This is a genomic window from Allobosea sp. CRIB-10 (assembly GCF_900112185.1).
In the GTDB taxonomy this organism is placed as follows: domain Bacteria; phylum Pseudomonadota; class Alphaproteobacteria; order Rhizobiales; family Beijerinckiaceae; genus Allobosea.
In genome coordinates, this window is the sequence record NZ_FOKP01000025.1 from 54986 (window position 1) to 99320 (window position 44335).

Annotated in this window: 47 protein-coding genes and 1 pseudogene (1 of these 48 only partly in view); 21 read left to right on the forward strand and 27 right to left on the reverse strand. The window is 66.6% G+C overall.

Annotated elements, in window-relative coordinates:
• On the forward strand, window positions 1-917 hold the 3' portion of the coding sequence (locus BMZ69_RS24765; protein ID WP_092161977.1) for a VOC family protein. The gene continues 61 nt to the left of window position 1, outside the view; 917 of the gene's 978 nt are visible here — the last part of the coding sequence; the start codon falls outside the window, past its left edge; its stop codon occupies window positions 915-917.
• 124 nt (window positions 918-1041) lie between these two features.
• On the opposite strand, the gene BMZ69_RS24770 is transcribed toward BMZ69_RS24765, so the two are convergent.
• The 3 genes from BMZ69_RS24770 to gnd form a co-directional block, all read right to left on the reverse strand.
• Window positions 1042-2571, reverse strand: coding sequence for a UxaA family hydrolase (locus BMZ69_RS24770; protein ID WP_092161883.1), 1530 nt, complete (start codon window positions 2569-2571; stop codon window positions 1042-1044).
• A gap of 251 nt (window positions 2572-2822) precedes the next feature.
• Window positions 2823-3350, reverse strand: a complete 528-nt coding sequence (locus BMZ69_RS24775; RefSeq protein WP_244543526.1) for a gluconokinase — start codon at window positions 3348-3350, stop codon at window positions 2823-2825.
• A gap of 6 nt (window positions 3351-3356) precedes the next feature.
• Window positions 3357-4343: a phosphogluconate dehydrogenase (NAD(+)-dependent, decarboxylating) gene (gnd, locus tag BMZ69_RS24780; protein ID WP_092161885.1), complete on the reverse strand. Its 987-nt coding sequence runs from the start codon at window positions 4341-4343 to the stop codon at window positions 3357-3359.
• Window positions 4344-4555: 212 nt separating this feature from the next.
• Between gnd and BMZ69_RS24785 the strand changes: the two genes are divergently transcribed.
• Window positions 4556-6370: a monovalent cation:proton antiporter-2 (CPA2) family protein gene (locus BMZ69_RS24785; protein ID WP_092161887.1), complete on the forward strand. Its 1815-nt coding sequence runs from the start codon at window positions 4556-4558 to the stop codon at window positions 6368-6370.
• A gap of 18 nt (window positions 6371-6388) precedes the next feature.
• Here BMZ69_RS24785 and BMZ69_RS24790 read toward each other — a convergent pair whose 3' ends face one another.
• Both BMZ69_RS24790 and BMZ69_RS24795 read right to left on the reverse strand, forming a co-directional pair.
• Window positions 6389-6679, reverse strand: coding sequence for a hypothetical protein (locus BMZ69_RS24790; protein WP_092161889.1), 291 nt, complete (start codon window positions 6677-6679; stop codon window positions 6389-6391).
• Between the two features lie 5 nt (window positions 6680-6684).
• A complete protein-coding gene (locus BMZ69_RS24795; RefSeq protein ID WP_092161892.1) occupies window positions 6685-7695 on the reverse strand; it encodes a 1-aminocyclopropane-1-carboxylate deaminase in 1011 nt (336 codons plus the stop codon).
• Window positions 7696-7851: 156 nt separating this feature from the next.
• Here BMZ69_RS24795 and BMZ69_RS24800 point away from each other — a divergent pair, with 156 nt between their 5' ends.
• Complete coding sequence (locus tag BMZ69_RS24800; protein ID WP_092161895.1) at window positions 7852-8316, forward strand: Lrp/AsnC family transcriptional regulator; 465 nt, start codon at window positions 7852-7854, stop codon at window positions 8314-8316.
• Window positions 8317-8476: 160 nt separating this feature from the next.
• Here BMZ69_RS24800 and urtE read toward each other — a convergent pair whose 3' ends face one another.
• The 5 genes from urtE to urtA form a co-directional block, all read right to left on the reverse strand.
• Entirely contained in the window at window positions 8477-9172 is a 696-nt protein-coding gene (gene urtE, locus BMZ69_RS24805; protein WP_092161900.1) for an urea ABC transporter ATP-binding subunit UrtE, read from the reverse strand.
• 4 nt (window positions 9173-9176) lie between these two features.
• A complete protein-coding gene (gene urtD, locus BMZ69_RS24810) occupies window positions 9177-9941 on the reverse strand; it encodes an urea ABC transporter ATP-binding protein UrtD (protein WP_092161902.1) in 765 nt (254 codons plus the stop codon).
• Window positions 9942-9946: 5 nt separating this feature from the next.
• Complete coding sequence (urtC, locus tag BMZ69_RS24815) at window positions 9947-11086, reverse strand: urea ABC transporter permease subunit UrtC (protein WP_092161903.1); 1140 nt, start codon at window positions 11084-11086, stop codon at window positions 9947-9949.
• Complete coding sequence (gene urtB, locus BMZ69_RS24820; protein WP_175506962.1) at window positions 11083-12684, reverse strand: urea ABC transporter permease subunit UrtB; 1602 nt, start codon at window positions 12682-12684, stop codon at window positions 11083-11085. Before urtB ends, urtC begins: the two co-directional genes overlap by 4 nt.
• Before the next feature lie 217 nt (window positions 12685-12901).
• Complete coding sequence (urtA, locus tag BMZ69_RS24825) at window positions 12902-14164, reverse strand: urea ABC transporter substrate-binding protein (protein ID WP_244543532.1); 1263 nt, start codon at window positions 14162-14164, stop codon at window positions 12902-12904.
• 673 nt (window positions 14165-14837) lie between these two features.
• Here urtA and rnr point away from each other — a divergent pair.
• The 4 genes from rnr to rpmG all read left to right on the forward strand — a co-directional run bounded on the left by rnr (window position 14838) and on the right by rpmG (window position 18654).
• Entirely contained in the window at window positions 14838-17132 is a 2295-nt protein-coding gene (rnr, locus tag BMZ69_RS24830) for a ribonuclease R (protein WP_348272493.1), read from the forward strand.
• 23 nt (window positions 17133-17155) lie between these two features.
• Window positions 17156-17599, forward strand: coding sequence for a DUF983 domain-containing protein (locus tag BMZ69_RS24835; RefSeq protein ID WP_092161909.1), 444 nt, complete (start codon window positions 17156-17158; stop codon window positions 17597-17599).
• A complete protein-coding gene (locus BMZ69_RS24840) occupies window positions 17596-18330 on the forward strand; it encodes an NUDIX hydrolase (RefSeq protein WP_092161910.1) in 735 nt (244 codons plus the stop codon). The genes BMZ69_RS24835 and BMZ69_RS24840 overlap by 4 nt, the downstream gene beginning before the upstream one ends.
• Before the next feature lie 156 nt (window positions 18331-18486).
• A complete protein-coding gene (gene rpmG / locus BMZ69_RS24845) occupies window positions 18487-18654 on the forward strand; it encodes a 50S ribosomal protein L33 (RefSeq protein WP_091828458.1) in 168 nt (55 codons plus the stop codon).
• 128 nt (window positions 18655-18782) lie between these two features.
• On the opposite strand, the gene BMZ69_RS24850 is transcribed toward rpmG, so the two are convergent.
• The 3 genes from BMZ69_RS24850 to BMZ69_RS24860 form a co-directional block, all read right to left on the reverse strand.
• The gene (locus BMZ69_RS24850; protein WP_139219188.1) at window positions 18783-19055 is read right to left on the reverse strand and encodes a hypothetical protein; all 273 of its coding nucleotides are present in this window, start codon (window positions 19053-19055) and stop codon (window positions 18783-18785) included.
• Between the two features lie 193 nt (window positions 19056-19248).
• Window positions 19249-19440 (reverse strand): hypothetical protein, encoded by a 192-nt coding sequence (locus tag BMZ69_RS24855; RefSeq protein ID WP_092161915.1) that lies wholly within the window; start codon window positions 19438-19440, stop codon window positions 19249-19251.
• A 187-nt stretch (window positions 19441-19627) separates the two neighbouring features.
• Complete coding sequence (locus tag BMZ69_RS24860) at window positions 19628-19954, reverse strand: hypothetical protein (protein ID WP_244543527.1); 327 nt, start codon at window positions 19952-19954, stop codon at window positions 19628-19630.
• A gap of 279 nt (window positions 19955-20233) precedes the next feature.
• On the opposite strand from BMZ69_RS24860, the gene BMZ69_RS24865 reads away from it, so the two are divergent.
• Complete coding sequence (locus BMZ69_RS24865) at window positions 20234-20434, forward strand: hypothetical protein (RefSeq protein ID WP_092161918.1); 201 nt, start codon at window positions 20234-20236, stop codon at window positions 20432-20434.
• 283 nt (window positions 20435-20717) lie between these two features.
• Here BMZ69_RS24865 and BMZ69_RS24870 read toward each other — a convergent pair whose 3' ends face one another.
• Window positions 20718-22094 (reverse strand): PleD family two-component system response regulator, encoded by a 1377-nt coding sequence (locus BMZ69_RS24870; protein ID WP_092161920.1) that lies wholly within the window; start codon window positions 22092-22094, stop codon window positions 20718-20720.
• A 16-nt stretch (window positions 22095-22110) separates the two neighbouring features.
• A complete protein-coding gene (locus BMZ69_RS24875; RefSeq protein ID WP_091842024.1) occupies window positions 22111-22482 on the reverse strand; it encodes a response regulator in 372 nt (123 codons plus the stop codon).
• Window positions 22483-22603: 121 nt separating this feature from the next.
• On the opposite strand from BMZ69_RS24875, the gene BMZ69_RS24880 reads away from it, so the two are divergent.
• Both BMZ69_RS24880 and BMZ69_RS24885 read left to right on the forward strand, forming a co-directional pair.
• Complete coding sequence (locus BMZ69_RS24880; RefSeq protein WP_092161922.1) at window positions 22604-22900, forward strand: DUF3572 domain-containing protein; 297 nt, start codon at window positions 22604-22606, stop codon at window positions 22898-22900.
• Entirely contained in the window at window positions 22897-24246 is a 1350-nt protein-coding gene (locus BMZ69_RS24885) for a DNA polymerase IV (protein ID WP_092161924.1), read from the forward strand. The genes BMZ69_RS24880 and BMZ69_RS24885 overlap by 4 nt, the downstream gene beginning before the upstream one ends.
• On the opposite strand, the gene BMZ69_RS24890 is transcribed toward BMZ69_RS24885, so the two are convergent.
• Both BMZ69_RS24890 and BMZ69_RS24895 read right to left on the reverse strand, forming a co-directional pair.
• Window positions 24203-25030 carry a cell envelope integrity EipB family protein gene (locus BMZ69_RS24890; protein ID WP_092161927.1) on the reverse strand — a complete coding sequence of 276 codons (828 nt, stop codon included), beginning with the start codon at window positions 25028-25030 and terminating at the stop codon, window positions 24203-24205. The genes BMZ69_RS24885 and BMZ69_RS24890 overlap by 44 nt on opposite strands.
• Window positions 25031-25136: 106 nt before the next feature.
• On the reverse strand, window positions 25137-25712 hold the full coding sequence (locus BMZ69_RS24895; RefSeq protein WP_092161929.1) for a TetR/AcrR family transcriptional regulator: 576 nt from the start codon (window positions 25710-25712) through the stop codon (window positions 25137-25139).
• Between the two features lie 124 nt (window positions 25713-25836).
• On the opposite strand from BMZ69_RS24895, the gene BMZ69_RS24900 reads away from it, so the two are divergent.
• The 9 genes from BMZ69_RS24900 to BMZ69_RS24940 all read left to right on the forward strand — a co-directional run bounded on the left by BMZ69_RS24900 (window position 25837) and on the right by BMZ69_RS24940 (window position 32929).
• Window positions 25837-26649 (forward strand): SDR family NAD(P)-dependent oxidoreductase, encoded by an 813-nt coding sequence (locus BMZ69_RS24900; protein WP_092161931.1) that lies wholly within the window; start codon window positions 25837-25839, stop codon window positions 26647-26649.
• A 107-nt stretch (window positions 26650-26756) separates the two neighbouring features.
• Window positions 26757-27230 (forward strand): RidA family protein, encoded by a 474-nt coding sequence (locus tag BMZ69_RS24905; protein ID WP_092161933.1) that lies wholly within the window; start codon window positions 26757-26759, stop codon window positions 27228-27230.
• The gene (locus tag BMZ69_RS24910; RefSeq protein ID WP_092161936.1) at window positions 27230-27979 is read left to right on the forward strand and encodes a glycerophosphodiester phosphodiesterase family protein; all 750 of its coding nucleotides are present in this window, start codon (window positions 27230-27232) and stop codon (window positions 27977-27979) included. The genes BMZ69_RS24905 and BMZ69_RS24910 overlap by 1 nt, the downstream gene beginning before the upstream one ends.
• A 257-nt stretch (window positions 27980-28236) precedes the next feature.
• Entirely contained in the window at window positions 28237-29364 is a 1128-nt protein-coding gene (locus BMZ69_RS24915; protein WP_244543528.1) for a GNAT family N-acetyltransferase, read from the forward strand.
• Between the two features lie 29 nt (window positions 29365-29393).
• Window positions 29394-29822 carry an HIT family protein gene (locus BMZ69_RS24920; RefSeq protein WP_092161940.1) on the forward strand — a complete coding sequence of 143 codons (429 nt, stop codon included), beginning with the start codon at window positions 29394-29396 and terminating at the stop codon, window positions 29820-29822.
• 63 nt (window positions 29823-29885) lie between these two features.
• The gene (locus BMZ69_RS24925) at window positions 29886-30353 is read left to right on the forward strand and encodes a carboxymuconolactone decarboxylase family protein (RefSeq protein WP_091842041.1); all 468 of its coding nucleotides are present in this window, start codon (window positions 29886-29888) and stop codon (window positions 30351-30353) included.
• A 69-nt stretch (window positions 30354-30422) separates the two neighbouring features.
• Window positions 30423-30896, forward strand: a complete 474-nt coding sequence (locus BMZ69_RS24930; RefSeq protein WP_092161980.1) for a carboxymuconolactone decarboxylase family protein — start codon at window positions 30423-30425, stop codon at window positions 30894-30896.
• A 10-nt stretch (window positions 30897-30906) separates the two neighbouring features.
• On the forward strand, window positions 30907-31794 hold the full coding sequence (locus BMZ69_RS24935) for a sigma-70 family RNA polymerase sigma factor (protein ID WP_092161942.1): 888 nt from the start codon (window positions 30907-30909) through the stop codon (window positions 31792-31794).
• 292 nt (window positions 31795-32086) lie between these two features.
• The gene (locus BMZ69_RS24940) at window positions 32087-32929 is read left to right on the forward strand and encodes a M48 family metallopeptidase (protein ID WP_092161943.1); all 843 of its coding nucleotides are present in this window, start codon (window positions 32087-32089) and stop codon (window positions 32927-32929) included.
• Between the two features lie 94 nt (window positions 32930-33023).
• Here BMZ69_RS24940 and BMZ69_RS24945 read toward each other — a convergent pair whose 3' ends face one another.
• The 7 genes from BMZ69_RS24945 to BMZ69_RS24975 all read right to left on the reverse strand — a co-directional run bounded on the left by BMZ69_RS24945 (window position 33024) and on the right by BMZ69_RS24975 (window position 39663).
• Window positions 33024-33380 carry an AzlD domain-containing protein gene (locus BMZ69_RS24945; RefSeq protein WP_092161944.1) on the reverse strand — a complete coding sequence of 119 codons (357 nt, stop codon included), beginning with the start codon at window positions 33378-33380 and terminating at the stop codon, window positions 33024-33026.
• On the reverse strand, window positions 33377-34111 hold the full coding sequence (locus BMZ69_RS24950) for an AzlC family ABC transporter permease (protein WP_092161946.1): 735 nt from the start codon (window positions 34109-34111) through the stop codon (window positions 33377-33379). The genes BMZ69_RS24945 and BMZ69_RS24950 overlap by 4 nt, the downstream gene beginning before the upstream one ends.
• A gap of 469 nt (window positions 34112-34580) precedes the next feature.
• Window positions 34581-34856: a hypothetical protein gene (locus BMZ69_RS24955; RefSeq protein ID WP_092161947.1), complete on the reverse strand. Its 276-nt coding sequence runs from the start codon at window positions 34854-34856 to the stop codon at window positions 34581-34583.
• Window positions 34857-34860: 4 nt separating this feature from the next.
• Window positions 34861-37383 (reverse strand): ATP-dependent Clp protease ATP-binding subunit ClpA, encoded by a 2523-nt coding sequence (clpA, locus tag BMZ69_RS24960; RefSeq protein WP_092161982.1) that lies wholly within the window; start codon window positions 37381-37383, stop codon window positions 34861-34863.
• 43 nt (window positions 37384-37426) lie between these two features.
• On the reverse strand, window positions 37427-37786 hold the full coding sequence (clpS, locus tag BMZ69_RS24965; protein WP_244543533.1) for an ATP-dependent Clp protease adapter ClpS: 360 nt from the start codon (window positions 37784-37786) through the stop codon (window positions 37427-37429).
• 249 nt (window positions 37787-38035) lie between these two features.
• Window positions 38036-39121, reverse strand: a complete 1086-nt coding sequence (locus BMZ69_RS24970; protein WP_092161948.1) for an aromatic ring-hydroxylating oxygenase subunit alpha — start codon at window positions 39119-39121, stop codon at window positions 38036-38038.
• A 197-nt stretch (window positions 39122-39318) separates the two neighbouring features.
• Window positions 39319-39663 (reverse strand): phasin family protein, encoded by a 345-nt coding sequence (locus tag BMZ69_RS24975; RefSeq protein ID WP_092161949.1) that lies wholly within the window; start codon window positions 39661-39663, stop codon window positions 39319-39321.
• 325 nt (window positions 39664-39988) lie between these two features.
• Here BMZ69_RS24975 and BMZ69_RS24980 point away from each other — a divergent pair, with 325 nt between their 5' ends.
• Window positions 39989-41677: a serine hydrolase gene (locus BMZ69_RS24980; RefSeq protein ID WP_092161950.1), complete on the forward strand. Its 1689-nt coding sequence runs from the start codon at window positions 39989-39991 to the stop codon at window positions 41675-41677.
• Window positions 41678-41694: 17 nt separating this feature from the next.
• On the opposite strand, the gene BMZ69_RS24985 is transcribed toward BMZ69_RS24980, so the two are convergent.
• The gene (locus BMZ69_RS24985) at window positions 41695-42423 is read right to left on the reverse strand and encodes a DnaJ domain-containing protein (RefSeq protein ID WP_348272495.1); all 729 of its coding nucleotides are present in this window, start codon (window positions 42421-42423) and stop codon (window positions 41695-41697) included.
• The gene (locus BMZ69_RS24990; protein ID WP_244543529.1) at window positions 42420-43169 is read right to left on the reverse strand and encodes a VWA domain-containing protein; all 750 of its coding nucleotides are present in this window, start codon (window positions 43167-43169) and stop codon (window positions 42420-42422) included. Before BMZ69_RS24990 ends, BMZ69_RS24985 begins: the two co-directional genes overlap by 4 nt.
• Window positions 43170-43256: 87 nt before the next feature.
• Between BMZ69_RS24990 and panC the strand changes: the two genes are divergently transcribed.
• Window positions 43257-44105 (forward strand): pantoate--beta-alanine ligase, encoded by an 849-nt coding sequence (gene panC, locus BMZ69_RS24995; RefSeq protein WP_092161951.1) that lies wholly within the window; start codon window positions 43257-43259, stop codon window positions 44103-44105.
• Window positions 44106-44253: 148 nt separating this feature from the next.
• On the opposite strand, the pseudogene BMZ69_RS31315 reads toward panC, so the two are convergent.
• Window positions 44254-44335, reverse strand: a pseudogene (locus tag BMZ69_RS31315) (IS5/IS1182 family transposase); the annotation flags it as partial.

A 44335-nucleotide genomic window follows, 5' to 3' on the forward strand; every position in this document is an offset into this window, starting at 1 on the left:
TGGCGGCGGCTGCAGCCGCGCAGGCGGAGGGACCGGCGCCGGCCGGCACAGGCTCGGAACCGGGCCTTGCCGGCAGCGCGCCGATCCGCTGCGGCGCGATCGGCCTGCGCGTGCGCGATCTCGACCGGATGAGCCGCTACTACCAGTCGGTGCTTGGGCTTAGCGTCATCTCGGCCAGCGCCGATGGCGTCATCCTCGGTGCCGGCGGCGTGCCGCTGGTCTGGCTGGAACCGCGGCCGCAGGCTGCTTTCGAACCGCGCAATGCCGCCGGCCTGTTTCACACCGCTTTCCTGATGCCGTCGCGGCACGATCTCGCCCGCTGGCTCGTCCATGTCGCGCGCAACCAGACGCCGCTCACCGGCTTTGCCGATCACAGCGTCAGCGAAGCGGTCTATCTCGACGATCCGGAGGGCAACGGCATCGAGGTCTATGCCGATCGCGATCCACGACTCTGGCGCTGGGAGGGCGAGCGCGTCGTCATGGGCACGCACCGGCTCGACGTCGACGGGATTCTGAGCCTCACCGACACCAGCCGCAGCGATTATCGCGAGGCGCCGGCCGGACTGCGCATCGGTCATATGCATCTGCGCGTCGGTGACATCGCGCAGTCGGAGAGCTTCTACCGCGACGCGATCGGCCTCGATTCGACCTCGCGGCGCGACACGGCGAGCTTCCTCTCATCCGGCCGCTATCATCACCATGTCGCGCTCAACACCTGGAACAGCGCCGGCGCCGGGCCGCGCGACCAGGCCCAGACCGGCCTCGACTGGTTCTCGCTGGAGGTCGCCGATCCCGCTCTGCTTGCCGCGCAGCGCGAGCGCATGGCGAGAGCCGGCTATACGCCGACGACGGTGGCCCGCGGCTTCGAGAGCACCGATCCGTGGGGTACGCGGCTCAGGTTGGTGGGCGCAGTCTGAGGCGTCATGCTCGCCCTTGTGGCGAGCATCCACGTCTTGAACACCCGCTCGACCAGCAAAGACATGGATGGTCGGGACAAGCCCGACCATGACGAGGAAGGTGTCCGTTGCGCCCGAAGGCTCCTCACATCGTCGCGCCGATCTGCCAGGGCACGAACTCGGCGTCGCCATAGCCGAGCTGCTCGGACTTCGAGCGCTCGCCCGAGGCGATCTTGAGCAGCGTCTCGAAGATCTCGCGGCCCTTCTCCTCCAGGCTCACGCCGTCGAGCACGTCGCCGCAATTGATGTCCATGTCGTCGATCATCTTCTCGTAGATCGGCGTGTTGGTGGCGAGCTTGACCGAGGGCGTCGGCTTGCAGCCATAGGCCGAGCCGCGGCCGGTCGTGAAGGCGAGGATGTTGGCGCCGCCAGCGACCTGGCCGGTCGCAGCGACCGGGTCGTAGCCGGGCGTGTCCATGTAGACGAAGCCCTTGTCGCGCACCGGCTCGGCATAGTGGTAGACGGCCGAGAGCGTCTTTGTGCCGCCCTTGGCGGCCGCGCCGAGCGACTTTTCCAGGATGGTGGTGAGCCCGCCCGCCTTGTTACCCGGCGACGGGTTGTTGTTCATGCTCATCCGGGCGCGCTCGGTATAGTCCTCCCACCACTTGATGATGCCGACGAGCTTCTCGCCGACCTCGCGGGTGGCGGCGCGGCGGGTGAGCAGGTGCTCGGCGCCGTAAATCTCCGGCGTCTCGGAGAGGATCGCGGTGCCGCCATGCTCAACAAGGATGTCGACGGCGGCGCCCAGCGCCGGATTGGCGGTGATGCCGGAATAGCCGTCCGAGCCGCCGCATTGCAGCGCCAGCATCAATTCGGAGGCCGGCACCGTCTCGCGCGACACCCGGTTGGCGATCGGCAGCATTGTCTTCAGCGCCTCGACGCCGGCCGCGACGCTCTTCTTGGTGCCGCCGGTCTCCTGGATCGTCATGGTGCGGAAGATGTCGCTCTCCTCGACGCCATAGGCTTCCTTCATCCGCTTGATCTGGAAGCCCTCGCAGCCGAGGCCGACGACCAGCACCGCCGCCATGTTCGGATTGCAGGCATAGCCCCAGGTCGTGCGCTTCAAGACCTCGAAGCTCTCGCCATTGTAATCGATGCCGCAACCGGTGCCGTGGGTCAGCGCGATCACCCCGTCGACATTGGGATAATCGGCGAGGATGCCGGAGCGCTTGACCTCCTCGGCCATGAAGCGCGCGGCCGAGGCCGAACAGTTCACCGAGGTGAGGATGCCGACATAATTGCGCGTGCCGGCCCGGCCGTCCTTGCGGCGGAAGCCCTGGAAGGTCGCCTGCTGCTCGACCGGCAGGATCAGCTCCTGCTTGGCCTCGGCGGCATAGGCATAGTCGCGCTCGAAGGCGTGGAAGCCGGTATTGTGCTCGTGCACCCATTCGCCCGGCGGGATGTCGTCCGTGGCGAAGCCGATGATCTGGCCGAACTTGCGGATCGGCTCGTCCTTGGCGATCCGGGTCAGCGCGATCTTGTGACCGCGCGGGATGCGCTTCAGCGCGGTGACCCCGGCAGCACTGACACCGACATCGATCGGATCGACGGCGACCGCAACATTGTCGGCGGCGTTGAGCTTGAGCGTGCGCGGCGGAACGACTTTGTCGAGCATGATGATACCTTGGGATCGGCGGCTCCCCCGCCTCCTCCAAGCAATGCGCTGATTGCGGCCTTTTTTCAATCGGTTGAAACTAGGAGCTGCGTTGCGGCCCGCGCCGGGCGGAATTCTGCTGGGTGGGCAAAGGCACCGGCTTTCGTCATGGTCGGGCTTGTCCCGACCATCCACGCCTTCGCTTCAGCAATCGCGTGCGGTGTTCAAGACGTGGATGCTCGCCACAAGGGCGAGCATGACGGGTTGCTCCCTCAGCTCAGCCGAAGCTCGCGCACGACCTGCTCGACGATCGCCTCCTTGCTCGCCTCGACCTGGACGACGAGCGGGTTCTCGTCGGCGCCCGGCTCCTGCAACGTGGCGAACTGGCTGTCGAGCAGCGCGGGCGGCATGAAATGGTGCTGGCGCGCCGCCATGCGCTGGCCGATCAGCTCGCGCGAGCCCTTGAGATAGACCAGCGCGACGTCCGGGCGATCGCCGACGATCACCTCGCGATACGCCTTTTTCAGCGCCGAGCAGGTGACGATACCGTTCTTGCCTGTCGCGCGCAGGTCATCGATCCAGGCCGCGATCGCCGCGAGCCAGGGCCTGCGGTCCTCATCGGTCAGCGGAGTGCCTGAAGACATCTTCGCGACGTTCGCGGGTGGATGGAACGAATCCGCATCGCGGAAAGGCCAGCCGAGACGCTCGGCCAGCCGCTCACCGAGCGAGGTCTTGCCCGAGCTCGCCACACCCATCACGACGATCACCGCCGGTTTCCCGGCGCCATTGGCAAAGGTCATGCTCGCTCAGCCTTGCTTCTTCGGCTCGACATGGCCGCCGAAGCCGGCGCGCATGGCGGAGAGGATCTTCTCGGCGAAGGTGTGGTCCTTGCGCGAGCGGAAGCGGGTGTAGAGCGAGGAGGTCAGCACCTCGGCCGGCGTCGCGGTCTCGATCGCCGCCTGCACCGTCCAGCGCCCCTCGCCCGAATCCGAGACATGGCCGGAATAGGCGCCGAGTTCCTCATCGGCCGCCAGCGCCTCGGCGGTGAGGTCGAGCAGCCAAGAGGTCACGACCGAGCCGCGCCGCCAGACCTCGGCGATCTCGGCGACGTCGAAATCGAAGCCGTACTCCTCCGGCAGGCCCTCCTTGGCCGAGGCGTTGCGCAGGAGGTCGAAGCCCTCGGCGAAGGCCTGCATCATCCCGTATTCGATGCCGTTATGGATCATCTTGACGAAATGGCCGGCGCCGGCCGGGCCGCAATGCAGATAGCCCTGCTCGGCCGTCGGGTTGCGCCCCTCGCGATGCTTGGTCGGCTCGATCCCGCCCTTGCCCGGCGCCAGCGCCTGGAAGATCGGCTCCAGCCGGTCGAAGGTCGCCTTGTCGCCGCCGATCATCAGGCAATAGCCGCGCTCCAGCCCGTGCACGCCGCCGGAGGTGCCGATGTCCAGATAATGCAGGCCCTTGGCCTCGAGCTCGCGCCCGCGCCGGACATCGTCCTTCCAGAAGGCGTTGCCGCCATCGATCAACGTGTCGCCCGGCGCCATCATCGCCGCAAGATCGGCGAGCGTTGTCTCGGTGATCTCGCCCGCCGGCAGCATGATCCAGATCGCGCGCGGCGCCTGGAGCTTTTCGACCATCTCCTTGAGGTCGCCGACATTGACGGCGCCGTCCTTGGCCAGCGCCTCGCCCGGCTTCGGGTCGCGGTCATAGACCACGCAATTGTGCCCGGCGCGGAGCAGCCGCCGGACGATATTGGCTCCCATGCGGCCGAGGCCGACCACTCCAAGCTGCATCGCGAACGCTCCTGCTGCCGGCAGAGAGCCGGCTTTGGCGATGCTAAATGCCCCGATGAAAGCCGGCCGGCAAGCGTTGGCCGGCCGGCACGCTGGCTGCATCCTGTTGTCCGGACGCTCTGGCGGCCGGGCGAAAGCTTGCTTAAACGCGGCTGACGCTTCTTTTTCATGAGTGGCGAATATCCACAGCGAAGGCAGGCAAAGGGAGCGTCATGGCGGCTGAAGGCTTCTCTCAGGATCTGGTTCAGGCCGTCGGGCTTCTGGGAGCGGGCGTCATCGCGGTGCCGATCTTCCGCAAGCTGAAGCTCGGCTCGGTGCTCGGCTATTTCGCCGGAGGCCTCGTCATCGGCCCCTCCGGCATCGGCCTGTTTTCCAACCCTGAGAGCGTGCTCCATGTCGCCGAGTTCGGCGTCGTCATGTTCCTGTTCATCATCGGGCTGGAGATGCAGCCGTCGCGGCTCTGGAACCTGCGTCGCGAAATCTTCGGCCTCGGCGTCGCCCAGGTCGGGCTGTGCGGCGCGCTGCTGACCGGCGTCGGCATCCTCGCCGGCCTGCCTCCGGCCGCCGCCTTCATCGCCGGCATGGGCTTCGTGCTCTCGTCTACCGCGGTCGTGATGCAGATGCTGAACGAGCGCGGCGAAGCCTCGACACCGCAGGGCCAGCAGGCGGTCTCGATCCTGCTGCTCGAAGATCTCGCCATCGTGCCGCTGCTCGCCGTCGTCGCCGTGCTTGCGCCCGCGAAAGCGGCCGAAAGCAGCGGGATCATGCCGCTCCTGATCGGCGCCGGCTCGCTCGTCGGCCTCGTCATCGCCGGCAAATACCTGCTCAACCCGATGTTCCGGCTGCTCGCCAACGCCCAGGCCCGCGAGGTCATGACCGGCGCGGCGCTGCTCGTCGTGCTCGGCTCGGCGCTGGCGATGCAGCTCGGCGGCCTGTCGATGGCGATGGGCGCCTTCCTCGCCGGCGTGCTTCTGTCGGAATCGACCTTCCGCCACCAGCTCGAGGCCGATATCGAGCCGTTCCGCGGCCTCCTGCTCGGCATGTTCTTCCTGGCGGTCGGCATGTCGCTCGATCTCAAGCTGATCGCCCGGGAATGGCAGGTCGTGGCGCTGGGCGTCGCCGCCTTCATGCTGGTCAAGGCGGCCGGCATCTTCATCGTCGCCAAACTGTTCCGCACCCGCACGCGCAATGCGATCACCCGCGTCGCCCTGTTCTCACAGGGCGGCGAATTCGCCTTCGTGCTCTACAGCGCCGCCGCGGCAGCCGGCATCTTCGATGCGCGCATCAACGCCATCGCCAGCGCGATCGTGATCCTGTCGATGGCGCTGACGCCGCTGGTCGTGCTCGCCATCGACCGCTTCATGCCGCCCGAGCAGGAATCGCTCGATGGCGTCGAACATGCCGAGGGGCTGAAGGGCCGCATCCTCGTCGTCGGCTTCGGACGTTTCGGCCAGGTCGCGAGCCAGACCCTGCTCGCCCGCGGCTGCAGCATCTCGCTGATCGAGACCGACGTCGAGATGATCCAGGCCGCCGCGACCTTCGGCTTCAAGGTCTACTATGGCGACGGCACCCGCGCCGACATCCTCCACGCCTCGGGCGCCCATCAGGCCGAGGCGATCCTGGTCTGCGTCGAGAAGCGCGAGACGGCCAATGCGATCGTACGGGTGGCGCAGGCCGAGTTCCCGCATGCGAAGCTGTTCGTGCGCGCCTTCGACCGCGGCCATGCGATGGACCTGATCCGCGCCGGCGTAGACTACCAGATCCGCGAGACCTTCGAATCCGCAATGGTCTTCGGCGGCGAGGTCCTGCGGGCACTCGGCGTGCCGGAGGAGAAAGCCGCGGAGATCGTCGAGGATGTCCGCCGCCGCGACGCCGAACGCCTCGACCTCCAGGTCGCCAGCGACATCCATGCCGGACAGGATCTGATCCATTACGGCAATCAGCCGACGCCTGCCCCGCTCACCAAGCCGAAGACAGCAGGCACGGTCATCGGCGCTCTGCCGGATGCGGCCGGCGCCAGACCATAAGGCCAGCGCCGAGCTCTGTCAGGGAAACATCAGCGGCAGCGGCTCGGCCTGCCAGGTGGGCTCGATCGCGAGCAGCCTCACCTCGGTCGGAGCCAGCCCGTCGCCAACGGCCTCGGCAGCGAAGCGTTCGGCGCTGGCCGCGTCTGGGAAGCCGATTGCCACCAGCGTGTTGCCGGGCGCGTTCCGGTCGCGGGCGACGAAGCTCAGCTTAGCCCGCCCGTTGAGGCCGAGCCGGCCGATCCGCGCGAGCAGGGCCTCACGCAGATCCTCGCGCCCCGCCGCGACCTCACAGAGGACGAGTGCCTCCATGGCGCTCAACCGTTGCGGAAGGTGTAGCTGTAGCCGTTGATCGCCGGCACGCCGCCGAGATGGGCGTAGAGCACTTTCGATCCCGCCGGGAAGAAGCCCTTTTTCACCAGGTCGATCATGCCCTGCATCGATTTCCCCTCATAGACGGGGTCGGTCATCATGCCTTCGAGCCGGGCCGACAGGCGGATCGCCTCGACCGTCTCCTTCGAGGGCACGCCATAGACCGGATAGGCGTAGTCCTCGTTCAGCACGATGTCGTCGGCAGTGATCTGCTTGCCGCCGACGAGTTCGGAGGTCTTCTGCGCGATGTCGAGCACCTGCGCCCTGGTCTGCGCCGGCGTAAACGAGGCGTCGATGCCGATGACGTTGCGCTGGCGCCCGTCCTTGGCGAAGCCGACGACCATGCCGGCATGGGTCGAGCCGGTGACCGTGCAGACGACGATATAATCGAACTTGAAGCCGAGCTCTTCCTCCTGGGCCCTCACCTCCTCGGCGAAGCCGACATAGCCGAGCCCGCCGAACTTGTGCACGGAGGCGCCGGCCGGGATCGCATAGGGCTTGCCGCCCTTGGCCTTCACATCCTCCAGCGCCTTTTCCCAGCTCGCGCGGATGCCGATGTCGAAGCCCTCGTCGACCAGCTCGACATGGGCGCCCATCACCCGCGATAGCAGGATATTGCCGACCCGATCATAGACCGCATCCTCATGCGGCACCCAGCTCTCCTGCACGAGGCGGCACTTCATGCCGATCTTGGCGGCGGTCGCGGCGACCATGCGGGTATGGTTCGACTGCACGCCGCCGATCGAGACCAGCGTGTCGGCGCCGGACGCGATCGCATCCGGGACGATGTATTCGAGCTTGCGCAGCTTGTTGCCGCCGAAGGCAAGGCCGGAATTGCAGTCCTCGCGCTTGGCATAGAGCGCGACGCCGCCGCCGAGATGGGCGGACAGGCGCGAGAGCTTCTCGATCGGCGACGGTCCGAAGGTCAGCGGATAGCGTTCGAACTTGGCGAGCATGGCGGGTTTCCCTCGTGGAATGACCCGCAAACGCTAGCAAAAAGCCTTTGAAAGGTGCTCTCGAATTTAGCCAGTGATTTTTTCATCGCTTTCGCAATAAGTGAAGTCTGATAGCTTTTAGCAACATCATTGGCAGCCAAAACGGAAGAATCATTCATGGAGGCAGAACTCGACCGGACCGACCTCAGAATCCTGCGTTTGCTGCAGGCGGACGGGCGCATGGGCAATGCCGAGATCGCCAAGCGGGTGAACACCAGCGCGGCCACCTGCCATCGCCGCATTCAGCGCCTGTTCGCCGAGGGTTACGTCACCGGCGTGCGCGCGCAGATCGATCCGCATAAGGTCGAGAAGGGCACGCTCGCCATCGTCGGCGTGGTGCTCGACCGCTCGACGCCGGAGAGCTTCGGCCTGTTCGAGGAGGCGGTGAAGCAGCTCCCGGTCGTGCTCGACTGCCACATCGTCGCCGGTGATTTCGACTATTTCCTCAAGATCCGGGTGCGCGACCTCGCCGATTTCAACAAGCTTCACGCGAAGACGCTGCTGGCGCTGCCGGGCGTGCGCCAGACCCGCACCTTCTTCGTGATGAAGGAGGTCATCGACAATGCGCCGCTGGAGTTTTGACGGGCGCCACCGAGTAGCTGACTCTTAATCAGCGGGTCGAGCGCCGTCATTCTCGGGCGAAGCGAAGCGCAGACCCGAGAATCTCTTGACGAGAAAGGCGCCAGCCGGAGCCTCTTCCGGCCTGAGATGCTCGGGTCAAGCCCGAGCATGACGAGCAACGCTACACCTGAATCAACCGCTGAACCTGCGCCCCGTCGAGCTCCGCCATCGGCCCGGCCAGCACGACCTCGCCGCGGTCCATCACGAACATCGTGTCGGCGAGGTCGCGGGCGAAGTCGAAATACTGCTCGACCAGCACGATCGCCATGCCGCCCTTCTGGCGGAGGTAGTCGATGGCGCGGCCGATATCCTTGATGATCGAGGGCTGGATGCCCTCGGTCGGCTCGTCCAGCACCAGCAGCCTGGGTCGGGTGACCAGCGCCCGCGCAATCGCGAGCTGCTGCTGCTGGCCACCCGAGAGGTCTCCGCCGCGCCGGCCCAGCATGGACTTCAGCACGGGGAATAGGTCGAACAGTTCGTTCGGGATGAAGCGCTCCTTGCGGGGCAAGGGCGCAAAACCGGTCTCGAGGTTTTCCTTCACCGTCAGCAGCGGGAAGACCTCGCGGCCCTGCGGCACATAGGCGATGCCGGCACGGGCGCGGTCCTCGCTGCGCAGCGCCGAGATGTCCTCGCCATCGAGGCGGATATGCCCGCCCGAGATCGGCTGATGGCCGACGATGGCGCGCATCAGCGAGGTCTTGCCGACGCCGTTGCGGCCCATCACGCAGGTGACCTTGCCGATCTCGGCGCTGACCGAGACGCGGCGGAGCGCCTGGGCGGCGCCGTAATGGAGATCGATGGCTTCGACATTCAACATCGGCTCACCGCCCCAGATAGACTTCGACCACGCGCTCATTGGCGCTGACCTGATCGAGGGGGCCTTCGGCCAGCACCGAGCCCTCGTGCAGCACCGTCACCTTCACGCCGAGCTCGCGGATGAAGCCCATGTCGTGCTCGACCACGATGACCGAGTGATCCCGCGCGATCTCCTTGAGCAGCACCGCGGTCTGCGCCGTCTCGCCATCGGTCATGCCGGCGGCCGGCTCGTCGACGAGCAGGAGCTTGGGATCCTGTGCCAGCAGCATGCCGATCTCGAGCCACTGCTTCTGGCCGTGCGAGAGCGAGCCGGCGAGCTTCTCGCGCTTGTCGGCCAGCTTGATGATGGCGAGAATCTCGTCGATCCGCTTCTGCTGCGGCCCTTCAGTCTGCCAGAACAGCGTCTTCAGCACGGTGCGCTTCGATTTCAGCGCGAGGAGGATGTTGTCCTCGATCGTGTGGAAGTCGAACACGGTCGGCTTCTGGAACTTGCGGCCGATGCCGAGATTGGCGATCGCCGCCTCGTCGAGCCGGGTCAGGTCGACCGAGCCGCCGAACATCACCGTACCTTCGTCGGGCCGGGTCTTGCCGGTGATGATGTCCATCATCGTCGTCTTGCCGGCGCCGTTCGGGCCGATGATGGCGCGCATCTCGCCGGGTTCGATCGTCAGCGACAGGCCGCGGATCGCCTTGAAGCCGTCGAAGGAGACGCTGACACCGTCGAGATAGAGCAGCGAGGACGTCAGGGCGCCGGGGGTGGGAGCGTTCATATCGGTTACTCCGCCGGAGCCGGTTCGGCCGCCGGCACGGGCGCGGGCCGCTTGCGGCCCTCCCACCAGCCCTGCGCGGTGCCCAGAATGCCCTTCGGCATGAACAGCGTGACGAAGACGAAGAGCGCGCCGAGCGCGAACAGCCAGTACGGTGCCATGAAGCCCGAGGTGAACATCGTCTTGGCCCAGTTGACCACGACGGCCCCGAGCGCCGCGCCGACCAGCGAGCCGCGCCCGCCGACCGCGACCCAGATCACGGTCTCGATCGAATTGGCCGGGGCGAATTCGCTGGGGTTGATGATGCCGACCTGCGGCACATAGAGTGCCCCGGCGACGCCAGCCATGCAGGCCGATACGGTGAAGACGAAGAGCTTGAAGCGGTCGACCCGGTAGCCGAGGAAGCGCGTGCGCGATTCAGCATCCCGGATCGCGATCACCACCTTGCCGAGCTTCGAGGTGACGATGCCTCGCGCGATCAGGAAGCTGGCGATCAGCATCGTGCAGGTCATCGCGAACAGCGCCGCGCGCGTGCCCTGCGCCTGCACGTTGAAGCCGAGGATGTCCTTGAAGTCGGTCAGGCCGTTATTGCCGCCGAAGCCCATGTCGTTGCGGAAGAAGGCGAGCAGCAGCGCATAGGTCAGCGCCTGGGTGATGATCGAGAGATAGACGCCGGTGACGCGGCTGCGGAAAGCGAACCAGCCGAAGACGAAGGCGAGCAGGCCCGGCACCAGCAGCACCATCAGCATGGCGAACGGAAAGGACGAGAAGCCCCACCAGTACCAGGGCAATTCCCCCCAGTTCAGGAAGACCATGAAGTCGGGCAGCACCGGATTGCCGTAGACGCCGCGCGAGCCGATCTGGCGCATCAGGTACATGCCCATCGCGTAGCCGCCGAGCGCGAAGAAGGCGCCGTGGCCGAGCGAGAGGATGCCGCAATAGCCCCAGACCAGGTCGAGCGAGATCGCGAGCAGCGCGTAACAGAGGTATTTGCCCCAGAGCGACATGGTCGCGGTCGAGACATGGAAGGGCGAGCCGGCCGGGATCAGCAGGTTCGCCAGAGGCACCAGGAGGCCGATCGCCGCGACGATGGCGAGGAAGGCGTAGCCCCGCTTGTCCATGTTCGAGAGGAGGAAGCGGGTGATCATGCTTCCACCGCCCTGCCCTTCAGCGCGAACAGGCCGCGCGGGCGCTTCTGGATGAACAGGATGATGAAGACGAGCAGCGCGATCTTGCCGAGCACGGCGCCGGCATAGGGCTCCAGCAGCTTGTTGGCGACGCCGAGGCTCATCGCGCTGATCAGCGTGCCCCAGAGATTGCCGACGCCGCCGAAGACCACGACCATGAAGCTGTCGATGATGTAGCTCTGGCCGAGATTGGGGCTGACATTGTCGATCTGCGAGAGCGCGACACCGGCCAATCCCGCGACGCCCGAGCCAAGTCCAAAGGTCAGCGCGTCGATCCGGCCGGTGCGGATGCCCATCGCCGAGGCCATGCGCCGGTTCTGGGTGACGGCACGCATCTGCAGGCCCATCGGCGTCAGCTTGAGGATCGCCAGCAGGGCGGCGAAGACCAGCCCGGCGAAGACGATGATCCAGAGCCGGTTCCAGGTGATGGCGAGGCCCCCGAGCTCGAAGGCACCGGACATGAAGGCGGGCGCGCCGACCTCGCGATTGGTCGGCCCGAAGGCGGTGCGCACCGCCTGCTGCAGGATCAGGCTGATGCCCCAGGTCGCCAGCAGCGTCTCCAGCGGCCGCCCGTAGAGGAAGCGGATGACGCCGCGCTCGATCGCGATGCCGACGGCGCCGGCGACGATGAAGGCGGCCGGCAGCGCGATCGCCAGTGACCAGTCGAACAGGTAAGGCGCGTGCGACCGGATCAGCTCCTGCACCACGAAGGTGGTGTAGGCGCCGAGCATGACCATCTCGCCATGGGCCATGTTGATCACGCCCATCACGCCGAAGGTGATGGCGAGGCCGATCGCGGCGAGCAGCAGCACCGAGCCGAGCGAGAGCCCATACCAGAGGTTCTGGCCGGCCCGCCACAGAGCGAGCTTGCCCTCGATCTCGGAAATGGCGCGCGCCTGCGCCTCTTTCAGGCCCGGCGAGGCATCCCCCGGCAGCGCCCGCAGCGTCGCGAGCGCATCCTGGTCGCCGCGCTCGCGCAACACGTCGACAGCGGCGATCCGGTCGAAGGGCGGCGCATCGGTCTTGACGATCAGGATCGCGGCCTGCGCCTCGCGCAGGGCCCGGCGCGCCCGGTCGTTGCTTTCCTTGGCGATGGCGGCTTCGAGGACCGGCAGCACCGAGACGTCGCGCGCCCGGAACACAGCCTCGGCGGCCGCGACGCGTTTGGCCGGATCGGGGTTGATCAGTCCGAGCCCGCCGAGCGCGCCCTGGATCACCCGGCGGACATTGTTGTTGAGCCTGACCGGGTTGAGCCCAGCCGGCGGGGCGGCGAGCGCCTGCCCGGTCCTGGCGTCGAAAAAGCCACCTTCCTTGGTCTTCACCGCGACCGTCCCGCCGCCGGCGAGCAGGCGCCCATCGGCCAGTGCCTCGATGATGACTGCCGCGTTCGGATGGGCGCTCTGGACGAGCATCTCAATCGCGCGCGCCGTGTCCGAGAAGCTGTCGGCGTTGAGGCGGGCGAAGGCTTCGTCTGCGCTCTGCGCGAATGCAGTGGTAGGCGCGGCAAAGAGAGCCGCGACGACGGCCAGCAAGCGCAGGAGGCTAGGGAGAGAAGGCATTATGCCGATGATCTCAGTTCGGGTCGTCCCGGGCGACCGGAGGGAGACCCGGGACCCATGCCTGAACCTCCGTCGGAAAGGATCAGGCATGGGTCCCGGCTCTGCGCTTCGCTCCGGCCGGGACGACCGAGATGGTTGAATTCCGGACGCGACGGATGGGATGGAATTCGAAGGGCGGCCGGGCTTTCCGACCGTGCCGCCCTTCCCCCTCTTCAGCTCAGGTGCCGCTGCCGGCGCACTTGCCGGTCTTGACGTTGAAGTTGCCGCACTTCTTCTCGACCCAGTCGCCGATCAGGTCCTTGGAGCCGTCGAGCTCCTTCGACCAGGCGTCGCCGGCGACGAGGCCGGTCTTCGAGACCACGTCGAACTGGCCGTCGGCCTTGATCTCGCCGATCAGCACCGGCTTGGTGATGTGGTGGTTCGGCAGCATCTTCGAGACGCCGCCGGTCAGGTTCGGGGCCTCGATGCCGGGCAGCGCGTCGATGACCTTGTCCGGATCGGTCGACTTGGCCTTCTCGACCGCCTTGACCCACATGGCGAAGCCGATGACATGGGCCTCCATCGGATCGTTGGTCACGGCCTTGTCGTTCTTCTTGAAGGCCTTCCACTGCTTGATGAAGGCCTCGTTCTCCGGCGTCTTGACCGACTGGAAGTAGTTCCAGGCGGCGAGATGGCCGACCAGCGGCTTGGTGTCGATGCCGGCAAGCTCTTCCTCGCCGACCGAGAAGGCGACGACCGGGATGTCGGTCGCCTTGATGCCCTGGTTGCCGAGCTCCTTGTAGAAGGGAACGTTGGCGTCGCCATTGATGGTCGAGACCACCGCGGTCTTCTTGCCGGCGGTGCCGAACTTCTTGATGTCGGAGACGATGGTCTGCCAGTCGGAATGGCCGAACGGCGTGTAGTTGATCAGGATGTCCTCGGACTTCACGCCCTTGGACTTCAGGTACGCCTCGAGGATCTTGTTGGTCGTGCGCGGATAGACATAGTCGGTGCCGGCCAGCACCCAGCGCTCGACCTTCTCCTCCTTGGCGAGATAGTCGACGGCGGGGATCGCCTGCTGGTTCGGCGCGGCGCCGGTATAGAAGACGTTGCGCTCGCTCTCCTCGCCCTCGTACTGGACGGGATAGAACAGGATCGAGTTCAGCTCCTTGAACACCGGGAGCACCGACTTGCGCGAGACCGAGGTCCAGCAGCCGAACACGGCCGCGACCTTGTCCTTGACGATCAGCTCGCGCGCCTTCTCGGCGAAGAGCGGCCAGTTCGAGGCCGGGTCGACCACCACCGCCTCCAGCTTCTTGCCGAGCACGCCGCCCTTCTTGTTCTGCTCGTCGATGAGCATGAGCATGACGTCCTTCAGCGTCGTCTCCGAGATCGCCATGGTGCCGGAGAGCGAGTGCAGGATGCCGACCTTGATGGTCTCTTGCGCCTGCGCCGGTAGCAGCGAGGAGAGAACCGTGGCGCCCGCGAAGGCGGCGCCGATGACCGTGCGACGAGTGAGTTTCACTGCAATGTCCCCTGAGGTCCCTGTTGACCACGCCCTTGCCGGGCGCCAGCTGCCGTTCCGGCTGGCGGGAGAGGTTCGCAAAGCACGTGCCAACCCGGTGCGCGGCGACAACGGCACTGCAACAAGGCGTATTCAGGGCGGCATCTGGAGCGATTTCCTGCGGACAGGCCGCAATTCGACGCAAGGAAGATGCAGCGAGGCTGCGGATGGCCACGCATTAGGCAAATGGCGAGCTCAGAAAATAGGCAAAGCCGAGCCTGCCTGACGCCGTGCCCGATTTTATTGCAGATTCGCGCCCTGCGAACCGCCGAATCTTTACCGTTTACGAGGTGCCGGGAATCACCCTAGCCTCTCCTTGTCGGTAACAACTGAAAGGAGGTGATCCAGTGTCTCATTGTCATCAACCGCTGTCGCGGGGGACGCATGGCCTGGACTCGTCCCATGAGGGGTTCGGTTGCGCGTGAGTTTCCGTGACGCTTAGCCCTGTTACCGGGGCTGCGGTTCGGCAATGGAAGGGCTGCCCGCAAGGGCAGCCCTTCTCCGTTTCGGGCAGCAGTTCTGCACAGGGCGTTCTGGCGCCGCTCGCCGCGCCATGGCAGAACCGTTCCATGTCCTTCGCGCCCAGCCGCCGCTGACGAGGCCCGAGCCTTTGTCCCGCCCCGATTCCGACCTCTCCCGCGACGCCATCCTCGCCTTCATCGAGGAGGAGCGCGCCGCCGGCCGCGAACCCGGTCGGCGCGACATCGCTAAGGCCTTCCAGCTCGATGCCGGCGGCAAGATCTGGCTGAAGCGCCTGCTGCGCGAGCTCGAGCTTGAAGAGAATGGCGGCACAGGCCCGGTCAAGCCACACGCCGCCCTGCCCGCCGTCCTGCTCTGCGAGATCAAGACGCGCGACCGCGAGGGCGATCTCGTCGCCGCCCCGCTCGAATGGAACGAGGATGACCAGGGCGAGGCGCCAAAAATCCTGATCGAGCGCCAGCGCGAGTTCCGCCGCAAACCCAGGACGCCGACCGCCGCTGCCCCGGGTATCGGCGATCACGTCCTGCTCAAGCTGACGCGGCTGCGCGGCGTCGACGGCTATCAATGGTCGGGCCGCACCCTGAAGGTGATGGGCAAGGCCAAGGCGCAGGTGCTCGGCATCTTCCGCGCCTTGCCCGACGGCTCCGGCCGGCTTGTTCCGGTCGACAAGAAGGCGCAAGGCCGCGAGGCGCTGATTCCGAAGGGGCAGACCGGCAACGCCGAGGATGGCGATCTCGTCTCGGTCTCCCTTGCTCGCGAAAGCCGCTTCGGCCCGCCGCAGGCCAGGGTGCGCGAGCGCCTGGGCTCGCTGAAATCCGAGCGCGCGGTCTCGCTGATCGCGATCCACGCCCATGGCATCCCCAACGAATTCCAGCCGGCGACGATCGCCGAGGCGGAAGCCGCAAAGCCCGCCACGCTCGCCGGCCGCGAGGATTGGCGCACCCTACCGCTGATCACCATCGATCCGGCCGACGCCAAGGATCATGACGACGCCGTCCATGCCGCGCCCGATGATGATCCGGACAACCCCGGCGGCCATGTCGTCACCGTCGCTATCGCCGACGTCGCGTCTTATGTCCGCCCCGGCTCGGCGCTCGATCGCGAGGCGCTGGAGCGCGGCAACTCGGTCTACTTCCCCGACCGTGTCGTACCGATGCTGCCCGAGCGGATCTCGAACGATCTCTGCTCGCTGCGCGGCGGCGAGGACCGGCCGGCGCTGGCCGTCCGCCTGATCCTCAAGGCCGACGGAGCCAAGAAGAGCCACAGCTTCCATCGCATCATGATGCGCTCGGCGGCCAAGCTCTCATATCAACAAGCCCAGGCCGCGATCGACGGCAAGACGGATGATCTCACCGGCCCGATACGCGACAGCATCCTGATGCCGCTATGGGCCGCTTATGGTTCTGCGGCGCGTGCCCGTGACGCCCGCCAGCCGCTCGATCTCGATCTGCCCGAGCGCAAGCTCGTCCTCGACGCCGACGGCAAGGTCATGCGCGTGATCGTGCCGGAGCGGCTCGCCGCGCATCGGCTGATCGAGGAGTTCATGATCCTCGCCAACGTCGCCGCCGCCGAGACGCTGGAGAAGGCGAAGAGCCCGCTGATCTATCGCTGCCATGACGAGCCGTCGCTCGAGAAGATGCGGGCGCTCGGCGAGGTGCTGGCCTCGATCGGCATCAAGCTGCCGAAGGACGCAGCGCTGCGGCCGGTGCTGTTCAACCGCATCCTCGCCATGATCAAGGGCTCGGAGAACGAGCTCCTGATGAACGAGGTCGTGCTGCGAACCCAGGCGCAAGCCGAATACGTCGCCGAGAATTACGGGCATTTCGGCCTGAACCTGCGCCGCTACGCCCATTTCACCTCGCCGATCCGGCGCTATGCCGACCTGATCGTGCACCGCGCTTTGATCTCGGCGCTGAAGCTCGGCGATGACGGCCTGCCGAAATCGGTGACGCTCGCCGAACTGCGCGAGGTCGCGACCCGCATCTCGGCTGCCGAGCGGCGCGCCATGGCGGCCGAGCGCGAGACCACCGACCGGCTGATCGCGCATTTCCTCGCCGACCAGATCGGTTCGAGCTTCGACGGCCGCATCGCCGGGCTCAACCGCGCCGGCCTGTTCGTCAAGCTCGACGATACCGGCGCCGACGGCTTCATCCCGGCCTCGACCCTGGGCGCCGACTACTACCGCCATGACGAGCGCGCCCATGCGCTGGTCGGCGATCGCACCGGCGAGAGCTGGCGTCTCGGCGACCGCGTTCACGTCAAACTGGTCGAGGCGGCGCCGGTCGCCGGCGCCCTCCGATTCGAGTTGCTCACCGAGGGAAGACCCGCGACATCCGACCGCTCTGGCAAAAGGTCACGCCCTGCTCTACCTATGGGGCGAAAGAAGGGCCGGCCCCCGCCTACACGATCAGGCCGCAAGCGCTGATGCCCTGAACCACGAAGAACTCCATGTCCATACATTGTCACCATCCCAAGCCAGTCCAGGCTCGCGACTGGCGTCAGGCTATGCGTCGCGGTCTCTTCGGCCGCTGCCCGCATTGCGGCGAAGGCCGGCTCTTCCGCGCCTTCCTGAAGCCGGTCGATTCCTGTGAAGCCTGCGGTGAGACCCTGCACCACCAGCGTGCCGACGACCTGCCGCCCTATATCGTCATCACCATCGTCGGCCATGTTGTCGTCGGCGGCATCCTGCTTGCCGAGAAATACGCCGACTGGTCGATCGCGCTGCATCTTTGGGTCTGGCTGCCGCTGACCGTCTTCCTCAGCCTGGCGCTGATGCAGCCGGCCAAGGGCGCGGTCATCGGATTGCAATGGGCCCTGCGCATGCACGGCTTCGGCGGAGCCATGCCCAAACCCGAGCGCCAGCCCGCCATGAAGGCCTTAGGGGGCAGATGAGCGACCACACCATCACCCTGACCCAGGCCGAACGGGCGCGCACCAACGTCAACCTGCGCCCGCGCGATGCCGCGACCATGCTGATTCTCGATCATTCCGGGAAGAAGCCCAGGGTGCTGATGGGCAAGCGCCATGCCGGCCACAAGTTCATGCCGGGCAAATACGTCTTCCCGGGCGGACGCATCGAGGCGGGCGACCGCCGCATGGCCGCGACCGGCGCCCTCGCCGGCCCGTGCGAGCAGCGCCTGCTCGCACGCTGCGTGCGCCCGAGCGTCCAGCGCGGCCGGGCCCTGGCGCTCGCCGCGATCCGTGAGACCTTCGAGGAGACCGGCCTGCTCTTCGGCACCGCCGAGTACGGCGCCCCCGAGAGCCCGCCCGAGGGCGTCTGGGCCGAGTTCGCCGCCAAGGGCATCTTCCCCGACCTCGGCGCCGTCACCTTCGTCGCCCGCGCCATCACGCCGCCGCGCCGGCCCAAGCGCTTCGACACCCGCTTCTTCGCCGTCGATGCCCGTGCCGTCGCCGGCAAGGTCGAGGGCGTGATCGGCCCCGATTCGGAGCTCACCGACCTCGTCTCCGTCACTTTCGACGAGGCGCGCGAACTCGACCTGCCGACCATCACCAAGGTGATCATCGCCGAGGTCGAGGAGCGCCTGAAGGCCGGATTCGCCCCGTATCTGCCGGTTCCGTTCTACTGGGAGAAGCGCGGCAGCTTCGTGCGCGAGCTGCTCTGACGCGTCGGGCAGCGGAAAATCCGTGCACCCGCCCGATATTCCTTGACTTGGCCGTCCCGATACGGCATTCCGGCGCCCATCGGATTGCCGGGCTCGCCCGGCCGTTTTGTTTTTTGCGCGGGCCGACGGCGGCCCCATCTGTTCGAGGGCTCCGCCATGGCCAAGGCCGTGACCATCAAGATCAAGCTCATCTCGACCGCGGACACCGGGTACTTCTACGTGACGAAGAAGAACTCGCGCACCATGACCGAGAAGATGTCGAAGAAGAAGTACGACCCGGTCGCGCGCAAGCACGTCGAGTTCAAGGAAACCAAGATCAAGTAAGGCACTGCGCCTGCGAATTTGATTGTCTGGTTACGAAAAACCGCTCTCTCGCAGGGCGGTTTTTTCGTTGGGATAGCGAGCGCAGCAGCGCTGCGCGCAGTGCTGACCCAAGTCTAGGGCCTGCAGATCTAGGGCTTGGACGTGGCCGGCAGCCCCTCATGCAGATTTTTGCCTTCCGGCTGCGTCTCTTTCCCGTAGTCGCGATTCTGCTGCGACTCCGCGCCACCTCGCGCCTCGGGGCGATTTGCTCCCGGCGGTTCGGGAATGCGCTCACGCTTCGCCTCGGCGGAATCCGGTTTTGCGCCTGCACCCTCCTTTGTCGGCGGATGGATCGTCTGGGCCGTTGCGCCGCCGGCCAGAAGAACCGCAGCGGCGAGGGAAAGAAAGAGATGTCTCATCATGCGCTCCACTCCCATCCGAAGTGAACGCGCACGCTCGACGCGGTGTTCCTTCCCGGTCGGCTTGATGAAAACGGGCGCCTGCGCCAGCCGACATAGCCTGCTCGCGAAATCGCATGGCATCGGCCGTTCTGCTGTTCCCAGCGCAGATGCCGTCCCGACGACCGGGGCGAAGCTCCCAGCCTTCGCCGCGACCTCAGCCTTCGCCGGCCGCGCGCTCCTTCAGCAGTTCATTGAGGCGATCCTGCTTTTCGTTGAGCAGGTCCGACAGCCTCTCCTCGCTTCCCGATCCGGATGCGGCGGTCGCCTGCTCCGTCAGATCGGATATCTGTCTGCGCAGGAGCGCGATCAGATCGTCGAGCGCTTCGCGATTGCCGTTGTCCGCCATGGCTGCTGTCTCCGTCGTCCTCGATGCCAGCAGCGAGCCGTCAGCATTGCAGTGGACGCAAGGCGGGGCTCGCAGTCTTGGTCGCCTTCCAAGCAGCAGCAGATTTGCGCCATGGCGAGGCAAATTCAATGGCCCTGACGCTGCACCGCGACCGGGTTACCTCGCTCTTCCGGGCGAGGCGCCGCGGTCAGAACGCCGGCTTCGGTACGAACAGGCAGAACGGCCGCTGCGATGGCGCGATCACGGTTCCGGTCGGCATTCCGCCGCTGCGGCAGATGTGGAACCGCCCGTCCTTCGAGACACGCGTCGCCTGCTCCGGCACGAAATGCCCGTCATGGGTGAGGTATCCGCCTGGAATGATGCGTGGGTCGGGCTCCCTCGCGTCGGCGTCGAGGCCCATGGGCCAGCAATCGCGATCGCTGCAGCAATCATAGGGGTACCAGCTATGCGCGTGGACAGGCCCTCCGCCCCACGACAACAGCGCGAGGCAGAGCGCCGATGCGGTGAGACGCATGGGTCGCTCCTTAGGCGAGGATGTCAGGCCAGCAGCTTCGCAGCCGAGTAGCAGGGCATGCGAATCGTCGTCAGATTAGCATGAGACGACGATGGTTAATGTGACCTTACATCGCCGTGGACGCTCAATCCTTGGCCAGTAATTGCCGAAATTAGCGCCTGACGACTTGAACGTAGCAGGCAGGTTCGGGTTCTGCCTGTCGTCGCTGGCGCCGGATGCTTCGATCTTCTATCTTGTCCATGCGGCGCTGGCCCGCCGCCTCGTCTGCCGGAGCCCCTGTTGAGCAATCCCGATCCGACTGAACCGCATCGGCGCCCCGGCGGGCTGGTGCGCGGCTTCCTGCGCTTGATCGTCGAGGTCGACGAGTCGCGGCGCTGGACGCATCGCCTGCGCGCTGCCCTGCTCCTCCTGCTGTTGCTCGCCGGTTTTGGCCTGCTCGGCTACTGGGTCCCGGAAATGATCGAGCGCCAGCTGCACTGAGGCGGAGGCGGCGACTGACGGCCAGGACATCGGAATGGATGGTGGCCGGCCGACGACGGATCTGAGGAGGCCAGAATCCCGCCATCGACCGGCCGAGCCCAGCGGTGACCCAGGAGATGCGGCGGAACCTGGGCTTCCCGAAGGGCATTCCGGACGGCCGCTCGGCAGCCGTTCTCTTGGAAATCACCCTACGCGGAAGCCCCCTCGAATCAATCGGAGACGATTGATTCACCAATATTCATCGAAACTTAACCCTACTTGGAAACCTTACCGCGCCACCTGCTCAGGCGGCGCTGGCGACGATGACTCGGTTGCGGCCGGCGGCCTTGGCCCGGTAGACCGCCTCGTCGGCCCGCTTCATCATTTCGACCGGCCCGGTATCGCCTGCCCGCCGGCTGGCGACGCCGATCGACACCGTCACGGGAATTGCGCGCTGCCCGCGCTGGATCTGGAACGGCTCGCCCTCGACCTTCTCGCGAATGCGCTCGGCCACCGCCCGCGCCGCGTCGAGCGCCGTGTCGGGCAGCACGACGACGATCTCCTCGCCGCCCATGCGCGCCACCAGGTCGATGCCGCGCGTGCAGGCGCGGATCCGGTCGGCGAATTCGCGCAGCACCTCGTCGCCCGCGTCATGGCCCCATGTGTCGTTGACCACCTTGAAGCGATCGACGTCGAGCACCAGCAATGACAGCGCCCGCGCCCGCAGCGCCGACTCGTCGAACAGGACCGAGAGGCGGCTGTCGAGATAGCGGCGATTGTGCAGGCCGGTGAGCTGGTCCATCACCGCCATTTCCATCGAGGACTGCACGCTATCGCGCAGCCGCTCGGCGAAGCGCTTGCGGCGGACCAGCGTCCGGGCCCGCGCCAGGAGTTCGTTGCGGTCGATCGGGCGGACCAGGAAATCATGCGCACCGATCTCGAGCCCACGCAGCACGCGCGACCTGTCCTCGGCCTCGCCGAGCAGGAGCACCGAGAGATTGCGCGTCCGCTCGAGCGAACGCAGCTGGCTGCACAGCCTCAGGCCGTCGTAATTGCGCAGGTCGAGGCTCACCAGCACGATCTCGAAATCGCCCTCGGCGGCGCGCGTGAGCGCAGCCTGCGCATCGGCTTCCGTCTCGATCGAGTGGAAGGCCGAGAGCGCCTGGGTCAGCCGCTCGGCGATCAGCGGCCGATCCTCGATCAGGAGGACGCGGCCGTTGAGTCCGGTCTCTGCCGCGGCCGCCGCGAGCGGATCGGCGATGCCGAGCTGGCGCGAAGCGAGCGCGCGCTGGCGCAGTTCGTCGGTCACCGATTTGAGCCGGACCAGGCTGCGCACCCGCGCGAACAAAGCGGTGTCGTCGATCGGCTTGGTCAGGAAGTCGTCGGCGCCGGCGTCGAGCCCCTTCAGCCTGTCGCTCGGCTGGTCGAGCGCCGTCACCATCACCACCGGGATATGGGCGGTGGTCGCGCTGTTCTTCAGCCGCCGGCAGACCTCGAAGCCGTTCATGCCCGGCATCATCACGTCGAGCAGGACGATGTCGGCCTCGCCACGCTCGCAGATCGCCAGCGCCTCGATCCCGTTCGTCGCGGTGACGACGTCGAAATACTCGGCGCCGAGCTTGGCCTCGAGCAGCTTCACATTCGCGGGAATGTCGTCGACGACCAGGACCCGTGCGGACATGGCTCAGCTTTTCCCCTCAGGCCGTGCCGACATAGGCGCGGACCGTCTCGAGGAACTTGCCCACCGAGATCGGCTTGGAGATATAGGCCTCGCAGCCGCCCTCGCGGATGCGCTCCTCGTCACCCTTCATCGCGAAGGCAGTGACCGCGATCACGGGAATCGACTTCAGCGCATCGTCCTCCTTGATCCACTTGGTCACCTCCAGCCCGGAGACCTCTGGCAGCTGGATGTCCATCAGGATCAGGTCTGGGTGATGCGTGCGGGCGAGCTCGATCGCCTCGATGCCGTCGGCCGTCTTGAGGGTCGCATAGCCGTGGGCCTCCAACAGATCGTTGAAGAGCTTCATGTTGAGCTCGTTGTCCTCGACGATCAGAACCGTCTTCTTCATCTGTCCCCCATTCCGCACAGTCCCGGATTTTCCGGGCTGTCGGCCGCGTTCAGTGCTAGGTTTAACATGCGAGCAGTTGACGAAACGCAAACCCGAAACCCGACTCTCCGATCATAGATAGATGGCCATGCCGCACCCGATCACCAGCGAGGAAGCGCAGACTCTCGCGCTCAAGGCCCTCGCCTTCCTGGCCTCCGAGCCGGAGCGCCTGGAGCCGTTCCTCGCCGCCACCGGCCTCGGCCCCGCCACGCTGCGCAGCGCCGCGCAGGAGCCTGGCTTCCTCCTCGGCGTGCTCGACCATCTCTGCGCCAGCGATTCGCTGCTGCTCGAGTTTGCCGGAAACCTGAGCCTGAAGCCCGACATGATCGCACAGGCCCGCGAGATTCTGGCAGGCCCGCCCGAAGCCTACGAGCCGTGAGCGCCGAAGTCGGCCTCGCTGGCTCCTCCCGGGCGTTCTGCCGCGACTGCCTGCGCGATCATGACGAGGCGCGCGCGCCGGTGCGGCGCTGCCCGTCCTGCGGCTCGCCGCGTCTGCTGCGCCATGCCGAGCGCGACAGCCTGCACCTCGCCCATATCGACTGCGACGCCTTCTACGCCACGATCGAGAAGCGTGATGACCCTTCCTTGCTCGACAAGCCGGTGATCGTCGGCGGCGGCAAGCGCGGCGTGGTCTCGACCTGCTGCTACATCGCCCGCATGTCCGGCGTCCGCTCGGCCATGCCGATGTTCAAAGCTTTGAAAGCTTGCCCCGAAGCCGTCGTGATCAAGCCGAACATGGCGAAATACGTCGCAGTGGGGCGCCAGGTGCGCAAGCTGATGCAGGAATTGACGCCGTTGGTCGAGCCGCTCTCGATCGACGAGGCCTTCCTCGACCTCGGCGGGACCGAGCGGCTCCATCACGCCAGCCCTGCCCTCACCCTTGCCCGCTTCCAGCGCCGGATCGAGGACGAGATCGGGATCACCATCTCGGTCGGGCTCTCCTATGCCAAATTCCTCGCCAAGGTCGCCTCAGACCTCGACAAGCCGCGCGGCTTCTCGATCATCGGCCAGGCCGAGGCCGTCGCCTTCCTGGCCCAGAAGCCGGTCGGGATGATCCCCGGCATCGGCAAGGCCGGCGCCGCCAAGCTGGCGCAATCGGGCTTCCGAGTCATCGGCGACCTCGCCAAGGCCGAGATCGCCACGCTCTATCGCCTGGTCGGCAAGGACGGGCCGCGCCTGCGCAACCTTGCGCTGGGCATCGACCCGCGCAAGGTCACGGTCGAGCATGAGGCCAAGACCGTCTCATCCGAGACGACGCTCGATGTCGACCTCGCCCGTTTCGAGGAGCTGGAGCCGATCCTCTGGCGGCTCTGCGAGCGGACCTCGCAGCGATTGAAGGCGCAGGGGCTTGCCGGGCGCACCGTCACCCTCAAGCTCAAGACCCATGATTTCCACATCATCACCCGCGCCGCCCGCCTGCCCGAGCCGAGCCAGCTCGCGGCGCGCCTGTTCGCGGCCGGACGCGACCTGCTCAAGCGCGAATGCACCGGGCCGCGCTACCGGCTGATCGGCATCGGCATGAGCGATTTCTCCGATCCGGCCGAGGCCGATCGCGGCGACCTCGCCGACCAGCAGACGCCCAAGCTGAAGGCGATGGAAAACGCGCTCGACAAGGTCCGCGCCAAGTTCGGCGACGCCGCGATCGAGAAGGGCCTGTCGCTGCGCGATACGCGCCGCCGCTCTACTTCGAGCAGTCGCTCGCCGGAAGCAGATCCAGACGCGTGAGCGTGCCGCGCAGGGCGAACGAGCCGTAATCGAGCCGGATCGCGCCGGTGACGCCGTTCTCATAGAGCTCGAAGGACACGGTGTAAGCCGGTGTGCTCTCGCCGGAACCGACCTTGAAATAGGAGATCGTCACCGGCCAGCGCGCCAGCTTCTCGAACTCGGGCTTGCGCAGCGGCGCCTCGGCGGCGGGTGTCGTGATCTTGCGGCCGATCACCGAGAGCGTGTCGTAGACGTCCTTGCCGGAGTTGGCGCCGTCATAGAGGCGGACATTGAAGGTGTTCCTGCCCTCGCGCGCCGCCTGGATCACCGCCTTCATCTGCTCGTTCGGGAACATCGCCGCGCTCGCCTCGCGGTGCGTCTCGGCCTTGGGTGCACGCAGCCTGACCTCATAGCCGGCCTCGGCCTTCTTGGCCGTGCCGTCGACGACATCGGCCGGCGCACCGGCGGCGGAACTCTCGGTCTTGAAGCGATAGCTCTTGGCGTCGCCCTCTTCGAAGCTGGTGGTGCGCGCGTCGATCACGCGCGGCCCGGCCTCGCTGGTCAGCTCGGTGACCTGGCGGAAGGAAAGCGCATAGCCGTCGCAGGCATCGCCGGAAAAGTCGAAGGCGATGCGGCCGCGTGCCGTGGTGATGTCGCGCGAGGGCTTGCCGTCGTCGAGCACGAGATCATAGACAGCCCGGTGCGGCACCAGCACGACGCGCTCCGCCGAGGCCGGGGTCTGCGCCCAGGCTCCCATTGCAGCCACCAGCGCCAAGCCTGCGATCCCGCCGCGATACGTCTTCATGCCGATCCTCGATTCGCGCTCTTAACCGGGGCGAACTGCAGCCCTTCAAATCTAGGTGCATTGCGGCAATGGCGCAAACAAGGCGAGGCAACGCAGGTTGCGTCCGTCACGTCTCGGCAGAACAAAGCGCAGCCCTGCCCGCAGCGAGGATTTCGTCAGATAAAGCCGCGTCGTCGACCATGCGAGCGAGGACGAGCGCGCCGACCAATGTGGCGTAGCTCGCAATGGCGCTCGCCCGGCGCTCATCCGCTGTCGCACCCGGTGCGACGGCGGAGAGGCCCTTGATCGCCGCGCGCACCCCCTCCGTCGCGGCAAGGCGCGACGCGCCGCCCTGGCGCGCCACCTCGCTGCCGAGCGCCGCCACCGGACAGCCATGGCCGGCATCGTCGCGATGCGCTGGTGAAAGGTACTGATTGACGATCCCTCGCAACGGCACCTGCGGCTCCGTCGCTTTCGCCTCGGCGGCCCAGCGGTTGGAATCGACGAAAGCGCGCCCGAGCGCCTGGGCGGCAAGATCGTCCTTCGACGAGAAATGCCCGTAGAAGCCGCCATGGGTCAGGCCGACCGCCTTCATCACATCGGCGACGCCGACCCCGTCGAAGCCCCGTTCGCGAAACAGCGTCGCGGCCGTGTCGAGAATGCGCTCGCGGTTCTCCGCCATCTGCTCGCGGCTCACGCGCATCGATCCACTCCTTCCAAAAATCAGCGATCCAGGCTCTTGACTCTTTATATGATGTTGATCATCTAAATTCAATCATGATGATAATCATGAAAAAGAACCCTTTGAAACCGAACAGGAGTTGGACATGGCTACGCAGCAGCTCGGCACCGCCCTCATCACCGGCGCATCGACCGGGATCGGCGCCGTCTACGCCGACCGATTGGCCCGCCGTGGCTATGATCTCGTCCTCGTCGCCCGCGACGAGGCCCGTCTCGGCGCACTGGCCGAACGTCTTCGCAGCGAGACCGGCCGCAAGGTCGAGTGGTTCAAGGCCGATCTGACGGCGAAGGCGGACCTCGCTCAGGTCGAGCAGCGCCTGCGCGAGGACAAAAGCCTGACCCTGCTGGTCAACAATGCCGGCATGTCCGTCTCCGGCACGCTGGTCGAAGGCGACATCGACCGCTTCCAGACCATGCTGGAGCTCAACGTCATCGCCCCGACCCGCCTCGCCGCGGCTGCAGCTCGCAACTTCGTGACCCGCAAGACCGGCGCGATCGTCAACATCGCCTCGGTGCTGGCGCTGGCCCCGGAGATGTTCAATGGCAGCTATAGTGGCACCAAGGCCTATGTGCTGAACCTCAGCCTCTCCTTGCAGAAGGAACTCGCCCCTGCCGGAGTGAAGGTTCAGGCCGTACTGCCGGGCGCCACCCGCACAGAGATCTGGGCCCGCGCGGGCGTCGATGTCGACGGCTTCCCACCCGAAATGATCATGGAGGTCGATGATATGGTCGATGCAGCGCTGGCCGGCTTCGACCAGGGCGAGTTCGTCACCATTCCCTCGCTGCCGGATGCCGCCGACTTCGAGCGCTATACGGCGGCACGGCTGGCGCTCGGCCCCAATCTTTCGCGCAACCGGCCGGCCGAGCGCTATCTGGCGAAGCACTCGGACGCCGCCTGACCTGCCCTGCCCCGCAGGCGCATCGGCCAAGCCGCACTGCGCTTGCGAGCTTGTCTGCCATCGGCGATGAAAGGCTCCTGTCCAGCGCAGGCCGGGAGCCTCTCATCATGAACGCCATCGACACCAAGCTCGCCGCCCTCGGCATCACCCTGCCCGCCCCGGCCGCTCCGGTTGCGAACTACGTTCCCTATGTCATCACCGGCAACCTCTTGATCATCTCCGGCCAGATCTGCTTCGGCCTCGATGGCAAGCTTTCCGACGCGCACAAGGGCAAGCTCGGCGGCGAGATCTTCAACGAGGCCGGGCTGGAAGCCGCCAAGCTCTGCGCGATCAACGTGCTGGCGCAGGCCAAGGCGGCGCTCGGCGGCGATCTCGGCCGGATCAAGCGCTGCGTGCGCCTCGGCGGCTTCATCAACGCCGCCCCGCATTTCGCCGCTTTGCCGGCGATCATGAACGGCGCCTCCGACTTTATGGTCGAAGTGCTCGGCGATGCCGGCCGCCATGCCCGCTCGACCGTCGGCGTCGCCAACCTCCCGGCCGACGCCGCCGTCGAGGTCGAAGCCATGTTCGAGATTGCCTGATGGCTGCCGAGGCCTGGCTCACCGCCCGCCCGATCGCGCATCGTGGCCTGCACGATGCCGCCGGCGGCGTGATCGAGAACTCGCTTTCGGCCGCCGCGGGCGCGATCGCCGGCAACTTCGCCATCGAATGCGACGTCCAGCTCAGCGCCGACGAGGACGCGGTCGTCTTCCACGACTTCGTCCTCGACCGCCTGACGGCGCAGAGCGGCCGCGTCGACGCCCGCAAGGCGGCCGACCTCGCGCAGATCGGGCTGAAGGGCGCCAGCGACCGCATCCCGACGCTGACCGGCTTCCTGGAATCGATCGGCGGCCGGACCCCGCTGGTGATCGAGATCAAGAGCCGCTTCGACGGCGACCTGCGGCTGGCGAAGCGCACCGCTGAGATCCTCGCCGGCCACAAGGGCCAGCCGATCGTGCTGAAATCCTTCGATCCGGTGATCGTCGCAGCCCTGCGCGAACTCGCGCCCGGTTTCGCCCGCGGTATCGTCGCCATGAACGAATATGCCTACGCCGACTACGACCATCTCTCGCCCACACAGAAGCACGCGCTCGCCAACCTCCTGCACTTCGAGGAGAGCCGGCCGGACTTCGTCTCCTGGAAGGTCGCCGACCTGCCGAGCGCGGCGCCGTTCCTGTGCCGCAAGGCGCTGGGGCTGCCGCTGATGAGCTGGACGGTGCGCACGCCGGAGGACCGCGCCCGCGCCGCCGCGCATGCCGACCAGATGGTCTTCGAGGGCTTCCTGCCTTGAGCGAAACCGGCATACGCGACACTCTCAGGGTCCGCGTTGCCACTTCGCTGAAAGGCGTCCCGGCCGCGTCCTGGGACGCCTGCGCCAATCCCCATTCGCTTGAAGCTCCTTCCAAGGCGGCGCAGGGCTCCTCCCTTCCCCCTTGTGGGGAAGGGTTGGGGATGGGGGGCGAACGACCGGGTGAGCGCTTCGTCGTCAACGGCTCACCAGGCGGCTCGCCCCCCACCTCTCTCTCCTCCCCACAAGGGGGAGGAGAAGTGCCTTCTTCGGCGCCCGAGCAAGCGGACTCAATCTCTCAAGCAGACCCGGACAACCCCTTCGTTTCGCATGCTTTTCTGCGCGCGCTGGAGGAGAGCGGCTGCGTCGGCGGCCGCACCGGCTGGTCGCCGGCCTATCTTCTGGTCGAGGATGCGGACGACCGCCTGATCGCCGCCGCGCCCTCGTTCGTCAAAGGCCACAGCCAGGGCGAATACGTCTTCGACCATAGCTGGGCCGAGGCCTATATGCGCGCCGGCGGGCGCTACTACCCCAAGATCCAGGTCGCCGCCCCGTTCACGCCCGCGACCGGCCCGCGCCTGCTCGTCGCCGAGGGGCCGCAAGCAGCCGAGGCGCGCGAAGCGCTGATCGCCGGGCTGGACGCACTTCGCGAGCAGGTCCGCGGCTCCTCGATCCATGTCACCTTCGCGCAGGAGCCGGACATGGCGGCGCTGCTCGATGCCGGTTTCCTCGAACGCCACGACATCCAGTTCCATTGGCAGAACGAAGGCTTCACCAGCTATGACGATTTCCTTAGCCTGCTCGCCTCGCGCAAGCGCAAGGCGCTGAAGCGCGAGCGGCGCGAGGCGCTCTCGGCCGGCATCGAGGTTGCGGTCCTCTCGGGCTCGGACCTGACCGAGAGCGTCTGGGACGATTTCCACGCATTCTACGAGGATACCGGCTCGCGCAAATGGGGCCGCCCCTATCTCAACCGCCGCTTCTTCTCCGAGATCGGGCAGCGCATGGGCGAGCGCATCGTGCTGGTGCTGGCCCGCCGCGCCGGCCGCAACATCGCCGGCGCCATCAATTTCCGCGGCGGCAATACGCTCTACGGCCGCAACTGGGGTTGCATCGAGGACCACCCCTTCCTGCATTTCGAGCTCTGCTACCATCAGGCCATCGACTACGCGATCGCGCACAAGCTCGTCCGCGTCGAGGCCGGCGCCCAGGGCGAGCACAAGCTGGCCCGCGGCTATCGCCCGGTGATCACCCGCTCGGCCCATCTCCTCGCCGATCCCGGTTTCGCCCGCGCCGTCGCCGCCTATCTGCCCGGCGAACGGCGTGAGATCAGCTCTGCAGTGGCTGCGCTTGCGGAGGAGAGCCCCTTCCGCAAGGGTGACCACCTCTGACCTCCTTCGAACCATCAGGATATCAGCTGATGACCGCCTATGATCCGAACAACATTTTCGCCAAGATCCTGCGCGGCGAACTGCCGGCCCACCGCGTCTACGAGGACGACCGGGCGCTCGCCTTCCTCGACATCATGCCGCGCGCGCCTGGCCACACGCTGGTGATCCCGAAGAACCCGGCCCGCAACCTGCTCGACATCGACGCCGGCGATCTCGGCTATGTCGCGACCATCGCCCAGCGCATCGCCCGGGCACAGATGCAGGCCTTCGATGCCGACGGCATCACCGTGCAGCAGTTCAACGAGAGCGCCGGCGGCCAGGTCGTCTTCCACCTGCACGTCCACGTCATTCCGCGCCATGACGGCGCCGCGATGAAACCGCCGGCCAGCGAAATGGCCAAGCCCGAGGATCTGGCGGCCGCCGCCGAAAAAATTCGAGCCGCGCTGAAAAATATTTGAGCGGCATGTCACGCGGGCGCTGGCCGCCTCGTCCTGTCTTCATCGAACCCGATGGAGAGAACGATGACCCAGCGCCTCAATGGCTTCCAGACCGCCCCCGACGCCTACAAGGCCATGCTCGGCCTGCAGGACTACATCAATCAGTCGAAGCTGGAGCACAGCCTGCTCGAGCTGGTGAAGATCCGGGCATCGCAGATCAACCGCTGCGCCTACTGCCTACACATGCACATCGCCGATGCGCGCAAGGCCGGCGAGAGTGAGATCCGGATTGCCCTGCTCAGCGCCTGGGAGGAATCCGAGCTCTTCACCCCGCGCGAGCGCGCCGTCCTGCGCTGGACAGAAGAGCTGACGCGGCTCGTCGACCGCAGCCCGAGCGACGAGGCCTTCGCCGAACTGCGCGAGCATTTCGACGAAAAGGATTGCGTCGACCTCTCGGTCGCCATCGGCATGATCAATCTCTGGAACCGGATCAATTGCGGCTTCCGCACGCTGCACCCGAATGATCGTCGCCGCGAGAAGGCCGCGGCCTGACGCTGCATCGAACAGCCTGCTGGCCCGGCAGTCGCCGGGCCGGAAATGCTTCAGCCCGAAAGCCCCATCATGAGCAAGCGCCTCAACCCCTACACCACCGCCCCCGAGACCATGAAGCCGATGATCGCGCTCGAAGCGTCGATCAAGGAGAGCGGCCTCGAGCACAGCCTGATCCACCTGGTGAAGATGCGAGCCTCGCAGATCAATGGCTGCGCCTATTGCCTGCACATGCACTCGGCCGACGCGATCAAGGAGGGCGAGAGCCCGGCCCGCCTCTTCCTGCTCGACGCCTGGCACGAGTCGGCGCTCTATACGCCGCGTGAGCGCGCCGCCCTCGCCTGGACCGATGCGCTGACGCTGATCGCGAAAACCCATGCGCCGGACGAGGCCTATGACGAGGTCGTCAGCCATTTCAGCCCGGAGGAAACCGTGAAGCTCACTCTGTTGATCGGCACGATCAACACCTGGAACCGCATCGCCATCGGCTTCCGCACCAGCCATCCCAGCGACCGGCCGGCCAAGGCCGGTGCGACGGCTGCCTGAGACGCTTGCCATGACCGCCCCGGACGATATCTTCGAGACGCATCGCCGTTTCCTGACCCGCCTCGCCTATCGCATGCTCGGCTCGGTCAGCGATGCCGAGGATATCGTCCAGGAGGCCTGGCTGCGCTGGCGCGACGTGCCGCAGGACGAGATCGAGGTACCCCGCGCCTATCTCGCCCGCACCGTCACGCGCCTCTGCCTCGACCAGATGAAGTCGGCCCGCAGCAAGCGCGAGTTCTATGTCGGCGCCTGGCTGCCGGAGCCATTGGTCGAGGAGATCGGCGCGGCCGAAGCCGATGCCGACACCCGGCTCGACGCCCCGATCGCGCTGATGCTGGCGCTCGAACGGCTCTCGCCGCTCGAGCGCGCCGCCTTTCTGCTGCATGACGTCTTCGAGCTGGATTTCGCCGAGATCGCCCGCACCATCGATCGCAGCGAAAGCGCCTGCCGCCAGCTCGCAAAGCGCGCCCGCGAGCATGTCCGCATCGACATGCCGCCGCGCAACAAGATCGATCCCGCCGAGGCGAAGCGTTTCGTCGACGCCTTCTTCAAGGCCGCCCACAAGGCCGACACCAGCGATCTTCAGACGCTGCTGGCACAGGATGTCGCCTTCCACAGCGACGGCGGCGGCAAGGTGCTGGCAGTCATGAACGTGCTCCACGGCATCGATCGCGTCGCGCGTTTTTTTGCCGGCATCGCCCGCAAGGTGATCAGCCAGCAGAAATCGACCACTGTTTACAAGCCCGTGATGATCAACGGCCTGCCCGGCTATCTCAGCCTCGAGCGCGGCGAAACCCTGCAGGCGACGGCGCTCGACATCCGCGACGGCCGCGTCCACGCGATCTATGTCGTGCGCAACCCCGACAAACTCCGGCACATCACGCTGGCGGCCGATTAGGACCTGCGGATTTATTCGGAAACACATCGTCATGCTGGACAAGCGGCTTTAGCCGCGCAGCTCCGGGATCCGTCGTAAAGCTCCGGAGCCCTCCGATGGATCCCGGGCCGAGCTTCGCTCGCCCAGGATGACGACGGTGATTCCGAGGGAACTCAACGCACTCTGTCACTCTGGAATGACGCAACGTCAGAGCGAAAATAGCTCAAACCACACGCGAACCGACGCGATCATGGCTCAAATGTGGACAAGGCGCTTCAGCTAGCTGATTTCATCCACGCTGGAGCCTTGCGCTATGAATTTTGACATTTCCCAAGTGAAGCACCCGAAAGAAAAGCTCTATGGTAGCATCATGCTCGCCGTCGGCGTCCTGATCTGGGCGTTGGTCATCGGTTTCATCATGCTCAGCCTGCTCCGTGGCCAGCTCTATGCCGCGATGCTCGCTTTGATTTACTTTGCCGCCTTCTGGCTGTTCTCCTATTGGGCCCGCGCCCTCACCCGCGCCTATATGATGGGTCATTTCGTCATGGTCGGGCCCGACCAGTTCCCGCATATCCATCGCATGGTCGAGGACGGCGCCCGCGCGCTCGGCCTGCGCGAGATCCCGCAGACCTTCGTCTACAACTCCAGCGGCGTCCTGAACGCGATGGCGCTGCGCCTCGTCGGCCGCCAGCGCTATATCTGGCTGACTTCGGCCCTGCTCGACGCCGACAATGACGAGCAGGTTCGCTTCGTCATTGGCCATGAGCTCGGCCATCACGTCGCCGGCCATCTCGACGAGCCCTGGAGCTATCTGCGCTTCCCCGGCCACATCGTCCCCTTCCTCGGCGCCGCCTATTCGCGCGGCCGCGAACTGACCTGCGACCGCATCGGCGCCTTCGTCGCCCGCGACCTCCAGGCCGCGCGCACCGGCCTGCAGATGCTGGCCTGCGGCAGCGTCAGGCTGAACGCCCAGATGAACCCCGACTCCTTCCAGAAGCAGGAGCAGATGGTGCCCGGCATCTCCGGCTTTTTCCTCAAGATCGTCTCGCACTATCCGCGCCACACCCGCCGCGTCGAGGCGGTGACGCAGTGGTACAAGACGCAGCCGGCCGCCAGCCAGCCGATCCGCCCGAGCTTCGCGCCGCGGCCAGCATAAGCGCTGCAGCGGACGCATCTCGACGCCTCATCGGGCCGGCGCCCCGCGGGCGCCGGTTTTCATATGGAAGGCATTGGACAGCGCAGCCCGGCGTTCAGCTCAACCAGACAGCGCCGCCGATCAGCACCGCCTCGCCGGCGAGCACTGCCAGCATCACCCGGCGCCGCCAGGCGAGGACGATCGTGACAGCGACAGCCAGCGCCGCCAGCCTGACCGTCAGCGGCACCCCCGCGAGCGCACCGGGTGCCGCCAGCACCAGCTTGGCCACGACGCCGGCCAGCAGCGCCGTCGCGACCAGCCTGACCCATTCGAGCCAGGGCGAGCTTTCGTCCAGCTTCCGCGCGAAGGCGACGGCGAGCCAGCGCCAGATCTCGGTCGGCAGCACCGCGAACAGGACGAGGGCGAGATAGGGCCACCACGGGCCATCGAGGAAGGCGATCGGCTGGGTCATGCGCCGGCCTTCCGCGCCTTGCGCCAGCGCTGGACCAGGAAGGCGATGCTGCCGCCGGCGATGCCGCTGGCGATCAGGTCGAAGCCGCCGCCGATCGCCCAGCTCGCCACCGGCGCAAGGGCGAGGCCAAGCCCAATCGCGATGGTGTCGCCGAGGCCACGAATGCCGGCGACCATCGACGACAGGAAGAAGATCGGCGTCAGGCAGAGCAATCCGGCCGCGACCGGCGCCGGCACCACGCCGGCGAGATGAAAGCCCGCATAGGTGCAGAACGCGCTGACGGCGATCAGCGCATTGGCGAAGCCGAGGAAATAGCCGACCCGTTGTTCGGGCGGGATGTTCGGCAGCCGCCTGAGCGCCTCGACCCAGGCGGTGACGGCGACGAAATGCGCGATCAGCATCTGCTGCGCCACGCTCTGGCCCGGCCGGCGCAGCAGCGGCAGCAGCGCCACGGTCATCGGCAGGAAACGCAGCGAGGCGAAGCCGATGGCGAGCGCGATCGCGCTCCAGGCGGCGCCTGCGGCGATCGAAGCGAAGAACAGCACCTGCGACGGGCCGGCCCAGACCAGGAGCGTCGAGAGTACGGCGGCCTCGACAGGATAGCCGACATCGCGCGCCAATGTGCCGACGCCCATCAGCGAGAGCCCGACAATCCAGGCCGGCAGCATCGCCGCATCGCGAAAACCGCGCGCCCAGGGTCGCAGCCATTGATTTGGGGCAGCCTCGGTCATGCTGTCATCGCGCTGTCCGAGAGCGATGAAAACCGGGCCGTCATTCCGGACAAGCGCCGCAGGCGCGCAGCTCCGGAATCCATCGTAGAGCGCCCAGTCCTATAATGGATTCCGGCGCTCCGCTTCGCTACGGCCGGAATGACGGAGCCCTTTTCGAAACCGGAGCGGTTCTGGGTTCCTAGCTCAGGTCTCTGGCGTGCCTCGGAACGACGCGCGAAGTTTCGCACAAACCAGCCGCGCCAATTGCCAATAGGCTCTGCTCCTTCCCCACCGCAAGCGGGGGGAAGGGAACGCGCTTGACTGCCGAGCGACTGCCTTGCGTTCGAGCTGTGGCTTGAGAATCGGATCATCGGACCGAGAGATACGAAAAAGGCCCGCAGCAGCTGCGAGCCCTTTCGCTTAAAGCGCATGACGCTGGTCGCATGACAGCCACCAGACCGCGCGCCCGCTCTGCGTCCAGCGCAAGCGATCAGAAGCTCTTCATCGCCAGCCCGATCAGCTCCTGGAAGAAATCCATCGCTTCCTTCGGGATGCCGCCGACCGCGCGATAGCCGAGATAGAGCAGATAGAGGAAGGCCGGGACCATGATCCAGCCCAGCACCTCCTCGAAGATGATCCGGCGCCGGCGGCGGCGGGCCCGCTTCTCGAACCAGCCGAGCTTTTCCTTGGGCGCCGGAGCGGCCGCCTGAGCGGCGACCTCGCCTTCTTGAGCCCAGACGCTTTCCGACTTGCGCTTGAAGAACACCGGATCAGGCCTTGGTCAACGGAACCTTCGGAACGGTACGGACGCTACGCGCTGCCTTGGGCGGCTCGACCGGAGCATCCGGCTTCGGGCCGCGCTTGGCGCCGCCCGATCCGGCCGACTTGGCCTTGCCCGGCGTCCTAGTCAACCCCTTGGCCCGCGGCTTGCGCGTGCGCTTCTCGGCCGCGGCGGCGACGTCCTTCTCCGGCTTGGGCTTGACCGGCCCGTCCGGGAATTCGAGGCCGAGCACCTTGATGCCGGTCTCGGACTGGATCACCACAACCTTGACCGCGCCGCCATTCTTCAGTCGGCCGAACAGCACCTCGTCTGCCAGCGGCGTCTTGATCGTCTGCTGGATCAGGCGGGCCATCGGGCGAGCGCCCATCGCCTCGTCATAGCCGTTCTCGACCAGCCATTCGCGCGCCTCGTCCGAGAGCTCGATGGTGACGTTGCGGTCGGCGAGCTGCGCTTCGAGCTGCAGCACGAACTTGTCGACGACGCGGGCCACGACCGTCTTCGGCAGATGGCCAAAGGAGATCGTCGCGTCGAGCCGGTTGCGGAATTCCGGCGCGAACAGCTTGTTGATCGCCTCGGTGTCGTCGCCTTCGCGTTTCTGGCGGGTGAAGCCATAGGCGTTCTTGGCCATGTCGGCGGCGCCGGCATTGGTGGTCATGATCAGGATGACGTTCCTGAAATCGACCTGCTTGCCGTTGTTGTCGGTCAGCTTGCCGTGGTCCATCACCTGCAGGAGGATGTTGAACAGGTCGGGATGGGCCTTCTCGATCTCGTCAAGCAGCAGCACGCAATGCGGATGCTGGTCGATCTGGTCGGTCAGGAGGCCGCCCTGGTCGAAGCCGACATAGCCCGGAGGCGCGCCGATCAATCGCGAGACGGTGTGACGCTCCATGTATTCCGACATGTCGACGCGCACGAGCTCGACGCCGAGCGAGGAGGAGAGCTGGCGGGCGACCTCGGTCTTGCCGACGCCGGTCGGGCCGGCGAAGAGATAGCAGCCGATCGGCTTCTCGCCGTCGCGCAGGCCGGCGCGGGCGAGCTTGATCGAGGAGGACAGCGCCTCGATCGCCTTCTCCTGGCCATAGACGGTGCGCTTCAGCGTGGTCTCGAGATTGCGCAGCACCTCGGCGTCGTCCTTGGAGACGGTCTTGGCCGGGATGCGCGCCATCGTCGCGATCGCCGCCTCGATCTCCTTGACGCCGATCGTCTTCTTGCGCTTGGCCTCGGTCACCAGCATCTGCGAGGCGCCGGTCTCGTCGATCACGTCGATCGCCTTGTCCGGCAGCTTGCGGTCATGGATGTAGCGCGCCGACAGCTCCACCGCCGCCTTGATGGCGTCGTTGGTGTAGCGCAGCTTGTGGAACTCCTCGAAATAGGGCTTCAGCCCCTTCAGGATCTCGATCGTGTCCGGCACCGACGGCTCGTTGACGTCGATCTTCTGGAAGCGCCGGACCAGCGCCCGGTCCTTCTCGAAATACTGGCGGTATTCCTTGTAGGTGGTCGAGCCGATGCAGCGCAGCGAGCCCGAGGCCAGCGCCGGCTTCAGCAGGTTCGAGGCGTCCATCGCGCCGCCCGAGGTCGCACCGGCACCGATCACCGTATGAATCTCGTCGATGAACATGATCGCCTTAGGGTGCTGCTCGATCTCCTTCATCACCTGCTTGAGGCGTTCCTCGAAATCGCCGCGATAGCGCGTGCCGGCGAGCAGCGTGCCCATGTCGAGCGAGAAGACGGTCGCGTCCTCCAGCACCTCCGGCACCTCGCCGCGCACGATCTTGAGCGCCAGGCCCTCGGCGATCGCGGTCTTGCCGACGCCGGGGTCGCCGACCAGCAGCGGATTGTTCTTCTGCCGGCGGCAGAGGATCTGGATGGTGCGCTGCACCTCGGCCTCGCGGCCGATCAGCGGATCGATGCGGCCATCCCGCGCCTTGCGATTGAGGTTGACGCAGTAAGCGTCGAGCGCGCTTTCTTTTTTCTTCTTGTCCTTGTCGCCGTCCTGGGCCTGTTCGCTGCGCTGTTCGCGCTGCTCCGGCTCCTCTTCGGCGCCGCGCACGGGCCGGCTCTCGCTGGCGCCGGGACGCTTGGCGATGCCGTGGCTGATGTAGTTGACCGCGTCGTAGCGGGTCATGTCCTGCTCCTGCAGGAAGTAGGCGGCGTGGCTCTCGCGCTCGGCGAACATCGCCACGAGCACGTTGGCCCCGGTCACCTCCTCGCGGCCGGACGATTGGACATGGATCACCGCACGCTGGATCACGCGCTGGAAGCCGGCGGTCGGCTTGGAATCGTCACGTCCGTCGGTGACGAGATTGGTCAGCTCCGCATCGATGTAATCGACGAGGTTGCGGCGCAGCGTGTCGAGATCGACGCTGCAGGCGCGCATCACCGCCGCGGCATCTTGGTCATCGACCAGCGCCAGCAGCAGGTGTTCCAACGTCGCATATTCGTGGTGGCGCTCATTGGCGAGCGCGAGGGCCCGGTGAAGCGCCTGTTCGAGGCTACGCGAGAAGCTCGGCAAGGTCAGCGCTCCCAATCCAGTTTCGAGAGGATGATGTTCAAAGCTACTTTTTCTCCATCACGCATTGCAGCGGATGCATGTGCTTGCGGGCGAGGTCCATGACCAGGGTGACCTTGGTCTCGGCGACCTCGTAGGTGAAGACGCCGCATTCGCCGACGCCGTTCTGGTGGACATGCATCATGATGCGCGTCGCTTCGGCCCGGTCCTTGTTGAAGAACCGCTCCAGCACATGCACCACGAACTCCATCGGCGTGTAATCGTCATTGAGGATCAGCACGCGGTAGAGATTGGGCTTGCGCGTCCGTGTCCGGGTCAGGACGGCCGTGCCGGTGCCACGGTCGCCGTCGGTCGGGCCGGATGGCGCCCGCGGCTTCGAAGCCAGACGCGGCGCAAAAGCGGACACGGTCTCGCGCGGCGTATTGCCGGCTGGCAGGTCCTGATCGATTGGCGTCGTGGCTGCTTGGCTCAAGATGTCCGTCCCGAAGGCTGACCTCAAGATAGTGCTTCGCTCACGAATTTACAGGCGTCTCACCTGCTTCGCCAGCCCGTTGCGGCCGCAGGCCACAGCGAACCGACATTTTTGAACCGGACGAACGAAAACCAGGCCTGGAATAGCCCGGCTTCCCAGGGGCTTGCGGCGCCGCGGTCGCTCTCAGGTGCGCCAGCGCAGCCGTTCGGCGATCAGCACATTGGTGAAAGCCTTGCCCTCGCGACGGGCCATCGCGTAGTCGCGCTTCAGGCGGAAATACCATTGCGCCAGCCGGTCGGCCTGCCCGAGCAGCAGCATGGTCGGCTTGCGCTCGAGCCCCTGCTGGGCGAGCTCGAGGATGCGCTGGTCCTGGCGCAGGAAGGCATGGCCCGCCCATCTGATCACCGGCGCGAGCGGCATGAGTTGCGGCAGGTCGGAGAGCAGCACATTGGTGAGCAGCGTCCGACCGCCATCAATCGGCGTGGCGAAGGTCGCATTGACGATCGAGCGCTCGCCCATGCGGATGCGCTCGATGCGCTGGCCCGGCAGCAGGAAATCGACCTCCGTCTGCGGCCGTCCCAGCAGGCGATAGCCGCGTGAATTGGCTGCCGCCTTGTGCGCCTTCATCCGGAAGCCGAAGGGCAGCGGCTCGAAATCCTTGACCTTCTCGCGTGCCGTCGCTGTCGGACGCCACCACCAGGAGTTATGGACATAGCCGACATGGCCGGGATCGATCAGGCTGAGCACGCATAGATCATAAGAGGCCTCGACCAGAACCGAGACGGCGACGCGGCAGCGTGTCTTGGCCGCGAGCGTCAGCACAGGCACCGGAGGCGCCTGCTCCGGCCGCATGCCCAGATAGAGCCAGATGATGCCGTCGCTCTCGGCGATCGGGAAGTCGCCGACCTTGACCTGGCCGGGATCGGCGACGTCGCCATCGACCAGCGTCGGCATCGACCGGCAGCGGCCATCGGCGCCGAAGCGCCAACCATGGAAGGGACAGGTGATCGCGACGCCGTCGAAACGCCCCTCGGACAGGGGCGCGCCGCGATGCGGGCAGCGATCGCGCAAGGCGAAGAGCTTGCCGAGCTTGGTGCGACCGATGACGATCTGCTCGCCGAGGACCGTCACGCTCGCCATCGCCCCTGTCGCCAGGTTGCCGCTGCTCCTGACGCAGTACCAGGCCTCACGGGGCGGCTCGCGGAAGTCGCTCGCCGGAGGCGCTTCCGCGGCACCCGATGTGTCTGCTGCGATGGTCGAACGGCTCATTGCGACTCCCGGCTCCTGTCGCCGCCGTCAGGCCGGACGCGACGCAGGCAGACAGCCGCCCGCCGGTTGCGAGAGCATTGCCGCGCAGGCGGACCAAAGACAGCCGAAGCGCAAACGCAAAGAAGCCCGGCCGAGGCCGGGCTTCTTGAAATTCTCAGGTGATCAGCTGCGGCCGGGCGAAGCCGGCCGCGCCAAAATCACTTGGCCGGGGTCGGGACGGCCTTGGCGACGATGCCTTCGAACGGCTTGTAGGCGTCCTTGGCGATCGCGGCATAGAGCTCGCCGATCTTGGTCACCTGAGCGACATAGCCCTCGAAAGCGGTCTTGACGTAGTCCGACTGGATCTCGATGGCCTTGTCGAGCGTCTTGACGCCGGCAAGCTTCTCGATCGCGGCGGTGCCGGCCTCGAACGACTTCTTGGCGTAGTCGGTGGTCTCGACGGCCAGAGCCTGCACACCCTTCGAGGTGGCGCCGAAAGCCTTCAGGGCGGCGTCGACGTTCTCTTTGGAAGCCTTCTGGATGGTTTCGAAATTCTGGATCATGGTTTCCTCCGACGCTCGCAGGCGCCGCCTCTGCTGACGAGCCTGACGGCCCAGGTTCCGTGTCCCCAAGGTCAGATGAAGGGCTCATCACCGGGACGACCCTGATATTGTGCACCGCAACATAAAAGTCAAGATCGCGCTGCAATGCACCAAGCGCAGAGCCCCCCGGCGTGCATCGGCGACGGTTTGCAACCGGACAGCTTCAATGCTGGATTTTTTTCGCTTAACTCCTCCGTAACCGCATCCGCCTAACCTCCTCTCCTGTGTCCTTCGCGCCACGCTGCAAAGCCTGCGACGGACGGGTGGGTTAGTTGAGGCGAGTTGCATGGCTTCTGGTTGCGTTGGGTCCCGACGCGGGCGCTGGCTTGCGTTCATCGGGGTGGTGAGTGCTGCTGCCGTCGTGCTGACAGCGACGATCTCTCCGGCCGAGGCGGCGCGCAAGAAGCGGCGCCATGTCTCGGGCGGCTACGCCCCGCCCTATGCTGCGATGGTCGTCGACGTGAAGAGCGGCCGCACGCTGCACGCCGTCAACGAGGATGCGCCGCGCATCCCGGCCTCGCTGACCAAGGTGATGACGCTCTATATGCTCTTCGAGCAGATGGAGCGCGGCCGCTTCACCATGAATTCCGAGCTTAAGGTCTCGGCCTATGCCGCCTCGCAGCCGCCGACCAAGCTCGGCCTGCGGGCCGGCTCGACCATCGAGGTTGAGGACGCGATCAAGAGCATGATCACCCTGTCGGCCAACGACTCCTCGGTCGTGGTCGCCGAGGCCATCGCCGGCTCGGAAGAGGCCTTCGCCGAGCAGATGACGCGCAAGGCGCGCGCGCTCGGCATGGAGTCGACCCGCTTCTACAACCCGCACGGCCTGCCGAACTCGCCGCCGAACATCACCACGGCGCGCGACCTCACCATCCTGGCCCGCGCGATCCAGGAGCGCTTCCCGCGCTATTTCCCGCTCTTCCAGATGCGTTCCTTCCAGTATGGTTCGCGCACCATCCGCGGGCATAACCGGCTGCTCGGCCGCATCGAGGGCGTCGACGGCATCAAGACCGGCTACACCCGCGCTTCCGGCTTCAACCTGATGACCTCCGCCAAGGCGGACGGCCGCCAGATCGTCTCGATCGTGCTCGGCGGCCGCTCCGGCGCCTCGCGCGACAAGATCATGGCCGATCTCGTCCTCGCCAGCCTGCCGCGCGCCAGCGCCGGCGGCCGCAGCGCCCCGATGATCGCCGAAGCCTCCGAGCCGCAGCAGGAGCGCTACCGCGCGCCCGCCCCGGCTCCCGTTCCCGAGCCGCCGGCCCGCCCGGCGCTCGTCGCCCAGGCGCCCGAGCCCGCCCCGGCGCCCGCGCCGATCCCGGTGCCGCGCCCGCGCGCCGAGCCTGAGGTCCCGGCCGCGGCCCGCGCCTATGCCGCGACGACCACCACCGCCCAGATCACGCCGCCGCGCGCCCTGAGCGGCAGCGCCCAGGCGCTCGCCCTCTCCAATATGCGCCCGGTCGCCGCGACCACGACGCCGTCGGCCATGCGCTGGTCGATCGGTGCCGCCCCGGCCGAAGGCAAGGTCCTGCGCCCGCCGGCGAATGTCGACACCACCTCCTCGATCGCCAAGCTCGCCGAGCCGGCGGCCAAGGACGAGGTCCAGCCCATGCCGAAGAAGGTCGAGGCTCGCCTGCCCGAGCCGGCGCCCGCACCGGTCAAGGTGGCGCATGTCGCCAAGGCGCCTGAAGCCAAGCCCGAAACCAAGCCGGCCGAGAAAACCGCGATCGCCTCGAAATGGGTGATCCAGCTCGGCGCCACCGACGATGAGGCCAAGGCCAAGGACATCCTGGCCCGGGCCCGCGCCAAGGCTTCCGGCTCGCTCGCCGACGCCTCGCCGTTCACCGAGAAGGTCGAGAAGGGCGGCGCCACCCTGTTCCGCGCCCGCTTCGCCGGCTTCGAGGAGTCCAAGGACGCCGAGAAGGCCTGCGCCCAGCTCAAGCGCGGCGGCTTCTCCTGCTTCGCAACCCGTAGCTGACCAGTCGGGAAAGGGATTCAGCCATGCTTTTTCAGCAAGGTATCCTTGGCCTGGTTGACGCGAGCGGCAAGCCCGCTGGTGCCGCCGGCATCCGGATGGATGCGCTTCATCAGGCTCCGATGGGCCTCGCGGATCGCCTCCTGGCCCGCCCCCGGCTGAAGCCCCAGGATCTCGTAGGCCTCCTCGTCCGCCATCGCGCCCGTGCGCGCCGGGCCGCGCTGCCCCGCGTCGCGGTGACCATCAGCGTCTTCACGCCATCCGGGCGCCCGGCGGTCGAGATATGCCTCTAGGAGGCGCGCCCCGTCGGGATCCCCGGCAAGGCATTCGCGCAAGAGCGCACTGAGATCAGCCGGCGTGAGATCGTCGAGATCGCGACCGGCGAAGGCGCCCGCGACGACCTTGCCCTTGATACCGCCGCTATCGTGATCGAGCTCCATCTCCAGCAGAGCCGAAGCGACCTTGGAACGACCGGCCGAGCCGGTCCCGCCCCAGTCCCGCGCCCATTCCGGCATCTTGAGGCCACCCGGCCCATAAGCGCTCCAGCCGAGCAGCCAGGCGCCGAGCCCGCCCAGGAAGATCGCCATGTCGGGCCGCCCGCGCAGCATCAGCAGCGCCGCGACGCCGAGCGAAAGCGTACCGCCGACCACCTTGCCGAGCCTGACCAGCTTCTTCGGATCGGCGCCGGCGAAGAGCTTCACCAGCCACCAGATCAGGATCAGCGTGGCGATGCCATAGAGCAGCGTCACGATCTGCGGCCCTCCATCGCCGTCAGCAGCCTCTGCGCCGCGGCGTTCTGCCCCGCGAGCTTCAGCAGCGCCTCGCGTCCACCGCTGGCATAGGCCGCAGCGCCACGCAGGAGATCGAGCAGGGAGTTTGGCGCATTGACGTCGAAGCGCGCATGCGCCCCGCCGGTCAGGCGTGCGATCTCGGCGAAGGCGGCGCTGGCATCCGGATCGGCCCCTTCCTGAAACAGGAAACCCTTGACACCGCGCAGGCCAAGCTCGCCGGCAAGCGCGCACAGCCGGTCGACATCTTCCTCCATCGCATCGCCGACATAGACGAAGGCGCGGATCGGCACCTGCCGCTCCTCGTCGCGGATATGCTTGAGCACGCGGCCGATCTGCGTCTGCCCGCCGCGGCAGTCGATCTTGTTCATCAGCCCGGTCAGGCGCTGCGGCTCGCCGAGCCAGCCCGAGGCGCGGCATTCGTCGAAGCCGCGGAAATAGACGAGCTGAACCGCGAGCCCACCGGTCTTCGCCGCGACCTCGAACATCTGGCCCTGCAGCGAGCAGGCGAGTTCCCAGCTCGGCTGCCGGCTCATGGTGGCGTCGAGCGCGAAGACCAGCCGCCCGGCCTGCCCGGTCGCGAGTGGCGCGAGCTGCTTGGCCGAGGCGAGGAAGCGGTCGATCTCGCCGGGCTTCGAGCGCGCAGCATTCTCGGCCGGGCGCGTCTCGCCCGCCTTGCCTACCGCCTTGCCGTTGTCGCGCGTCATGCTCTTCGCCGGGATTCGCTCATGCCAGAGATATTGGCCGCGCCGCCGGCATTTGCTACCCGTCCCGGAACGTCAGGGAGAAGCGCTATGTCGCAGGTCGCGGTGTTCGAGACGGTCAAGGCGATGCGCGAGGCGGTCGCGGCCTGGCATGCAGCCGGCGAGAAGGTCGCGCTGGTGCCGACCATGGGGGCGCTGCATGAGGGCCATATCGCGCTCGTCACCGAGGCGCAGAAGCACGCCCGCCGCGTCATCGTCTCGATCTTCGTCAACCCGACGCAGTTCGCCCCGCACGAGGACTTCAAGAAGTACCCGCGGACGTTCGAGAGCGACCGCGCCCAGCTCGAGGCGGTCGATGCCGACGCGATCTATTTCCCCGCCGTCGAGGAGATGTATCCCCCAGGCTTCGCCAGCCGCGTGCTGCTGCTCGGCCCGGCCGCGGTCGGCCTGGAGGATCGTTTCCGCCCGACGCATTTCGAAGGGGTGGCAACGGTTTGCTGCAAGCTGTTCACACAGAGCAAGGCCGATTTCGCCATTTTCGGCGAGAAGGACTACCAGCAGCTCAAGGTGGTGACGCGGATGGCTGGGGATCTCGACCTCGGCATAAAGATCGTGCCGCTGGCGACCTTCCGCGAGGCCGACGGGCTCGCCATGTCCTCGCGCAACCGCTACCTCTCGGCTGAGGAACGTGCGCTCGCTCCGACCCTCCACCGGGTCATGCAAGCCCTCGCCGCCCGCATCCGCAACGACGATCCGCTCTTCCAGGCGGTCGCAGACGCACAGAACGAGATCATCACCGCCGGCTTCGAGCTCGACTATCTCGAAGCCCGCCACGCCGACACGCTGGCGCCGGTGACCTCGCGCGCCGACGGCCCGATCCGCCTGCTGATCGCGGCGCGGCTGGGAGCGACGCGGCTGATCGACAATATCGGGGTGTGACGCGAACCGCCGCCCGCAAGACCACCTACAGGCCTAGAGCATTTTCGAGCGAAGTGGATACCGGTTCGCGCGAAGAAAATGCGACAAAACAAAGGGCTAGAGCATTTCCGTGATTCGGAGAAACACGGAGTTGCTCTATGGTCGAGACTCAACGCAGCCAGTAGGCGACGAGAGCGGCGAGGCAGAGCGAGGCCAGATAGTTCCTGGCGAGCTTGTCGTAGCGGGTCGCG

Excerpts from the sequence above, each read along its gene's own strand:
- BMZ69_RS24770 (WP_092161883.1), bottom strand. The coding sequence starts at position 2,571 with ATGCTCGACAAAGTCGTTCCGCCGCGCACGCTCAAGCTCAACGCCGCC.
- BMZ69_RS24775 (WP_244543526.1), bottom strand. The coding sequence starts at position 3,350 with ATGACCTTTGCCAATGGCGCCGGGAAACCGGCGGTGATCGTCGTGATG.
- gnd (WP_092161885.1), bottom strand. The coding sequence starts at position 4,343 with ATGCAGCTTGGAGTGGTCGGCCTCGGCCGCATGGGAGCCAATATCGTC.
- BMZ69_RS24785 (WP_092161887.1), top strand. The coding sequence starts at position 4,556 with ATGGCGGCTGAAGGCTTCTCTCAGGATCTGGTTCAGGCCGTCGGGCTT.
- BMZ69_RS24790 (WP_092161889.1), bottom strand. The coding sequence starts at position 6,679 with ATGGAGGCACTCGTCCTCTGTGAGGTCGCGGCGGGGCGCGAGGATCTG.
- BMZ69_RS24795 (WP_092161892.1), bottom strand. The coding sequence starts at position 7,695 with ATGCTCGCCAAGTTCGAACGCTATCCGCTGACCTTCGGACCGTCGCCG.
- BMZ69_RS24800 (WP_092161895.1), top strand. The coding sequence starts at position 7,852 with ATGGAGGCAGAACTCGACCGGACCGACCTCAGAATCCTGCGTTTGCTG.
- urtE (WP_092161900.1), bottom strand. The coding sequence starts at position 9,172 with ATGTTGAATGTCGAAGCCATCGATCTCCATTACGGCGCCGCCCAGGCG.
- urtD (WP_092161902.1), bottom strand. The coding sequence starts at position 9,941 with ATGAACGCTCCCACCCCCGGCGCCCTGACGTCCTCGCTGCTCTATCTC.
- urtC (WP_092161903.1), bottom strand. The coding sequence starts at position 11,086 with ATGATCACCCGCTTCCTCCTCTCGAACATGGACAAGCGGGGCTACGCC.
- urtB (WP_175506962.1), bottom strand. The coding sequence starts at position 12,684 with ATGCCTTCTCTCCCTAGCCTCCTGCGCTTGCTGGCCGTCGTCGCGGCT.
- BMZ69_RS24835 (WP_092161909.1), top strand. The coding sequence starts at position 17,156 with ATGTCCATACATTGTCACCATCCCAAGCCAGTCCAGGCTCGCGACTGG.
- BMZ69_RS24840 (WP_092161910.1), top strand. The coding sequence starts at position 17,596 with ATGAGCGACCACACCATCACCCTGACCCAGGCCGAACGGGCGCGCACC.
- rpmG (WP_091828458.1), top strand. The coding sequence starts at position 18,487 with ATGGCCAAGGCCGTGACCATCAAGATCAAGCTCATCTCGACCGCGGAC.
- BMZ69_RS24850 (WP_139219188.1), bottom strand. The coding sequence starts at position 19,055 with ATGATGAGACATCTCTTTCTTTCCCTCGCCGCTGCGGTTCTTCTGGCC.
- BMZ69_RS24855 (WP_092161915.1), bottom strand. The coding sequence starts at position 19,440 with ATGGCGGACAACGGCAATCGCGAAGCGCTCGACGATCTGATCGCGCTC.
- BMZ69_RS24860 (WP_244543527.1), bottom strand. The coding sequence starts at position 19,954 with ATGCGTCTCACCGCATCGGCGCTCTGCCTCGCGCTGTTGTCGTGGGGC.
- BMZ69_RS24870 (WP_092161920.1), bottom strand. The coding sequence starts at position 22,094 with ATGTCCGCACGGGTCCTGGTCGTCGACGACATTCCCGCGAATGTGAAG.
- BMZ69_RS24875 (WP_091842024.1), bottom strand. The coding sequence starts at position 22,482 with ATGAAGAAGACGGTTCTGATCGTCGAGGACAACGAGCTCAACATGAAG.
- BMZ69_RS24880 (WP_092161922.1), top strand. The coding sequence starts at position 22,604 with ATGGCCATGCCGCACCCGATCACCAGCGAGGAAGCGCAGACTCTCGCG.
- BMZ69_RS24890 (WP_092161927.1), bottom strand. The coding sequence starts at position 25,030 with ATGAAGACGTATCGCGGCGGGATCGCAGGCTTGGCGCTGGTGGCTGCA.
- BMZ69_RS24895 (WP_092161929.1), bottom strand. The coding sequence starts at position 25,712 with ATGCGCGTGAGCCGCGAGCAGATGGCGGAGAACCGCGAGCGCATTCTC.
- BMZ69_RS24900 (WP_092161931.1), top strand. The coding sequence starts at position 25,837 with ATGGCTACGCAGCAGCTCGGCACCGCCCTCATCACCGGCGCATCGACC.
- BMZ69_RS24905 (WP_092161933.1), top strand. The coding sequence starts at position 26,757 with ATGAACGCCATCGACACCAAGCTCGCCGCCCTCGGCATCACCCTGCCC.
- BMZ69_RS24910 (WP_092161936.1), top strand. The coding sequence starts at position 27,230 with ATGGCTGCCGAGGCCTGGCTCACCGCCCGCCCGATCGCGCATCGTGGC.
- BMZ69_RS24920 (WP_092161940.1), top strand. The coding sequence starts at position 29,394 with ATGACCGCCTATGATCCGAACAACATTTTCGCCAAGATCCTGCGCGGC.
- BMZ69_RS24925 (WP_091842041.1), top strand. The coding sequence starts at position 29,886 with ATGACCCAGCGCCTCAATGGCTTCCAGACCGCCCCCGACGCCTACAAG.
- BMZ69_RS24930 (WP_092161980.1), top strand. The coding sequence starts at position 30,423 with ATGAGCAAGCGCCTCAACCCCTACACCACCGCCCCCGAGACCATGAAG.
- BMZ69_RS24935 (WP_092161942.1), top strand. The coding sequence starts at position 30,907 with ATGACCGCCCCGGACGATATCTTCGAGACGCATCGCCGTTTCCTGACC.
- BMZ69_RS24940 (WP_092161943.1), top strand. The coding sequence starts at position 32,087 with ATGAATTTTGACATTTCCCAAGTGAAGCACCCGAAAGAAAAGCTCTAT.
- BMZ69_RS24945 (WP_092161944.1), bottom strand. The coding sequence starts at position 33,380 with ATGACCCAGCCGATCGCCTTCCTCGATGGCCCGTGGTGGCCCTATCTC.
- BMZ69_RS24950 (WP_092161946.1), bottom strand. The coding sequence starts at position 34,111 with ATGACCGAGGCTGCCCCAAATCAATGGCTGCGACCCTGGGCGCGCGGT.
- BMZ69_RS24970 (WP_092161948.1), bottom strand. The coding sequence starts at position 39,121 with ATGAGCCGTTCGACCATCGCAGCAGACACATCGGGTGCCGCGGAAGCG.
- BMZ69_RS24975 (WP_092161949.1), bottom strand. The coding sequence starts at position 39,663 with ATGATCCAGAATTTCGAAACCATCCAGAAGGCTTCCAAAGAGAACGTC.
- BMZ69_RS24980 (WP_092161950.1), top strand. The coding sequence starts at position 39,989 with ATGGCTTCTGGTTGCGTTGGGTCCCGACGCGGGCGCTGGCTTGCGTTC.
- BMZ69_RS24990 (WP_244543529.1), bottom strand. The coding sequence starts at position 43,169 with ATGACGCGCGACAACGGCAAGGCGGTAGGCAAGGCGGGCGAGACGCGC.
- panC (WP_092161951.1), top strand. The coding sequence starts at position 43,257 with ATGTCGCAGGTCGCGGTGTTCGAGACGGTCAAGGCGATGCGCGAGGCG.